Source organism: Verrucomicrobiota bacterium JB022 (assembly GCA_030673845.1).
Taxonomy (GTDB): Bacteria; Verrucomicrobiota; Verrucomicrobiia; order Opitutales; family Oceanipulchritudinaceae; genus WOUP01.
This window is the reverse complement of sequence record JAUTCQ010000001.1, coordinates 171414-228795: the sequence shown is the minus strand read 5'-3', so window position 1 is coordinate 228795 and position 57382 is coordinate 171414. Positions and strand designations below refer to the sequence as shown.

At 62.2% G+C, this 57382-nt stretch carries 49 protein-coding genes and 1 riboswitch (2 of these 50 only partly in view); of the genes, 24 read left to right on the top strand and 25 right to left on the bottom strand.

What is annotated here, in order from left to right; all coding sequences use genetic code 11:
* Positions 1-26: the 3' end of an ATP-binding protein gene (locus tag Q7P63_00985; protein MDP0498650.1), read on the top strand. Its footprint begins 802 nt before the window's first position; only the last 26 of its 828 coding nucleotides appear in the window; the start codon falls outside the window, past its left edge; it ends in the stop codon at positions 24-26.
* Between the two features lie 213 nt (positions 27-239).
* Positions 240-2666 carry a polyribonucleotide nucleotidyltransferase gene (locus Q7P63_00980; GenBank protein ID MDP0498649.1) on the top strand — a complete coding sequence of 809 codons (2427 nt, stop codon included), beginning with the start codon at positions 240-242 and terminating at the stop codon, positions 2664-2666.
* 117 nt (positions 2667-2783) lie between these two features.
* On the opposite strand, the gene Q7P63_00975 is transcribed toward Q7P63_00980, so the two are convergent.
* Together Q7P63_00975 and Q7P63_00970 are read right to left on the bottom strand one after the other, a co-directional pair.
* Positions 2784-4247, bottom strand: a complete 1464-nt coding sequence (locus tag Q7P63_00975) for a hypothetical protein (GenBank protein MDP0498648.1) — start codon at positions 4245-4247, stop codon at positions 2784-2786.
* Between the two features lie 17 nt (positions 4248-4264).
* Positions 4265-5494, bottom strand: a complete 1230-nt coding sequence (locus Q7P63_00970) for an RsmB/NOP family class I SAM-dependent RNA methyltransferase (GenBank protein MDP0498647.1) — start codon at positions 5492-5494, stop codon at positions 4265-4267.
* Here Q7P63_00970 and Q7P63_00965 point away from each other — a divergent pair.
* From Q7P63_00965 to Q7P63_00955, 3 genes are read left to right on the top strand one after another with little or no spacing between them, the layout of a single operon-like run.
* Positions 5402-5602 (top strand): hypothetical protein, encoded by a 201-nt coding sequence (locus tag Q7P63_00965; protein MDP0498646.1) that lies wholly within the window; start codon positions 5402-5404, stop codon positions 5600-5602. The two genes, Q7P63_00970 and Q7P63_00965, sit on opposite strands and share 93 nt — an antisense overlap.
* A 10-nt stretch (positions 5603-5612) precedes the next feature.
* Positions 5613-7505 (top strand): transcription elongation factor GreA, encoded by a 1893-nt coding sequence (greA, locus tag Q7P63_00960; protein ID MDP0498645.1) that lies wholly within the window; start codon positions 5613-5615, stop codon positions 7503-7505.
* 33 nt (positions 7506-7538) lie between these two features.
* Complete coding sequence (locus Q7P63_00955) at positions 7539-8480, top strand: metalloregulator ArsR/SmtB family transcription factor (GenBank protein ID MDP0498644.1); 942 nt, start codon at positions 7539-7541, stop codon at positions 8478-8480.
* Here Q7P63_00955 and ptsP read toward each other — a convergent pair.
* Positions 8461-10230, bottom strand: a complete 1770-nt coding sequence (gene ptsP / locus Q7P63_00950; GenBank protein ID MDP0498643.1) for a phosphoenolpyruvate--protein phosphotransferase — start codon at positions 10228-10230, stop codon at positions 8461-8463. The two genes, Q7P63_00955 and ptsP, sit on opposite strands and share 20 nt — an antisense overlap.
* A gap of 81 nt (positions 10231-10311) precedes the next feature.
* On the bottom strand, positions 10312-11205 hold the full coding sequence (ispE, locus tag Q7P63_00945) for a 4-(cytidine 5'-diphospho)-2-C-methyl-D-erythritol kinase (GenBank protein MDP0498642.1): 894 nt from the start codon (positions 11203-11205) through the stop codon (positions 10312-10314).
* Between ispE and Q7P63_00940 the strand changes: the two genes are divergently transcribed.
* From Q7P63_00940 to Q7P63_00925, 4 genes are read left to right on the top strand one after another with little or no spacing between them, the layout of a single operon-like run.
* A complete protein-coding gene (locus Q7P63_00940) occupies positions 11204-11944 on the top strand; it encodes an IspD/TarI family cytidylyltransferase (protein ID MDP0498641.1) in 741 nt (246 codons plus the stop codon). The genes ispE and Q7P63_00940 overlap by 2 nt on opposite strands.
* Complete coding sequence (gene ispF, locus Q7P63_00935; GenBank protein ID MDP0498640.1) at positions 11941-12441, top strand: 2-C-methyl-D-erythritol 2,4-cyclodiphosphate synthase; 501 nt, start codon at positions 11941-11943, stop codon at positions 12439-12441. The genes Q7P63_00940 and ispF overlap by 4 nt, the downstream gene beginning before the upstream one ends.
* 40 nt (positions 12442-12481) lie before the next feature.
* Positions 12482-12793 (top strand): hypothetical protein, encoded by a 312-nt coding sequence (locus Q7P63_00930; GenBank protein ID MDP0498639.1) that lies wholly within the window; start codon positions 12482-12484, stop codon positions 12791-12793.
* Positions 12774-13220, top strand: coding sequence for a PIN domain-containing protein (locus Q7P63_00925; GenBank protein MDP0498638.1), 447 nt, complete (start codon positions 12774-12776; stop codon positions 13218-13220). The genes Q7P63_00930 and Q7P63_00925 overlap by 20 nt, the downstream gene beginning before the upstream one ends.
* A gap of 66 nt (positions 13221-13286) precedes the next feature.
* Here the strand turns inward: Q7P63_00925 and ndk are convergent, their stop codons facing one another.
* Positions 13287-13700, bottom strand: coding sequence for a nucleoside-diphosphate kinase (gene ndk / locus Q7P63_00920; protein ID MDP0498637.1), 414 nt, complete (start codon positions 13698-13700; stop codon positions 13287-13289).
* Between the two features lie 84 nt (positions 13701-13784).
* Positions 13785-14705 carry a LysR family transcriptional regulator gene (locus Q7P63_00915; protein MDP0498636.1) on the bottom strand — a complete coding sequence of 307 codons (921 nt, stop codon included), beginning with the start codon at positions 14703-14705 and terminating at the stop codon, positions 13785-13787.
* 129 nt (positions 14706-14834) lie between these two features.
* On the opposite strand from Q7P63_00915, the gene Q7P63_00910 reads away from it, so the two are divergent.
* Together Q7P63_00910 and Q7P63_00905 are read left to right on the top strand one after the other, a co-directional pair.
* A complete protein-coding gene (locus Q7P63_00910; protein ID MDP0498635.1) occupies positions 14835-16307 on the top strand; it encodes a catalase in 1473 nt (490 codons plus the stop codon).
* A 57-nt stretch (positions 16308-16364) separates the two neighbouring features.
* Positions 16365-16868 carry an ankyrin repeat domain-containing protein gene (locus tag Q7P63_00905; protein MDP0498634.1) on the top strand — a complete coding sequence of 168 codons (504 nt, stop codon included), beginning with the start codon at positions 16365-16367 and terminating at the stop codon, positions 16866-16868.
* A gap of 113 nt (positions 16869-16981) precedes the next feature.
* Here the strand turns inward: Q7P63_00905 and Q7P63_00900 are convergent, their stop codons facing one another.
* The 5 genes from Q7P63_00900 to serA all read right to left on the bottom strand — a co-directional run bounded on the left by Q7P63_00900 (position 16982) and on the right by serA (position 23506).
* Positions 16982-18196 carry an aspartate kinase gene (locus Q7P63_00900; GenBank protein MDP0498633.1) on the bottom strand — a complete coding sequence of 405 codons (1215 nt, stop codon included), beginning with the start codon at positions 18194-18196 and terminating at the stop codon, positions 16982-16984.
* 69 nt (positions 18197-18265) lie between these two features.
* Complete coding sequence (locus Q7P63_00895) at positions 18266-19507, bottom strand: energy transducer TonB (GenBank protein MDP0498632.1); 1242 nt, start codon at positions 19505-19507, stop codon at positions 18266-18268.
* Between the two features lie 65 nt (positions 19508-19572).
* Positions 19573-20868, bottom strand: coding sequence for a homoserine dehydrogenase (locus Q7P63_00890; protein ID MDP0498631.1), 1296 nt, complete (start codon positions 20866-20868; stop codon positions 19573-19575).
* 162 nt (positions 20869-21030) lie between these two features.
* Complete coding sequence (gene plsY / locus Q7P63_00885; protein MDP0498630.1) at positions 21031-21648, bottom strand: glycerol-3-phosphate 1-O-acyltransferase PlsY; 618 nt, start codon at positions 21646-21648, stop codon at positions 21031-21033.
* 256 nt (positions 21649-21904) lie between these two features.
* The gene (serA, locus tag Q7P63_00880) at positions 21905-23506 is read right to left on the bottom strand and encodes a phosphoglycerate dehydrogenase (protein MDP0498629.1); all 1602 of its coding nucleotides are present in this window, start codon (positions 23504-23506) and stop codon (positions 21905-21907) included.
* Between the two features lie 94 nt (positions 23507-23600).
* Between serA and Q7P63_00875 the strand changes: the two genes are divergently transcribed.
* The 4 genes from Q7P63_00875 to Q7P63_00860 all read left to right on the top strand — a co-directional run bounded on the left by Q7P63_00875 (position 23601) and on the right by Q7P63_00860 (position 28837).
* A complete protein-coding gene (locus Q7P63_00875) occupies positions 23601-23945 on the top strand; it encodes a hypothetical protein (GenBank protein ID MDP0498628.1) in 345 nt (114 codons plus the stop codon).
* Positions 23946-24011: 66 nt separating this feature from the next.
* Entirely contained in the window at positions 24012-26162 is a 2151-nt protein-coding gene (locus Q7P63_00870) for a TonB-dependent receptor (GenBank protein ID MDP0498627.1), read from the top strand.
* 99 nt (positions 26163-26261) lie between these two features.
* Positions 26262-27647, top strand: a complete 1386-nt coding sequence (locus Q7P63_00865; GenBank protein ID MDP0498626.1) for an FAD-dependent oxidoreductase — start codon at positions 26262-26264, stop codon at positions 27645-27647.
* Positions 27648-27715: 68 nt separating this feature from the next.
* The gene (locus Q7P63_00860) at positions 27716-28837 is read left to right on the top strand and encodes a hybrid sensor histidine kinase/response regulator (protein ID MDP0498625.1); all 1122 of its coding nucleotides are present in this window, start codon (positions 27716-27718) and stop codon (positions 28835-28837) included.
* Here the strand turns inward: Q7P63_00860 and hisA are convergent.
* On the bottom strand, positions 28834-29550 hold the full coding sequence (gene hisA / locus Q7P63_00855) for a 1-(5-phosphoribosyl)-5-[(5-phosphoribosylamino)methylideneamino]imidazole-4-carboxamide isomerase (protein ID MDP0498624.1): 717 nt from the start codon (positions 29548-29550) through the stop codon (positions 28834-28836). The two genes, Q7P63_00860 and hisA, sit on opposite strands and share 4 nt — an antisense overlap.
* 53 nt (positions 29551-29603) lie before the next feature.
* Between hisA and Q7P63_00850 the strand changes: the two genes are divergently transcribed.
* Positions 29604-30671 carry a M20/M25/M40 family metallo-hydrolase gene (locus Q7P63_00850; GenBank protein MDP0498623.1) on the top strand — a complete coding sequence of 356 codons (1068 nt, stop codon included), beginning with the start codon at positions 29604-29606 and terminating at the stop codon, positions 30669-30671.
* On the opposite strand, the gene Q7P63_00845 is transcribed toward Q7P63_00850, so the two are convergent.
* From Q7P63_00845 to metE, 9 genes are all read right to left on the bottom strand, one after another.
* Positions 30668-31603, bottom strand: a complete 936-nt coding sequence (locus tag Q7P63_00845) for a hypothetical protein (GenBank protein MDP0498622.1) — start codon at positions 31601-31603, stop codon at positions 30668-30670. The two genes, Q7P63_00850 and Q7P63_00845, sit on opposite strands and share 4 nt — an antisense overlap.
* A 74-nt stretch (positions 31604-31677) precedes the next feature.
* Complete coding sequence (locus tag Q7P63_00840) at positions 31678-32622, bottom strand: hypothetical protein (protein ID MDP0498621.1); 945 nt, start codon at positions 32620-32622, stop codon at positions 31678-31680.
* 61 nt (positions 32623-32683) lie between these two features.
* On the bottom strand, positions 32684-33955 hold the full coding sequence (gene clpX, locus Q7P63_00835; protein ID MDP0498620.1) for an ATP-dependent Clp protease ATP-binding subunit ClpX: 1272 nt from the start codon (positions 33953-33955) through the stop codon (positions 32684-32686).
* Complete coding sequence (locus Q7P63_00830; protein ID MDP0498619.1) at positions 33956-34582, bottom strand: ATP-dependent Clp protease proteolytic subunit; 627 nt, start codon at positions 34580-34582, stop codon at positions 33956-33958.
* A gap of 47 nt (positions 34583-34629) precedes the next feature.
* Complete coding sequence (tig, locus tag Q7P63_00825; protein MDP0498618.1) at positions 34630-35988, bottom strand: trigger factor; 1359 nt, start codon at positions 35986-35988, stop codon at positions 34630-34632.
* 123 nt (positions 35989-36111) lie between these two features.
* On the bottom strand, positions 36112-36525 hold the full coding sequence (locus Q7P63_00820) for a GxxExxY protein (protein ID MDP0498617.1): 414 nt from the start codon (positions 36523-36525) through the stop codon (positions 36112-36114).
* Positions 36526-36854: 329 nt separating this feature from the next.
* On the bottom strand, positions 36855-38777 hold the full coding sequence (gene thiC, locus Q7P63_00815) for a phosphomethylpyrimidine synthase ThiC (GenBank protein ID MDP0498616.1): 1923 nt from the start codon (positions 38775-38777) through the stop codon (positions 36855-36857).
* Positions 38778-38826: 49 nt separating this feature from the next.
* A riboswitch (TPP riboswitch) is annotated at positions 38827-38940 on the bottom strand.
* A gap of 33 nt (positions 38941-38973) precedes the next feature.
* Positions 38974-40911 carry a hypothetical protein gene (locus Q7P63_00810; GenBank protein MDP0498615.1) on the bottom strand — a complete coding sequence of 646 codons (1938 nt, stop codon included), beginning with the start codon at positions 40909-40911 and terminating at the stop codon, positions 38974-38976.
* A gap of 119 nt (positions 40912-41030) precedes the next feature.
* The gene (metE, locus tag Q7P63_00805) at positions 41031-43328 is read right to left on the bottom strand and encodes a 5-methyltetrahydropteroyltriglutamate--homocysteine S-methyltransferase (GenBank protein MDP0498614.1); all 2298 of its coding nucleotides are present in this window, start codon (positions 43326-43328) and stop codon (positions 41031-41033) included.
* Positions 43329-43570: 242 nt separating this feature from the next.
* Between metE and Q7P63_00800 the strand changes: the two genes are divergently transcribed.
* Positions 43571-44704 (top strand): hypothetical protein, encoded by a 1134-nt coding sequence (locus Q7P63_00800; protein MDP0498613.1) that lies wholly within the window; start codon positions 43571-43573, stop codon positions 44702-44704.
* 88 nt (positions 44705-44792) lie between these two features.
* On the opposite strand, the gene Q7P63_00795 is transcribed toward Q7P63_00800, so the two are convergent.
* The 3 genes from Q7P63_00795 to Q7P63_00785 all read right to left on the bottom strand — a co-directional run bounded on the left by Q7P63_00795 (position 44793) and on the right by Q7P63_00785 (position 48759).
* Positions 44793-46508: an NADPH-dependent assimilatory sulfite reductase hemoprotein subunit gene (locus Q7P63_00795; protein MDP0498612.1), complete on the bottom strand. Its 1716-nt coding sequence runs from the start codon at positions 46506-46508 to the stop codon at positions 44793-44795.
* Positions 46509-46735: 227 nt separating this feature from the next.
* Positions 46736-47356, bottom strand: coding sequence for a riboflavin synthase (locus Q7P63_00790; GenBank protein ID MDP0498611.1), 621 nt, complete (start codon positions 47354-47356; stop codon positions 46736-46738).
* Between the two features lie 17 nt (positions 47357-47373).
* Positions 47374-48759 (bottom strand): PDZ domain-containing protein, encoded by a 1386-nt coding sequence (locus tag Q7P63_00785; protein ID MDP0498610.1) that lies wholly within the window; start codon positions 48757-48759, stop codon positions 47374-47376.
* Positions 48760-48896: 137 nt separating this feature from the next.
* Between Q7P63_00785 and Q7P63_00780 the strand changes: the two genes are divergently transcribed.
* The 5 genes from Q7P63_00780 (at position 48897) to catB (ending at position 54381) form a co-directional block, all read left to right on the top strand.
* Positions 48897-49634 (top strand): superoxide dismutase, encoded by a 738-nt coding sequence (locus Q7P63_00780; protein ID MDP0498609.1) that lies wholly within the window; start codon positions 48897-48899, stop codon positions 49632-49634.
* Positions 49635-50064: 430 nt separating this feature from the next.
* Positions 50065-50409: an AP2 domain-containing protein gene (locus tag Q7P63_00775; protein ID MDP0498608.1), complete on the top strand. Its 345-nt coding sequence runs from the start codon at positions 50065-50067 to the stop codon at positions 50407-50409.
* A gap of 113 nt (positions 50410-50522) precedes the next feature.
* A complete protein-coding gene (locus Q7P63_00770) occupies positions 50523-51509 on the top strand; it encodes an FAD-dependent oxidoreductase (GenBank protein ID MDP0498607.1) in 987 nt (328 codons plus the stop codon).
* A gap of 279 nt (positions 51510-51788) precedes the next feature.
* Complete coding sequence (locus Q7P63_00765; GenBank protein MDP0498606.1) at positions 51789-53543, top strand: hypothetical protein; 1755 nt, start codon at positions 51789-51791, stop codon at positions 53541-53543.
* A gap of 193 nt (positions 53544-53736) precedes the next feature.
* Positions 53737-54381 carry a type B chloramphenicol O-acetyltransferase gene (gene catB / locus Q7P63_00760; GenBank protein ID MDP0498605.1) on the top strand — a complete coding sequence of 215 codons (645 nt, stop codon included), beginning with the start codon at positions 53737-53739 and terminating at the stop codon, positions 54379-54381.
* Positions 54382-54480: 99 nt separating this feature from the next.
* On the opposite strand, the gene miaA is transcribed toward catB, so the two are convergent.
* A complete protein-coding gene (gene miaA / locus Q7P63_00755; GenBank protein MDP0498604.1) occupies positions 54481-55401 on the bottom strand; it encodes a tRNA (adenosine(37)-N6)-dimethylallyltransferase MiaA in 921 nt (306 codons plus the stop codon).
* A 123-nt stretch (positions 55402-55524) separates the two neighbouring features.
* Between miaA and Q7P63_00750 the strand changes: the two genes are divergently transcribed.
* Both Q7P63_00750 and Q7P63_00745 read left to right on the top strand, forming a co-directional pair.
* Complete coding sequence (locus tag Q7P63_00750; protein ID MDP0498603.1) at positions 55525-56649, top strand: glycosyltransferase family 1 protein; 1125 nt, start codon at positions 55525-55527, stop codon at positions 56647-56649.
* A gap of 13 nt (positions 56650-56662) precedes the next feature.
* Positions 56663-57382, top strand: the 5' portion of a protein-coding gene (locus Q7P63_00745; GenBank protein ID MDP0498602.1) for a UDP-2,3-diacylglucosamine diphosphatase. Its footprint extends 144 nt past the window's final position; only the first 720 of its 864 coding nucleotides appear in the window; it begins with the start codon at positions 56663-56665; its stop codon lies off the right edge, out of view.

Here is a 57382-nt window from a genome sequence, read left to right as displayed (position 1 = left end):
TAGCCGCCTATCGGCTCGAGTATTAGAGGGCCGCTCATCTCGGCCAACCTCACTTCCGCGCGGAAAATTCTGTTCATCGGCGCGGAAGTGCTTTACGACTGTTTCTTTTAATTCCCGCCTCCACGAGACGACCCGATTCGCAGGAAGTCCGCCGGTGCATCCGCCTTACCCCCGGGTGCCTCGGCGAACTTCCTGGGAGCGACGTGGAGGCGGTTCCGCAAAACCCAAATAGTTAGAACATGTTCAAGCAGAAGTACTCCGTCTACATTCCGGAATACGACATTACGATCGAGACCGGTACGCTGGCCAAGCTGGCCAATGGCTCCGTTACCATCCGCAAGGGCGAAACGACCCTGTTCGTCGCCGCCACCGCCGCCACCAAGCTGCGCGAAGGCCAGGACTTCTTCCCCCTCACGGTCGACTACCGCGAGAAGTATCACGCTGCGGGCCGCATGCCCGGTGGCTTCTTCAAGCGCGAAGGCCGCCCGAGCGAGAAGGAAATCCTCACCTCCCGCCTCTGCGACCGTCCCCTGCGCCCCCTCTTCCCGCATGGCTTCATGAACGAAGTCCAGGTGCAGGGCCTGCTCTTCTCCGCCGATGCGGTGAATGAGCCCGACATCCTGATGGTGAATGCGGCCTCCGCCGCCCTGCTCTGCTCCGACATCCCGTGGAACGGCCCGGTGGGCTGCGTCCGCATCGGCATGATCGACGGCGAATTCGTGGTCAACCCGACCCACGAGCAGATGTATGAGAGCGACCTCGACCTCATCTACGTCGGCAACAAGAAGGAAATGATGATGATCGAAGGTTCGGCCGAAGAGCTGCCGGACGACGACTTCATCGCCGCCCTCGAATTTGCCCAGAAGGCGATCCAGCCGATCATCAAGGCGCAGGAAGAACTGGCCGCCCAGTGCGCCAAGGAAAAGGCGACCTTCAACCTCTTCGTCGCGAAGAAGGAAAACGTCGACTTTGTGCGCAAGCTGCTCGGCGACCGCCTCCAGACTGCCGTCTTCAAGGATTCCAAGGCCGAGCGCAGCAAGGCCGTGGACGTGCTGAAGGACGAAGCCCGCGCCGCCATGCAGGAGCGCGACGGCGACGACTTCGAGAGCGACCAGATCATGCTCGTCTTCGAAGAACTGCAGGAAGAACTCTACCGCAGCAAGATCCTCGACGAAGGCAAGCGTGCCGACGGCCGCACCCCCAAGGACCTGCGCCCGATTTCGTGCGAAGTGGGCCTCTACCCCCGCGTGCACGGCTCCGCCCTCTTCCAGCGCGGCGAAACCCAGGGCATCGTCTTCACGACCCTCGGCGCTTCCGGCGAAACGCAAGAGATGGACGGCCTGACAGGCGGCCCGAAGGAAAAGTCCTTCCTCCTGCACTACAACTTCCCGAACTTCTCCGTGGGTGAGACCGGCCGCATCGCCGGCCCGGGCCGCCGCGAAATCGGCCACGGCAACCTGGCCGAACGCTCGCTGCTCCCGATCATCCCCGCCGAAGACGAATTCCCCTACACCATCCGCCTCGTCTCCGAGATCATGGAGTCTAACGGCTCCACCTCGATGGCTTCCGTTTGTGGCGGCTGCCTCAGCCTGATGGACGCCGGCGTGCCGATCACCAACATGGTGGCCGGTATCTCTTGCGGCCTCGTGACGGAGTTTGACGGCAAGGGCAAGCTGAAGCGCCACGTCGTCCTCTCCGACATCATCGGTGCGGAAGACCACTTCGGCGACATGGACTTCAAGATCTGCGGCTCGAAGGACGGTATTACCGGCTTCCAGCTCGACTTGAAGATCGGCGGCATTCCGCACAAGATCGCGGTCGAAGCCATCCGCCGCAACAAGGAGCTGCGCGACAAGATCCTCGGCGTCATGGCCGAATCCATCTCCGCCCCGCGCGCCGAACTCAGCCCCTACGCCCCCCGCATCGAGACGATCCAGATCGAGCCGGACAAGATCGGCGCCCTCATCGGCACCGGCGGCAAGACGATCCGCCGCATCGTGGAAGTCTCCGGCGCCGAGATCGACATCGCCGACGACAACTCCGGCCGCGTCAACGTCTACGCCACGACGGGCGAATCCATGCGCCGCGCGCTGGAAGAAATCGCCCTCGTCACGGCCGACATCGAAGAAGGCAAGCTCTACCGCGGTATCGTCCGTGGCATCAAGGAGTTTGGCTGCTTCGTCGAGTGCTTGCCGGGCAAGGAAGGCCTCGTCCACGTCTCCGAGCTGGCCGACTTCCGCGTCAACAAGGTGGAAGACGTCTGCTCGCTGGGCGACGAAATGTGGGTCAAGTGCGTCGGTATCGACGAAAAGGGCCGCGTGCGCCTGAGCCGTGTCGCCGCTCTTCAGGAGCGCGAAGGTGAAGACGGCATCGCCGGCAAGGTGGCCGCCGCCAAGGAGCGCTACGCCCAAAACGGCGGTGGCGACCGTGGTGATCGTGGCTCACGCGGTGACCGTGGTGATCGCGGCTCCCGTGGCGACCGTGGCCCGCGCGGCGACCGTGGTGATCGCGGCGAACGCGGTGGCCGTGGCGGTGACGACCGCCCCCGCCGTCGTGGCCCCCGTCGCGAAGGCGGCGAGCGCCGTGAAGGTGGTGAACGCCGTGAGCGTGAAGGCGGTGAGCGCCGCGAAGCTGAAGGCGGCGAACGCCTCAGCGACGAAGGTTAATCCCTGACCGCCCATTGATACCTTTCGCCCGCTAGCCTCTCCGGCTGGCGGGCTTTTTTGTGCATAAAAAAAGGCGGCCTTATCAGCCGCCTGTCTATTGCACCTCTAATCCGTTTTCTAGCGCGGGAAGCGCGGCATGAGACGGAGCGTCTGGCCGGGCTCCAGCAGCTGGACTTCGCCGGCGGCCTGCACCTGGTCGTCGAGGTAGACCTGGAAAAGCACGGGCTCGTCCAGCTCGACTTCCCAGCGGTATTCGCCGACGCCGGTCATGGGCAAGGGCAAGCCCACCTCTTCGCGCAACGGGGCGGCCCCGCGCAGCGTGATCGTGTGGTCGTTGCCCACCATGGCGCGCACGACGACGGTGCTCTTCTGCTTGTTCGTGACCGCCGGGGCTTCCTGGCCATGGGTGAAGTCAAAGCCTTCCTCGTCCCAGCTCAGTTCGTCGTCGTCGAAGGTCAGGGCCTCGTCGGCGGCGGAAGCAACGACCGGAGTCGGCTTTTCGAAGTCCGAGGCGGCAGGCTCTTCCGAAGCAGGAGTTTCCTCTTCTTCTACCGAGACTTCGCCCGCAAAATCGTCTTCGAGCGCCGCGAGTTCGTCGTCGTCGAGCCAGTTCTGGTCTTCGTCCGCTTCCTCCTCCTCGGCAGCCTCGACGGTTTCGGCTTCCGCCTCCAGCTCGGCTTCTTCCTCGGCAAGCTCGGACAGCTCCGGCTGAGCGCTCGCGCGCTGGCGGCCCAAAGGCGATTCGATGTCGTCCAGCTCTTCGAGTCCATCGTCGATGCTTTCCAGCTCTTCGGCAGGCTCCAAGGTCAGCTCCGGCTCAGGCTTGGGTTCCGGCGCTGCCTCAGGGGCGGGTGCCGGTTCCAACGGGGGCATCGGCTTGGGCTTGGCGGCGGCCGAGCCAGCCACGCCCTTGCTGATCAGGCGGTCCAGACCTCGCCCGAGGCGGCGCGGCTTGGATTCGGCCTTGGCGGGGGCAACCGGCGAAATCGGGGCTGGCTTGGGCGCTTCGACCGGCGTTTCCACCGGCGCTGCCGCCACCGCAGTGGCGGGCATTTGCTCCAGACGCTGCAGGACGGCATCGACTTTCGCCTCCAGGGCCTTGAGCTGCGCCGGATCGGCAGCGGGAGCAGCAGGAGCGCTGCTGCGGTTGCCGATCTGGCCCAGCAGGTCCTTCAAACCACCTTCCTGCGCCAGCTCTACGAAGGCCTGAAAGCCTTTGAGCTTTTCATCGATCCGGTCAGGCACCTGCCGCGCGATAAGGATGCTCTTGGAAGCGGCCTCGGAGGTCTCCTGCAGGCGGGCTTCCAGCTGCTCGATACGCGCAGCCACGCGCCGGAGGGTATCCCCGGCCTTGGCGTTCTCGGCCTTGACCTCGGCCTGGTGGTAGAGCAGCTCGATGATGTAGACGGCCAGCGGCAGCAGGTTACCGGAGAGGATGGCGAACGCGGCCGCGATGAACGTGAGCGGCGACAACTTGTCCGGGTGCATGAAGGCCAGGACAAACGCGATGATGGTCAAAAGCACGTTGCCGACCCACGCCCCGGCCATGATCTGCCGACTGTAAGGGAGTTTCGATGACATGGCGAAGTTGTTGCAATTCAAGACTCAGCGGCATAACGCGTCAAACGGAAAGCACCGCCGCCGTCATGCCCGTCCAAGTCTGGACGACTCAGTTTTTGCGCCTGCAGGGTAAAGCCTCCCTCGGCGAGGAAGGTCTCCACCTGGGCCTCGTTTTCCTGCGGCTCGATACTGCAGGTACTATATACAAGCGTGCCGCCGGGCTTCACAAAGCGCGCGGCCTGTTGCAGGAGGCGTTGCTGCAGCTCGGCCACGCGGTCGATCTCCTTGGGCTGGAGACGCCACTTGGCGTCGGGGCGGCGGCGCAGCACGCCCGTGTTGGAGCACGGCACATCGAGCAGCACCACATCGAAGAGATCGGTACCCGCCAGCTTGGTGAGCTGCGCGGCCTCCAACTCCAACACATTGGCCTCGATCACGCCCAGCTTGAGCGCGCCGGACTCCAATGCGGCGTTGAAGGGCTGGCCGGCGGCCTGCAGGTTACGGCGCAGGCGCTCGGCTCGCGCGGGCATATCGACCGCAAAGAGGCTCCCCTGCCCGCCCAGGCGCTGCAAGGCCTGCCAGCTCTTGCCGCCGGGGGAGGCGCAGAGGTCGAGCACGGCCATGCCGGGCTGAATCTCCGCCAGCTCCACCGGGTGACGAGTCGCCGGGTCTTGAATATACGCGATGCCCTGCTCGAGCGCAGGCCGCGCGTCGGAGACGGAATCCGGCACTTTATAGAAGCGGGGCCAGTCGGTCGCCTGCCAGGTAGCGGGGGCCTCGTGACCGGGTGCCATCTGGATCCACAGCTCCGGGGCCTTTTGGTCCCACGCCATGAGGGCTTCGGCAGCCTCGGGGCCAAACTGGGCCTGCCAGCGCTCGGCCAGCCACGCGGGGTGGCTGTAGCGCAAACCGGGGTCGCCGACCTCCGGCCAAGTCTCCGGAGCACGACGTAAAACAGCGTTGACGAAGCCCGACTCGGGTTTCGACAGCAGTTTCTTCGCCTGCTCCGTCACAAAATTCACGACTTGTGCGCGGGCCGATTTCTCGTCTTCCCACAGCTCGTACAGGCCGAGCAGCAAGACGATTTCGGCCCGGTCGCGCGGCGGCTTTTTCACCTGCCTTCCTAGCGCGTCCTCCAGCCTGCGAAGGTGCCGTATCACGCCGTTCACGAGCCAATGAAGGCGACCGAGAGCGGCAGTGTCGACGGTAGCTTCGGACCGTTCGATGAGTTCGTCTATTTTGGCCGGCTGCTGGCGATACTGGAGCAAAATCCGGTATGCCTGCCGCCATGCCTGTTCGGGGGCTGTTATGCGCCTATCCACCTTTTTGTTGACCTGCAATATACGCCTTGTTGTGCTGATTGTTCCCGAATTTAGCGAGTGTTCTATGGATAAGGAAGCGATCGATCAGCTCATTAAGAATTCACCCCGCCTGAAGCGTTACCGCAGCAAGCTCGAGGCCATGCGGCCTGGCGCTTACGTGGTGCACCGCAGTTGGGGACTGGGGCAGATTCAGGAGTATGATGTTCAGGATAACAAGCTGATTATCGACTTCGAAGAGGGCAAGAAGGGCCACCCGATGGACCCCGAGTTCTGCGCCGACAAACTGGACGTGCTGCCTACGCAGGACATCCTCGTGCGTTCCCGCGAAGAACCAGCCCGGATCAACCAGCTCATCAAGAGTGAGCCGGCCGACTTGATTGTCGAGATCCTGACCCAGACTGAAACCCACAGCGCCACCAACCTGGAGCTGGAAACCATCCTGAGCCGCCTGCTCGGGCCCACCAAATACAAGAAGTGGTGGACCGCGACCAAGAAGGTGCTCATCCGCGACCCGCGCGTGGCCGTGCCCTCGAAGAAGACCGACCCCTACATCTTGCGCGACGAGCCCGTGCGCGCCGAGGAAGAGGTGCTGGAAGAATTCTTCGAGACCAAGGCGCCGAAGAAGAAGATCACGCTGGCTAGCCGCCTGATCGAGCTCTCCGTCAACCACGAAGACATCGCCGACTCGCTGCCCGACATCCTGAAGGAGCTGACCGCTTCCCTCGCGGAGACCAAGCAGCTCAACCCCGGCGAACGCCTTTACGGCATCTGGATCCGCAACGACCTGGCCCGCTTCATCCACGAAGACGTGGAGCAGCTCGAACCGACCTCCGCCACCGTGCTGGAAGAGTCGATCAACCTGAGCGAGCTGGCCGAGCAGATCCCTGCCACCCACTACAAGCGCTACCTCGACCTCATCACCCGCGTGCTGCCGGACGAATGGGAGCGCGTGGTGTTCGAACTGCTCAAGAACAGCTCGGGCAAGTTCACCAGCGAGTGCATCAACTTCCTGCTGGAGCGCGACCTGGAAGACGAGCTGGCCGCTACCATGCGCCGCTGGCTGGTCGAGCAAAACCTGAAGGCCCCCGTCCTGGCCTGGGTGCTCAAGAACCGCAACAGCCGCAAATACGCGAACATGCTCGACGGCCTGATGGGCCCGCGCCTGCTCAGCGCCATCTTCTTTGCCATCGACTACGAGGCCCTGCAGAACACCGGCACCCGCCGCATCCCGCTGGCCGACCTCGTGATCGAAGACAGCGACCTGATCGCCGACCTGCTCAACACCGCAACGCCCGAAACGGCGCACGACCTCGCGCAGACGCTGATCCTCAACCAGGGCTTCGAAGACCTTTCCAAGAAGTCCCTGCTCGCCCGCTTCATCAAGCTCTTCCCGAGCGTGCAGGCCCTCGTCTCCGGCGAGTCGGCCGAAGTGGCCGAAGAATCCACCAGCGCCGCCGAAGGCCTCATCGTCTCCAAGTGGAGCTTTGAGACGCAAAAGCGCGAATACGAAGACCTGGTGCAAAACCAGATCCCCCGTAACAAGGTGGACATCGCCGAAGCCCGTGCGCACGGCGACTTGCGTGAAAACGCCGAATACAAGATGGCCCGCCAGGAGCAGGACATCCTCCTCACCCGCAAGACCGAGCTGGAGCTGGCGATCAACCGCTGCAAGGTTACGGACTTCAGCGACGCCCCGAAGGACCGGGTGGGCATCGGCAGCGTCGTCGGCCTGCGCAACCTGCAGAGCGGCGAAGCCGTCACCTACACCATCCTCGGCGCCTGGGACGGCAACCCCGAGAAGCACGTCCTCTCCTACCAGACCCCGCTGGCCAAGGCCTTGATTGCCAAGACCACCGGCGAACACATCAAGGTGAAGGTGGGCGACAACGAGGACGAGTACGAGGTGCAGTCGATCGAACGCTGGTGCGATCTGCAGAAGTCGGGCGTCTCGGCCTAAAGTGACGGCCGCGCAAGCGGCCGGATTCCCGCAATGGCCGATCCGCTGGAAATCCTGAAACTGATGGCAGATGGCACTCGGTTGCGTCTGCTATACCTCCTGCGCTGCGAAGAACTCTCCGTGGCGGAGCTGCAGGAGATCCTCGACATGGGCCAGTCACGCATTTCGTCCCACCTCGGCCTGTTGCGCCAGGTGGGGCTCGTGCAAGACCGCAAAGACGGCAAGCGCAGCTACTATACGTTTCGCATCGAGGCGTTTCGTGAGCTGCGCCCCTTGATCGAGTCTGCGCTGGATGCCTTTTCCACCACCGACCTGGTAGAGCAAGATCAACAGGCCCTGGCGCGGGTGCTCGAAACCCGCCGTGCGGCCTCGGAAGCCTACTTCAACGCCGTGGCCGGTCGCTTGGGCCGCAACTACTGCCCGGGCCGCTCGTGGGAAGCCATCGGGCACATGCTGCTCTACCTCACCCCGCCCATCGTCGTGGCCGACCTGGGGGCTGGGGAAGGCCTGATCGCGCAGCTGCTGGCCCGTCGCGCCAAGCACGTCTACTGCATCGACTATTCTCCCCGCATGGTGGAGGTGGGCATGCAGCTGGCCAAGGAGCAGGGGCTGACGAATCTGGAATATCGCCTCGGCGACATCGAAAAAGTGCCGCTGAAGGACTCCACGCTAGACCTCGCGCTGCTCAGCCAGGCCCTGCACCATGCCGAGCACCCCAACCGTGCAATTGAGGAGGCTTTCCGCATCCTCAAGCCCGGCGGGCAAGTGCTGGTGCTCGACTTGAAGGCCCACAATTTTGAGCAGGCGCGCGAGCTGTATGCCGACCGCTGGCTCGGGTTTTCGCCCAACGAAGTCTACCAGTGGCTACAGGCCGCCGGGTTTGAAAACGTCCGCGTGGACGTGGTGGCGAAGGAAGATGCGGAACCGGGCTTCGAAACGCTGCTCGCCAGCGCGATCAAGCCTTTGGCATCTTGATGCTGACTGTCTTCGAGTAAAACTCGCGCAGCAGCTCCACCGTCTCCGGCGCAGAGCCCGATTGCAGGGCACGCCGCGCCAGGCGCTTCGCATCCCGCATCGTCATCTCGCGGATCAGGTATTTGACCTCCGGCACGCAGCTCCAGGTCATGCTCAATTCGCTGGCGCCGAGGCCGAGCAGCAGCGGCACGTAAAGCGGGTCGCCCGCCAGTTCGCCACACACGCTGACGGGTACGTCGTGCTCGCGGCCCGCCTCGAAAATGAAGTTGAGCGCGCGGATCACCGCCGGGTGGGCCGGTTCGTAAAGGTGGGCAATGCGGTCGTTCACGCGGTCGACCGCCAGCAGGTATTGCACGAGGTCGTTGGTGCCGATACTGAAGAAATCACAGTGCTGCGCCAGCAGGTCGGTGATCACCGCCGCGCTGGGCGTCTCGATCATGGCCCCACGGGCGATCTTCTCGTCAAAGGGCTGGCCCTCGCGCCGCAGCTCCTCCTTGCATTCGTCGAGCAGGCGGTTGGCGGCGATGACTTCTTCGCACGAGGCGATCATGGGATACATGATCTTGACCTTACCGTAGGCGCTGGCGCGCAGGATGGCCCGCAACTGCTCCTTGAACACCTTGGGCGTCTCCAGGCAAAAGCGGATCGCGCGGAAGCCCATGAACGGGTTGGCCTCCTGATAGCCGTAGAGGCTGTTGTGCGGGTTCTTGTCGCCCCCGAGGTCGAGCGTGCGGATGGTGACGGGGTGCGGCGCCATCAGCTCCACCACGCGGGTGTAGGCGCGGAACTGGGCCTCCTCGTTCGGGAACTCGCGCGAGCCGAGGAAGAGAGCTTCCGTGCGGAACAGCCCCACCCCGAGCGCACCGGAGCCGCGCAGGAGGTCTTCCGGCTCGTTGCCCTCGATGTTGAGCTGGATCTCGAACTTGATGCCGTCGTCGGTCTTCGCGTCGGCGTTCTTGGCCTCGTTGAAGCGGCGCTCGATATCGGCGCGCGCGCTGCGCAGGCGGCCGTAGCGGTAAAGGGTCTGCTCGGAGGGGTTGACGATCACGACGCCGTCGAAACCGTCCACGAGCACCTGGTCGTCTGCCACCACCTCATCGGTGATCTTGGGCATACCGACGACGCAGGGCACATTGAGCGAGCGCGCCATGATCACGGAGTGGCCCGTACGCCCGCCCTGCTCGGAGATGATGCCGATCACGCGCCCTCGAGTCAGGTGGGTGGTGTCGGAGGGGTGTAGGTCGTCGGCAACGAGGACACTCGGCTCGACCAGCAGATCGAGGTCGCTCTCGCGCTTGCCTAAAAGGTTGAAAATCACCCGGCGGGTCACGTCGCGGATGTCGGCGGCGCGCTCCCGGATGTATTCGTCGTCGATGTTGGAGAAGGCTTCGATGTAGCGGGATGCCACCTGATGGAAGCAAAACTCGATGTTGTAACCCGTCTCCACGACTTCACGGATGGTTTCCTCGATCAGCGCGCGATCTTCGAGGACCATCTGGTGCGCATCGAAGATGGCAGCCTCCTCTTCGCCCAAGCGTTCCTCGATCTCGGCCCGGATCTGGGTGATCTGCTGGCGTGTGGTCAACAGGCCCTGCTCGAAGCGCGAAATCTCTTCTTCCCGGCGCTCGCGGGGCACCAAACGTTTGGGAATGTCGACATCGGTGCGCACAAAGAGAAACGCCGGACCGTGGGCTACTCCCGGTGCCGCCGCAATGCCTTGAAAGACACGTTCCTCTTTTGGCTGTGACATACCCCAAACCATCGGTATTACGCTGCGCGCCAAAGGCAATGAAAAAGCTTGAATCAAATGGCTAACAGCGTGGATTCGTCGCTACCGTAAGCGCGTCTGCACTACGCAGGCCTGTTCGCCCCATGCTTCGCGCAAGACGTTTGCCACGGCATCCTGCGCCTCCACCGCCTCATAAAGGGCAACGCAGGCACTGCCGCTGCCGCTCATTTGAGCGCGCACGCCGTCGACCGCATTGAGCTGTGCCAGCACGAGCGGGACGGTAGGGTATTTAGCATCGACCACCGCACGGAAGTCGTTGTGCAGAGCCGAATGCGGGGGAAGCCCTGGCTGAGCCCATGCCTCGCGTCCCGCCTGCGCCAGCTCCACCGGTGAGTAAGCCCGCTGCGCCGCGAGGTGCTTGTAGGCCCACGGCGTCTCTACCGGGAAGCCGGGGTGGGCAACCGTCACATAGAGCCCGGAGAGGCGCGCCACTAGCTCCGGCGACACCGTTTCGATGACTTCCCCGCGTCCGCGCATCCAAACCGGCTCGTCGTGGAGAAAGAGCGGCACGTCGGAGCCCAGCTGCGCGGCCAACTCGAGCAGCTGGTCGGGGCTCAGCGGGTGCCCGTGGGCTTCGTTGAGCAGGCGTAGCGCCCAGGCCCCGTCGGCACTGCCGCCCCCCAGCCCGCCGCCCCAGGGGATGCGCTTGGTCAGGCTGAAGGCCGCCCGCCCCTTGATCCCATGCCGCTCGCGAAAGAGGCGCACAGCCTTCATGACGAGGTTGGAAGAGTCGGTCGGCAGCTCCGATACGTCGCAGGTCAGGGAGTCGTCGCCGGGCTCGTCGTGCAGGCACAGCTCCAGCTCGTCCCCCCACTCGGTCTGTACGACGAGCGACTCGAGAGCGTGGAAGCCGTCGGCCCGTTTCCCGAGCACCCAGAGGCCGAGGTTGAGTTTGGCGGGGCACGTCACCCGGCGCTGCCATACGACTGTGGACATGGAGCGAAAGGTTGCCTTCGCGGCGCCGGGAGTCAACGTGAACGCCATGCGAATCGCCGCCGTTCTTCTCGCCGCCGGCCGGGGTAGCCGGATGCGAGGCACCGTCGAAGACAAATGCCGCTGGATCCTCGCGGGCAAGCCCGTGTGGCGCCACAGCCTGGAAGCCTTCGTGCGCAGCGGTGTGTGCAGCCAATACGTGGTCGTCTACCGCGATGAAGCCCAACGGGCGCAGCTCGTGAACGATGCCGAGGGTGTGGTCGATGTGTGCTTTGCCCAGGGGGGACAGGAGCGCCAGGACTCCGTGCGCGCGGGCATCGAAGCGACGACGGAGGACATTGACGCGGTCATGATCCACGACTGCGCCCGTCCGCTGATCTCGCCCGAGGCCATTCAGCGCCTCGCCGCCCGCCTGCAGGAACAACCGGCGGTGTGTCTGGCGCATCGCGTGACGGATACGATCAAGCGCGTGCCCTCTCAGGCAAACGTGCCGGCAGAGCCCGTGATGCTGGAAGACCTCGCCCGCCCCACCCTCTGGGGCATGGAGACGCCCCAGTGCTTCCACCGAGCTCTGATCCTGCGCGCCTACCGCGAGATCGCCGAGGCCATTACCGACGACACGGCAGCGGTGGCCAAGTTGGGGGTGCCGGTCGCGCTGGTCGAAAACCCGGGCACGAATCCCAAGCTGACCACGCCGGAAGATTTGCCCTACCTCGAGTTTCTGCTAAGCCGTCCTTCATGACATCTGCCGCCCTGCCCTTCCGCGTCGGCCTCGGCTACGACATCCACCGCTTTATCGAAGGTCGCCCCCTCGTGCTCGGCGGCGTCACCATCCCACACAGCCGCGGGCTCGACGGCCATTCCGACGCCGATGCGCTCTCCCACGCGGTGGCCGACGCCATTCTCGGCGCGCTGGCCCTGCCCGACATCGGGCACCTCTTCCCCAACAACGACCCGACGATCAAAGGCATCGACAGCCAGAAGATCATCCAGCGCGCCGTCGAGCTGGCCCATGAACACGGCTACGAGATCGGCAACATCGACGTGGCCCTGATCGCAGAGGAGCCCAAAATCGCCCCCCACCTCTCGGCCATGAAGGAGCGCCTCGCCGCCAGCCTGCGCGTGACGCCCGACCGGGTGGGCATCAAGGCCACGACCAACGAAAAGATCGGCGACCTCGGCCGCCGCGCCGGCATTGCCGCCCATGCCGTGGCCATGTTATTGCGCCGGGAAGCTTAGCCAGCTTGACGGGAAGCTGGTTTGCTGGTTTGCTGGGCACATGAAGATGACGGTCGACCTACCGGCCTCGCTGGTCCGGGAACTGAAGCTGAAAGCTGCCCGCGAAAACCGGAAGCTGAAGGACATCGTGCGCGAAGGAATGGAGCAGAGCCTGGAAGCGAAGCCGTTGGCGGTGGCGCGTTCAACCGGTTCCAAGGCCGATTCTCCGCTCATGATCGATGAGCAGGGCTTTCCCATTTTTCGGTGCCATCCCAATGCTCCTGCCACTCGGATGACAGGAGCAGAACTGTTGGCGCTGGAACAAGAAGCTTTACTTGAGGAGGATCTGAAACGTGCCGGCATCATTGATTGATACCAATATCTGGCTGGCGAGAACCTTCCCTACCCATCCCCTTCACGCCGAGAGCAAGCATGTCATAGCCGAGATTGGACAGGACGCTCAGGCCATGTTCTGCCGATCGACTCAGCAGAGTTATCTACGCTTGCTGACTACATCAAATATCTTCCGGCACTATGGCCTCGAAGCGATGACCAATCGCCTAGCAATCGAAGCCTACGCGACTCTTTGTAAATTACCTGGCGTAGGATTTCAGCCAGAACCGGCTGGCATCGAGCCCCAATGGCATAAATTGGCGAAATTGGATACTCCTTCCCCCAAAGTCTGGATGGATGCGTACCTTGCTGCTTTCGCCATTCAAGCAGGCCTTCAATTCGTAACCAACGACCGGGATTTCAGGCGTTTCGTAGATTACGGCCTCCGCCTCCGCCTGCTCGGCTGACAAAAAAGCGCCCCGCAGTGCACGGGACGCTTTGAAAAAAGAAAGAAGCTCCGGTGGAGCGGCGGGTTAAAAGACCTCGCCGTCGACGAAGAAGCGCTTGAGCTCGGCAGCGGCGGATTCGGCGCTGTCGGAGGCGTGCACGATGTTGTGCATCTTGTCGGCGCCGAAGTCGCCACGGATGGTGCCGGCGGGGGCTTCGAGGGAGTTCGTCGGGCCGACGAGCAGGCGCACGCGGTCGATGATGCCCTTGCCGCGCAGGGCCATGACGATGACCGGGCGCGAGCCCATGAAGCCAGCCAGCTCCGGGAAGAAGGGCTTGTCGGCGATGTGGGAGTAGTGCTCCTTGAGCTTCGCTTCATCGAGCGAAATCATTTTGCAGCCCACGATCTCAAAACCGGCTTGCTCGAAGCGGTTGATGGTGGCACCGATTTTACGGCCTTCGAAAGCGTCCGGCTTCAGGATGATCAGCGTGGTTTCCATATCAATAAGGGGGTTTTGGGTCAGCAAAGGGAATCCAGGTGCCTAAGCAAGAGTAAACTCCGTAATAGAGGGTAGTTACTAACTTTATTGACTTGAATTTGCTTCGTCGGTGCGAGGGGCACTGGCAAAGACTTCCTTGGCCAGCTCGACGAAGGCCTTCAGCGCCCGCGTGGGTGCGGCCGTGCGAGACCACGCGAGGGCGATGCGGCGGTAGACCGGAGCGGGTGCGATGGAGCAGAAAACCACCTCTCGCGGCGACAGGAAGGGCATCGCAATCGACGGGGTAAACGAGAGCCCCAGCCCCACTTCGACCAGCGCCAGCACCGTCTCCAGTTGCGAGCTTTCGATGGAGACATTGGGCTCGAAGCCCGCGCGATGGCAGACGGAGAGGCTTTGCTGGCTCAGGCAGTGCGCTTCCTTCATCAGCACGAGCGGGTGTTGTTTCAACTCGTCGAGGCTGATGCGGCTGCGACCGGCCAGCGGGTGGCGGCGTGGCAGGGTGATCAGTAGCTCGTCTTCCAGCAGGTCGCAAAGCTGCCAGTCGTCGTCCCCCGGCAAGGGCGGGCTGACCAGTGCCACGTCGAGCTGCCCTTGGCGCAGGCGCTGCAGCAGGATCTCGGTCGGGTCTTCAAACACCTCAAACGACACGCCCGGGTGCGTCTCCAGCATGGCTTCGATCAGGCGGGGCAAAAGGTAAGGCGCGATGGTCGGGATAACCCCAATGTGAAGCACGCCGCGCACTTCCTCGCGGTAAGACTGCGCCTCCACCTCCACCGCCTTGACCTCCTGCAGGATGCGCACGGCGCGCGGATAAAAGAGGTCACCAAAGGGCGTGAGCCGCGCGCCCGAGCGCTGGCGGTGGAAGAGCGGTTCGCCCAGCTCCTCCTCCAGCTTGCGCACCTGATGGCTGAGAGTGGGCTGCGACACATGGCAGCGCTCGGCCGCCCGCGTGAAGTTCTGCGTGCGGGCCACTTCGAGGAAGTAGCGGATTTGATGCAGTTCCATAGATGCCTTCTATCGTGGTCATACAAACTAAGTATTTCACATATGGTCGAGGCTTTTATATACTGCCTGCACGTCGCCCCCGTGGCGGCCGTTCGCCCCTTCCTGAGACACCTTTAATTCTCTGATCCGATGAAGAACACGCTGACCACCTCTGCCGGTAACCCGGTAGGTGACAACCAGAATTCCCTTTCTGCCGGGCCCCGGGGTCCGCTGCTGATGCAAGACTACCAGCTGATCGAAAAGCTGGCCCACCAGAACCGCGAGCGCATCCCCGAGCGCACCGTGCACGCCAAGGGCTCCGCCGCCTACGGCACCTTCACCGTCACCCACGACATCACCCAATACACCAAGGCGGACATCTTCAGCCAGGTGGGCAAGCAGACGGAGTTGCTGTTGCGCTTCTCCACTGTGGCCGGCGAACGCGGTGCCGCCGACGCCGAGCGCGACGTGCGCGGCTTTGCGCTGAAGTTTTACACCGAGCAGGGTAACTGGGACCTCGTAGGCAACAACACGCCGGTATTCTTCGTCCGCGACCCCTACAAGTTCCCCGACTTTATCCACACGCAAAAGCGCCACCCGAAGACCAACCTGCGCAGCCCCACCGCGATGTGGGACTTCTGGTCGCTGAGCCCCGAGAGCCTGCACCAGGTGACGATCCTGATGGGCGACCGCGGCCTCCCGCTCAGCTACCGCCACGTCAACGGCTACGGCAGCCACACCTACAGCTTCATCAACGCGAAGAACGAACGCTTCTGGGTCAAGTTCCACTTCAAGACCCAGCAGGGCATCAAGTTCATGACCAACGAAGAAGGCGCGCAGGTGGTCGCCAACGACCGCGAATCGGCCCAGCGCGACCTCTTCGATTCGATCGAGCAGCGCGACTTCCCGAAGTGGACCGTCTTTGTTCAGGTGATGCCGGAGACGGACGCCGAGACCTACCACCTCAACCCGTTCGACCTCACCAAGGTGTGGCCGCATGGCGATTACCCGCTGATCGAGGTGGGCGTGATGGAGCTCAACCGCAACCCGGAGAACTACTTCGCCGAGGTCGAGCAAGCTGCCTTCAGCCCCTCCAACATCGTGCCGGGTATCAGCTTCTCGCCCGACAAGATGCTGCAGGCCCGCATTTTCTCCTATGCCGACGCCCACCGCTACCGCATCGGCACGCACTACGAGATGCTGCCGGTCAACCGGCCCAAGTCGGCCGTGCGTCACTATCACCTCGACGGTCCGATGCGCTACGACATCCGCCCCGGCAACGAGCCCTATTACGAGCCCAACAGCTTCAACGGCCCGAAGGAAGATCCGGACATGATCGAGCCCCCGCTCAAGCTCTCGGCCGACTGGGCTGCCCGCTTCGACCACCGCGAGGGCAACGACGACTACACCCAGCCGGGCAACCTCTTCCGCCTGATGCCCGACGACGCCAAGCAGCGCCTCTTCAGCAACATCGCCGCCGCGATGGAAGGAGTGCCCGCCGAGATCATCAACCGCCAGCTGATGCACTTCCACAAGGCCGACCCGGCCTATGCGGCAGGCGTGGCCAAGGCGCTGAAGATGCCCAACCCCGCCACCGTCGAATCGTTCGCCGGTCAGGCATAAACCACCTTCTCACCTGGGGCGCGAGCGCAAGCCGGAGCCCCTCTACCCCTTCCCGCGATGGAACTTGCACATAGCCAACAGGAAGAGCAGCGCTACGCCGAGCTGCAGCGCCAGGCCCTCGACTACGCTCGCCAAGGCTTTACCGAAGGCCTGCAGGTGATGGTGGAAGCCGGGATCCCGGTGAACCTCGCCGACGAAAAGGGCAACAGCCTGCTCATGCTCGCCACCTACAACGGCAACCTCGAAACCGCCCGCATGTTGCTTGAGCACGGGGCGGATGTGGACCGCCGCAACGACCGGGGCCAGACGCCCCTCGGCGGGGTCGCCTTCAAGGGTTACACGGAGGCCGTGCAGCTGCTGATCGACCACGGGGCCGACATCAATGCCGACAATGGCGGTGGGATGACGCCCATCATGTTTGCCGCGATGTTTGGCCGCCACGATGTGGTGCAGGCGCTGCGCGCAGCCGGGGCGAAGCTGGAAGCGCGCAACAAGCTGGGCGTCTCCGCCAACCTCATGGTCAATGCCTCCAACCTGATCGGCAGCCTGATCCGCGGATAGAAGCGTTTTACAGACAGCAAAGCGACCAAGAGAGAAAACTGACGAGACAGAAAAAAGCCCGGCAGGCCGTGATGGCTGCCGGGCTTTGCGCTAAAAAGGTATGGGTTTCGCGCCTAGTGGGCGTCGAGGCCGAAGGCGGTATGGACCACGCGGGTAGCGTCGTCGGCCTTGGCCAGTTCCACGATCACGGAGATCTTGATCTCGCTGGTGGAGATCATCTGGATGTTGATGCCAGCGGCCGCCAGAGCGTCGAACATGGTGCTCGCAACGCCGCTGTGGGAGCGCATACCGATGCCCACCACGCTGATCTTGGCCACATTCTCGGCGGCGCGCACGCTGCCGGCACCGACTTCGCGGAGCAGGCCGGCAACGGCTTCCTCGGCGGAGCTGGCATCATCGTTGCCCACGGTGAAGGTGAGGTTGGCCACGCCGTCGCGGCCCACGTTCTGCACGATCATGTCGACATTGACGTTGGCCTTGGCCAGCGCCTGGAACACGCGGGCCGCCACACCGGGCTCGTCGGGCAAATCGCTGACGACGACCTTGGTCTGGTTCTTGTCGGAGGCGACGCCGCGTACGACGACGTCTTCGAGAGTGGTTTCGGCTTTCACGAGCGTTCCGGGATTATCGTTAAAACTGCTGCGGACTTCAAAAACGACGTCGAACTTGCTGGCAAACTCGACGGAGCGGCTTTGCATCACCTTGCTGCCCAGGCTGGCCAATTCGAGCATCTCGTCGTAGGCCACTTCCTGGAGCTTGCGCGCGTTGGGCACAATGCGGGGGTCGGCCGTGTAAACGCCGTCGACATCGGTGTAGATCTGGCACACGTCGGCCTTCAGCGCGCCGGCAAGGGCGATGGCGCTGAGGTCGCTACCGCCCCGGCCAAGGGTCGTGATCTGGCCTTGGGCATTGACACCCTGGAAGCCGGCCACGATGACGACGCGGCCCGCGTCGAGCTGCTCCTTGATGTCGCCGCCCTGGATGTCGACGATGCGGGCTTTGGTGTGGAAGAGGTCGGTATGAATGCCCGCCTGCGCACCCGTGCGGGAGACGGCGGGCACACCGAGCGCATGCAGCGCAATGGCGGTCAGCGCGATGGTCTCCTGCTCCCCGATCGAGAGGAGCAAATCCATCTCGCGTTTGTCGGGGTTGGCATGCAGCGCCTTGGCGTCGGCAATCAACCGATTGGTCACGCCACCGCGCGCGGAGACTACCACGCACACCTGGTTACCGGCATCCCTCGTCTTCTTGATCCGTTCCGCAACTGCCTTGATCCGGTCGAGATCCTTGACTGAGGTGCCGCCATACTTCTGGACGATCAAAGCCATGAAGCGAACCGGGATATACCCTTCCCGCCGCACATGCAAGGCAATCCACAAAAATAGCGCAAGGGAGAGCTATCTCAGCTTAAACGGGAATTCCTGCCGCACCCAACACAAGGTGGGCCTTCCATCGAAGGTGGCCGGTTCGAACTTCATTTTTTTCAGGACTCTCGTAACTTCTTCGACGAAAATCGGGTGCCCTATTTCCACGACAATCTCTCCGACCGTGCCGTCCGGCATTACCATGAAGCGGGCTTGCACCAACGCACGTGTAATCAACTTACCGTCGATATAGACCTTGCCATTATTGGGGAAATACATCCGCGGGCGTTCAACGGCTTTGGGCGGCAGCATCTTGAAATTGGTAATCTGCTGGGTCAGCATCCCCTCCCCACTTTCTCCATCGAAGGCAAAGCAGGTCTTGGCATAGCCGTTGTCGCCCGGGGGCTGCCAGTCGCGCAGCGTCCGCGCCATGTAGGCAGCAACGACGTAGTCCTTGAGGCCGGGAAACCAGATGTGCTGCACCTTTTCATTGTAGAAATACAAGACGGTGGAGACATCGTCCTCTACCTTCTCCAAAACGTCCGCGGGCAAAGCTGGGAGAGGTTGCTCTTCCCATTCAGGGTCTTCCTGCACTGCTTTCTTGTCTCGCTTCGGGAAGACGATGCTATTCTGGATCACCAGCACCAATTCGCAGGGGACGGCCTGCCCATCCCGCATGGCCGGCTGAAATGTGAAATGCCCTCGGATCTCATTCAGTGCCTTCCCAACGTCCTTCTGATCTGAGCCCTTTGTCCGAATGCCGGTGCATGCCCCCTGCTCGTCGATCTCGAAGTAGAGCTCAAACCGCCCGTCGCCATCGAACACCTGACGCTCGGCAGAGGTCAGCAGATCAAGGCGCTGCTTGAACGCGCCGCCGATACTGAAGCGTGGCATCGGCACCTTCGCCAAATCTCTCGGTTTACGCACGTAAAAGTAATCGTCGATTTTCGTCCGAAAAAAGGCCGGGACCGGCTCACCATCGTATTGCGCCGGTTCGAATACGCACTGCGAAATAGCCCGCACCGTTTCTGTCTTCACTTGCTCATCGGATGCGGGGTGCATCGCCAAAGGGAGGAGGTTGCGGTCGTGAATCACGAGATCGACCGTGAACTCCCCTTTCTTGCCATTGAAGGGATCGTCTGCATAGACCGGCAGAGCCAAAGCCGCGATGTAGGCGCTCTGGTGCAGGGCTGAGCCCATCGGCACATCACAAAAAGCCGACTGGGCGCGCAGAGGAACAGCCCCATATGCAACCAGTAGCCAGGCGAGGATCAAGCGGGGTAACGGGGTAAGCATAGGCCCAGCTTAGGGCCGCATCCCCATAACGCAACCAAACAAATCTACACCTTCAGGATGCGCAGCAGGAGGGGCTTGCTTTGCACCGCCCGGTCGGCCTCGAGGTCGCGGATGGCGTCGCGCATCTGGCGTTCGCTGGTGGTGTGGGTGGTCATGATCAGGTGGGCCTGATCGGGCTCGCGGTGCGGCTTTTGCACGAGCTGCTCAATGCTGATGTTGTGCTGCGCCATGATGCGGGCGATGTCGGCCAGCACTCCCGAGCGGTCGGCTACGCGCAGGCGCAGGTAAAACGGGCGACGCACGTCGTCGAGGCGCGCAAGCTCGGGCGTGGGGCCGCGCGAGGCATGGGGGGGCAGCGTGACGCCGTTGAGGCGATCGATCGTGGCGTCGACGAGGTCCGTAATCACGGCGCTGGCGGTCGGGTTCTGGCCCGCACCACGGCCAATGTAGGTCGTCTCGCCCACGATGTCGCCCGTGACGCTCACGCCGTTGAAGACTTCGTCGACGTTGGCGAGGATGAAGTCTTCGGGAATCAGCGTGGGGTGGACGTCGGCAAAGATGCAGTTGTTCTTGAGGTGGCGCGTGATCACGGCCAGCAGTTTGACGCGGTAGCCCAGCTCGCGGGCCCAGGCGAGGTCGTCGAGCGTCACGTCGCGGATGCCTTCGACGGGCATCTCTTTCATCGAGATCCAGCGGCCATGAGCGAGGAAGGCGAGGATTGCCGTCTTGTGCGCAGTGTCCCAACCGTCGAGGTCAAGGCTTTCGTCGGCCTCCACATAGCCGAGGCGGCGGGCGTCGACCACGATCTCCTCAAAGGTCTTCTGCTCGCGCTCCATGCGCGTGAGGATGTAGTTGCAGGTGCCGTTGAGGATGCCGTAGATGAGGGGGAACTGGTTGGCGACGAGGCCTTCGCGCACAGCCTTGATGATCGGGATGCCGCCAGCGGTGCTGGCCTCGTAGTAGAGGCGCGAGCCGGTGCGCTCGGCCGCCGCGAACAGCTCGGCCCCGTGGTCGCAGATCATGGCCTTGTTGGCGGTGATGACGCTCTTGCCGTGCTCCAGCGCGGTGAGGGTCACTTTGCGGGCCAGCTCGACGCCGCCCATCAGCTCGCACAGGATGTCGATGTTGGGGTCGGTCGCCAGCTCCATGGGGTCGGTCGTGAGCTGGGAAGACGGGATAGCCACCTCGCGGCGCTTCTCCAGGCTACGCACGGCGGCGCGATAGGGCACGAGCTTGCCGCCCGCGCGCTGGCCCAGCGGCTCCGCGTGATCTAAGAGGTATTTCCACACTCCCTGCCCGACCGTGCCGAGCCCGGCGATACCGACATTCAACGACTCCATGCACAACAGCGGTTACAGGTGAGGCGAGAATTCCGCAAGACTCTTCCGCCCTTGCCACTGCAGAAGGGGTTTTTGAACAGGAGTTAAAAAGAGTGAAAGAGAGCAGAACAGGGTAGAAAAGGACCGCCAAATTCCGTTTGAAAAACTCTTGTTCAATCCATCCTATTTCTTCTTCGGCGCTGCGCGGTTTTCCGTGCCGTTGAGCAGGCGCTGGATGTTGGCGCGGTGGCGGACGACGATGAGCACGGCCAGCGCGAGGGCCACCCAGAAGTAGATCGCCGGTTCGCGCAGGATCAGCGCCGTAATGGGCAGGCTGACGCCGAGGACGATCGAGGCCAGGGACACGTAACGGGAGGTGTAGAACACGGCCAGCCAGAGCAGCAGACCAACGAGGATCACCACCGGCATGAGCACGAGCAGGCCCCCGATCGTGGTGGCGACACCTTTCCCGCCTTTGAAGCGCAGGAAGAGCGAGTAGCTGTGGCCGAGGATCGCGCCCACCAGGCCGAGCACGCCGAGCAGCGGGGCGTTGACGCCCATCGCGCTGGCGATCCCCCACCCGACCAGCACCGGGATGACGCCCTTGAGCGCATCGAGCCCAAAGCAGAGGTAGCCCCACTTTTTGCCGAGGTTGCGAAGGACGTTGGTCGCGCCGGGGTTGCCGCTGCCGAGCTTGAAGATGTCGACGCCCTGGCTCTTGCAGATGAGCACGGCAAACGACACCGACCCGACGAGGTAGCCAATCAAAAGGGTAAGCAGGGAAGCAATCCAGACGGACATGCACACCAGATCATGCAACCCTCCCGCCAAGGGCAACGCGAAAACGTAGGATGATCTTTAGCCACGGATGAAACACGGATTTACACAGATAAGAAAAAAGTTAGTTCGAAGAAACGACTGAACCTGCACGCGGCGCCCACTTCCCTCGCTCTGATCAACCGTGCTTGTTCGCGTTCCATCCATGGCCAAAGACAAAAAAGCCACCGCCCGAAGATCGAGAGGTGGCTGGGGAAAAGGTGCAGGAACCAAACTTGATTTACAGGCCGCCTTCGAGGTCGACGAGGGTAATGCCCTTAATCGCTTCGTGTTCGCGGATCTGGTCGAGCGCGCGCTCCGGCGGGCGGCTGTCGAGGCAGTAGATCGCGAGAGCGGTGCTGCCTTGGCGGTTGCGGCCGAGGTTCATGTTGGAGATGTTCACGCGGTGCTGGGCCAGCGTGGTGCCCACCATGCCGATGATGCCGGGCTGGTCGTGGTTTTCGAGCACGAGCAGGAACTTCTCGTCGAGCGACGACTCGATTTCGCGGCCGTTGAGGGACACGATGCGGGGCTGCAGGCCCTTGCCGATCAGGGTGCCTTCGATCGAGTAGGTCTCGCCCTTGCCGGTGTGGGCTTCGATGCGGACCATCTCGGTGTAATCGGTCTCGGCGGAGCTCTTGACCACGTCACCTTCGATGCCGAGGCGTTGCATGACGCGCGGGGCGTTGACGTCGTTGACGTCGTTGGTGATCTTGCGGAGGAAGCCGCGCTGGAGGGAGCGCGTGATAGGCTTCACTTCGAGATTGGCGACCTTGCCGGCGTAGGTCACCACCAGCTTCTTCACGTCCTTGGGGGCGAGCTGCTGGATGACGGTGCCGAGGCGGTAGGCCAGCGGGAAATAGGGCTTGAGCAGCTTCAGCGTGGAGCTGTCGACCGAGGGGGCGTTGACGGCGTTCTGGACGGTGCCGTTCTTCAGGTATTCGCCAATCAGCTCGGCGACTTCCTGGCCCACGTTTTCCTGCGCTTCGACGGTGGAGGCGCCGAGGTGGGGCGTCATCACGAGGTTGTCGTATTCGCGCAGGGGGCTGGAGGCCGGGAGGGGCTCTTCTTCAAACACGTCGAGGCCGGCTGCCGCCACCTTGCCGCTCTTGAGGGCTTCGGCGAGGTCGTCTTCCTTGATCAGGCCGCCGCGGGCGCAATTCACGATGCGTACGCCCTTCTTCATCTTGGCGAAGGCGTCGGCGTTGAGCATGTTGGCGGTCGAATCCGTCTTGGGCATGTGGACGGTGATGAAGTCGGCGCGGGCATACAGCTCGTCCAGCTCCACCTTTTCAACTTCCAGCTCTTCGGCGCGGGCTTCCGTGAGGAAGGGGTCGAAAGCGACGACTTGCATCCCGAAGGCCTTCGCACGCTTGGCGACCTGGGTGCCGATGCGGCCGAGGCCGAGCACGCCGAGGGTCTTCTGGAAGAGTTCGGTGCCTTGGTAAAGCTTCTTCTCCCACTTGCCGGCCTTCATCGTGGCGTTGGCCTGCGGGATGGGGCGGGCGCTGCAGAGCAGGTGCGTAAAGGCCAGCTCTGCGGTGGCGATGGTATTGCCGCCGGGGGTGTTCATCACGGTGATGCCGCGATCCGAGGCGGCAACCACGTCGATGTTGTCCACACCGACACCGGCGCGGCCAACGGCCTTCAGTTGGGGCGCGGCCGCGATAATGTCCGCCGTAATGGTGGAAGCACTACGCACGATGATCGCGTCCACGTCGGACACCAATTCTTTAAGTTTTTCCGGCGTCGAACCGTAGGCTTCGATTACCTCGAAGCCTTCGAGTTGTCGGAGGTATTCAACTCCGCTGGTGGCGATTTTATCGGCTACAAGCACTTTCATGGCAGAAGCTCGCAGCGTAGATCAGTGAATCCGGTTTTGGCAATAGATTATAAAACGATGGTCTTGACGCATCGGGTATGCTGTTGGTGAGCAGATGTTGATGCACTTCACCCAGTCCAGGTTCCGCCCCTTGTTTGCGGGGCTTTGCCTGCTCGTGTGGTCGGTGCTCAACCTCGCGGCCTTCAGCCCGGCCCTGCACAACCACCTGGCCCACCACGATTGTGGAGACAAGCCAGACGGTGGGCACCCTCCGGGCGTCGTCTGCGCGGCGTGTATCCTCGCGCATGGTCAATTCGATCTGGCCGACGTGCCGCCGCCCGTGCCCGCACCTGGTTTTACGGTGCTGCGTTGGCAGACGTTCCACGCCCAGGCGGCCCCTCTGCTCTGGCGCGACCGCCCCAACTCCCGCGCTCCCCCGGTTCAGGCAGCAGTCCAGTAATCCGTTGCCGCGTCTCGTTTCGAGGTGCGTGTTTCCGTTTGTCCCTGCTCAAATTGAACCGTTTCCATGTCTTTACGTAAATTTTCCGCCTTCGCTCTTACGTTTACGAGCGTAGCATCCATCCTGCTGGCCGACGAGCCGGTCTACAACCTGCCGCCGCAGCCCGTTACCGGCACGGCCTACTGGCTCGCCTCCGACGCCACCGCACAACCGGTCGATGTGCTCGACCCCGACGCCTACAGCCAGGCCGGCCAGAGCCAGCTGGGCAACGCGCTGGGGCACCTGCCCGGCGTGCATTCGTCGTTTTACGGCGCCGGGGCCAGCCGCCCGATCATTCGCGCCTTCAGCGGCGAACGCGTCCGCGTGCTCGAAGACGGGCAGGACGTGATGGACCTCTCCGCCTCCAGCCCCGACCACGCGGTGCCGCTCGACGCTCTCGCAGCCGACCGGATCGAAATCCTGCGCGGGCCGGCGGCCTTGCGCTACGGCAGCGCAGCAGTCGGCGGCGTGGTCAACGTCCTCAACCCCTGGCCCGAAGACCTTTCGGTGCTCACCCCGTCGCTGCGCGTCGGCGGCCAATACAGCGTGGTCGATGATGGCAAGCTGGCCGAGCTGGAGGCGCTGACGCCACTGGGCGAGCGTGCGGCCCTGCGCTTCACCTACGGCTGGCAAGACAGCCGCGACTACGACATCCCCGGCGCGGCCGAGTCTGCCGCCGCCCACGATGAACACGAGCACGACCATGATCACGAAGAGGATGAGCACGATCATGAGGAGGACCACGACCACGAGCACGAGCATGAAGACGAGGTCGAATCCGTCCACGGCTACGTGCCCAACACCTGGCAGGAGCGTCAGGATGCCGCGTTGAGCGGGGTCTTCCAGCTCGCGCCCTCTACCCGGCTGGAGCTGAAGCTGAGCGGCTACGAGCAGGATTACGGTGTGCCTGGCCATGCCCACCACCATGAAGAGGAGCACGATCACGATCACGATCACGATCACGATCACGATCATGAGGACGAGGAAGCACACGAGCACGAGGAGCACGACGTCCGCATCGAGCTGAACCAGTGGCGTGCCTCCGCCGGTCTCGAAATCGAAGAGCCCCTGCCCTTCCTCCAGCGCCTGAAGGCTTCCGCCGCTTATGGTGACTACCGCCACGAGGAAATCGAAGGCGACGAAGTGGCGACCCGCTTCGACCGCGAGGGCTGGGAGCTGCGTGTCTCAGGCCTCAGCCAACCGTATGGCCCGTGGCAGGGTGAGCTGGGCTACCACGGCCAGTTCGACGATTACCGCCTGAGCGGCGAGGAGGCTTTCACGCCTTCGACCGATGAAACGCGCCACGGCCTGTTTTTGATCGAAAGCCTGCAATTCGACGCGTGGACGCTCACTGGCGGCCTGCGCTACGAGCACGTCTCGATCGACCCCGAGGGCGATGCGCCCGACTATGACGACGACAACTGGAACGCCAGCCTCGCCGCCACCTATCGCCTGAGCGAGGCCTGGAGCACCTCCCTCCAATATGCGTATCTCCAGCGCAGCCCCAACCGCACGGAGCTGTATGCTGACGGCCCCCACCTTGCCACTCGCCAATATCTGGTGGGCGATGCGGGGCTGGACCGCGAAGAAGGCCACGCGGTCGAATGGGGTGTGCGCTACCAACAGGAAGCCTGGGACGTGAAGCTGAACCTCTATTACCAGCGTTACGACACCTTCCTGGCGGAGCTGCCGACCGGCGCGGAGGTCGACGAATTGCCAGTGTTTGCCTACCAAGGTGTCGAGGCCGAAGTCTACGGCGGCGAAGCCACGGCGGGCTGGCGCGTGTGGCAGCAGGGCGAGAACCACACCGAGCTGACGGCTGGACTGGACTGGGTGCGCGCCTTCGACCTCGACAGCGACGGCGACCTGCCCTTGACCCCGCCCGTGCGTCTGCTCTTTGGCATCGAGCAGGCCTGGAACCAGTGGCACGCCGGCGCAAACTGGATCCACGCCCTAGATCAGGACGACGCTGCGGCCTTTGAGTCGACCAGCGACGGCTACGACCTCGTGCGCCTGCACCTGGCCTACGACATTGCGGTGGGCAGCAGCGAAGTGACGATCTTTGCCCGCCTCGACAACGTGCTGGACGAGGAGATCCGCATGCACACCAGCCAACTGAAGGACTACGCGCCTTACCCGGGCCGTAACCTGCAAGTCGGCTTCCGCGCCTCGTTCTAACGCCACTCACAACCTTTTCAGCCGCACCCGGACGCCATTCGGGTGCGGCTTTTTTGTGCGCGCCATTGCCAAAGGCTGCCGCCGCCTTAGGATCAACCCATGGCACGAGAGTTTGACTATGTGGTGATCGGCGGCGGCAGCGCCGGTTACGCGGCGGCCCGCACCGCCCGCGAAAAATACGAGCGCGTCGCGATCATCGACGACGCCGAAGAGCTGGGCGGCCTCTGCATCCTGCGCGGCTGCATGCCTTCCAAGACCCTCATCTACTCGGCCGAAGTGCTCCACCTGGCCAAGCAGGCCGACAAGTTTGCGCTCAAGATCCCCGAGGCCGCGGTTGACATGAAGGCGATGCTCAAGCGCAAGCGCACGATGGTCGACGAGTTCCAGAGCTACCGCAAGGGCCAGCTACAGAGCGATAAATACACCCTCATCCGCGACCGCGCCAGCTTCACCGGCCCGAATACCGTGAAGCTGAAAAAGAGCGGCGAAGAGATCCAGGGACGCCACTTCATGATCGCCACCGGCTCGGTCAACAACGTGCCGCCCATCCCGGGGCTGAAGGAGGCCGACGCCTGGACGAGCGACGAGGTGCTGGAACTCGATTTTCTGCCCCAGTCCGTCACCGTGCTCGGCGGCGGCGTGATCGCCTGCGAGCTGGCGCAATATCTCCACCGCATCGGCTGCAAGGTGACGATGATCCAGCGCAGCCACTTGATCCTCAAGGACCACACCGAGGAGGCCGCTCGCGAGATCATGAAAGTGTTCCGCGAAGAAGGCATCGACCTCTATACCGACACCCATTGCACCGAAGTCAGCACGGGCAAAGACGGCTACACGGTCTGCTTCGACCACGAGGGCAAACAGAAGCGCATCACCTCCGAGCGACTGGTCAACGCCTTGGGTCGCCGCCCGGCCATCGACGGGCTCAACCTCGAAGCCGCCGGCGTGAAGCTGAAGCCGTCGAAGCACATCGACGTAAACGACTATTTCCAGACGTCCAACGAATGCATCTATGCAGCGGGCGACGTCACCGGGCCCTTCGAGATCGTGCACCTCGCGGTGCTGCAGGGCGAGATCGCGGCCAAACACGCCATCGGCGTCGCCACCCAGCCGCTGGACTACCGCCACCGCACCAGCGTCACCTTCACCGATCCCCAAGTGGCCAGCGTCGGGCCCTTGCCCTACGAGCCGGAGTGCGAGGGCCTCGACCTCGTCGAGTCTACCTACCCCTTCAACGACCACGGCAAGTCGATCCTGATGCATGCCGACCATGGTTACGTGCGCGTCTGGGCCGAGCGCCCCAGCGGACGCCTGATCGGGGCAGAATGTGTGGGCAAGGACGCCGGGGAATTGATTCACTCCATGGCAGTGGCCGTTACCCTCGGCGCGACCGCCGCACAGCTGCTGCAGGTGCAATGGTATCACCCTACCCTTTCCGAAATTTGGACGTATCCGTTGGAAGAAGTTCTTGATCAGTGCGGTTGATCTAGCTCAGGCTGCGGCTATCTTTGCTGGAGTAACTTCGCCAGCTGATCTCCTCTGTCTCCTAAAACATGGCCCGCCTTCTCGTCATTGAAGATGACTCCTTGATGCGTCAGACGCTGCAGGAGATGCTGGCGCTGACCGGCCACGAAGTGCTGGTGGCGGAAAACGGCGAGCTAGGTACTGAACTGGCCCGCGAGACCCTGCCCGACCTGATCGTGTCGGACTGGAAGATGCCGCGCATGAACGGCGAAGCGGTCTTGCTCAACCTGCGCCAGCATGAGCCCACCGCAGCGATCCCCTTCATCTTCCTCACCGGCGAGGAAGACCCCGAACTCTACCGCAAGGTGATGGAGCACGGGGCCGACGACTACCTAGTGAAGCCCGTCCGCTTCGAGAAGCTGATGCAGGCGATCAATGCCCGCCTCAAGCGGCACTCGACCTACAACCTGCAGGTCGAGCAATTGCGCCGGCACGTGACGCAGGTCGTCTCCCACGAGTTCAATACGCCGCTCAACGCGATTCTCGGCTACAGCTCGCTGCTCAACGACATGCTCGCCGAAGGCCAGATGCCCGACATGGAGCTGCTGCAGGAGGCCGTGCAGAGTATCCAGCAGGCCGGGCATCGCCTGCACCACCTCAACTCCAACTTTATCCTGTATTCGGAGCTGGTCACAAAGTCCAAGACCGAGCATCAGCTCTTGCGGCAACAAGAGACCTCCGAGGACTGGAGCCACCAGCTGGAGCACCGTTTGCAGACCCTCGCCGAGCGTTACCGCCGTGCTGGCGACCTGCAGTTGAGCCTGGCCGACATCGCCTTAGGCATCAGCCCCGTGCACCTGATCAAGATGATCGAGGAACTGGTGGACAATGCGTTCAAGTTTTCGCAGCCCGGGCAGCCGGTGGTGGTCGAGTGCGCGCAGGAATCCGAGTTTGTGGCCGGGCTGTTCAGCATTACCGACCAGGGCCGCGGCTTTGCTCCGCAGAAGCTGCAAGACATGCCCGTGCTGCAGCAGATCGACCGCCAGCACTATATGCAGGAAGGCGTGGGGCTCGGTTGGCCGATCGTGAAGCTGATCGCGCAGATTTACGACGCTCGCTTTCAGATCGAAAGCGAGCCGGGGAAGGGAACCTGTGTGACTTTGCTCGTGCCGCCACCCCAGGCAGCGGAGACGGCCAACGGGAAACGCTAGATCACGTCTTCGAGGCGCACGGTGCCCTCGTAGAGCGCCTTGCCGATGATGACGCCTTCGAGGTTGTCGTAGCGCTGGTCGATCTCGCGGAAGTGCGGGATGTCGGAAGGCTGGGAAACGCCGCCCGAGGCGATCACGCGGCACTTGGTGGTCTGCAGCATTGCTTCCTGCGCGGCAAAATTCGGGCCCGTCATCATGCCGTCGCGCGAAATATCGGTGTAGATCAGCGTGCCGACGCCAATCTCGCCCATCCGGCGGCCCATTTCGAGGGCGTCGACTTCGGTCACGTCGACCCAGCCCTTGATCGCCACCTTGCCGTCGCGGGCGTCGATGCCCACCGCGATACGGTCGCCGCCAAAGGTCTCGACCAACTCGGCGATAAAGCCTTCGTCCTGCGCGGCCTTGGTACCGATGATTACGCGCTGTACGCCCAGATCGAGCACGCGCTGCACGGTGGCGCTATCGCGGAGGCCGCCACCCAGCTCCACCTTCAGGCCGAGGCCAAGGATGCGCTCGATCGCGTCGAGATTGCCGGGAGTGCCAGTGAATGCGCCGTCGAGGTCCACCACGTGCAGCCAGCGGGTGCCCGCCTGCTGCCACTGCCGCGCCGGCTCCAGCGGATCGCGGTAGTAGACGGTCTTCTGGTCGGCCTTACCTTGGGTCAGGCGCACGACTTCGCCGCCCATCAAATCAATTGCCGGATATAGCTCCATGGAGGCTGGATGGTCTTTGACTTTTGCGGCAAAGGCTAGTCTTTTGTTACAACATGTCCGACAAGCAGGCCCCCCAATTCCTCATCGATTTGTTAACTGCCCGTTCCCCGTCGGGAGCGGAATTCGAAGCCCAGGCGGTCGTCGACCGATACGTGAAAGACGCGGCCGATGTGTATGAGCGCGACGCCCTCGGCAACCGCATCGCCATCATCAACCCGGAGAACGACCCGACTCTGCTCCTCGCCGGCCACATGGACGAGCTGGCGCTGATGATCACTTATGTGGACAAGGACGGCTTCCTCTATTTCGACAACGTTGGCGGTATCGACGTGAACACCATCTCTGGCCGCCGCGTCTCCATCCTCACGAAGAACGGCGTCGTGCCGGGCGTGACTGGGCGCCGAGCCATCCACCTGCTGACGCAGGAAGAGCGCAAGAAGGTGCCCGAGCAGCACAACCTGTGGATCGACATCGGGGCCAAGAACCGCGAAGAGGCCCTCAAGCGCGTGCGCATCGGCGACGTAGCAGTCTACAGCGTCGGCTACGAGCCGATCTACGGCAGCGTGATCGCGGGCCGCGCCTGCGATAACAAGGCGGGCTGCTATGTGGTGCTGGAAGTACTGCGCCGCCTCGCCCAGGAAAAGGCCAGCCTCGCCGCCAAGGTCGTCTCCGTCGCCACCGTGCAGGAAGAGATCGGCGTGCGCGGGGCCCACGTGGTGGCCGAACGCTACAAGGCCCACTACAGCATCGCCGTGGATGTGAGCCACGCCACCGACCACCCCGAGTGCGACAACCGTCGTTTTGGCGAGTTCAAGCTGGGTGGCGGACCGATCATCACGCGCGGCCCCAACGTCAACCCGCTCGTCTTCGACCGCCTGCTGGAAGTGGCCGAGCAGGAGAAGATCAAGGTGCAGATCGAGGCCGATCCCCGCCCCACCCCGACCGACGGTCGCGAACTGCAAATGGGTGCCGGCGGCAGCGCCTGCGCCGTCATCTCGATCCCGCTGCGCTACATGCACACCGCCTCCGAGCTGATCGACACCGAAGACGTCGAAAAGGTGATCCAGCTGATCTGCGCCTACGCCCGCAGCCTCAAGCAGGGCGAACGCGGCGACTTCTAGGCCCCCTGCGCAGCTGACTTTTCCACCGCCACGACCTTTCCTTCATCGGGAAGGTCTTTTTGCGTCATGACATAAGCCGCCGGGTCGATCACGGCCTGGATCTGGCGGCGGTAGGCGGAGAGATCGGCATAGACGTTGGAGTAGCCGCGCTGGGGGTCCTGCCCGCAGTCGCGACCGAAGCGGGTCACGGTCTCCCCCGTCACCGGGCGCTCGGCGGCAAGCATGAGGCCGGCGAGATACCAGAGCCCATCCTCTGCCTGCATGAAGAAGGCCGAGCCGGAATCCTTGTCGACGGCCGCCGCCTCGTAGTCGCCGCAAAAGCTCTTGGGCGAGAGGCCTTCCGGCGCGTCACTGTTGCCCGCAATGATGGTGAAGGATTCGGTCGTGCGACCGTGCTGGTCGGTAAAGGTCAGTGTGCTCTCGAAAGCGTTGAGGCCCCAGCGCTTGGCCGTGGTATCGCCGCCCTGCCCCCAGCGCACGAGCTTTTTGCGGCGCAAGTGGCTGCTGCCGCGGCCTTCACCCCAACCGACGAGAGTGCCAATGCCTTTACGGGCATCGGCGGGGACCAAAGGGAGCTGCGGCAGGCCGGGATCGACGCGCAGGCGAGTCAGGATCAGATCCGAATCGCCGAGGGGCAGCACCAGCTCCGCCAGATCGCGCGGGTAGACGGGGCCGCCGACTTCAAACTGGATGTAAGCCGGCGCGCCGGCGTGGCGGGTGCTCAAGACCCAGCGGTTGCCGAGATAAACGGCACTGGCTTCGGTCGTAACGCCGGCGGCATCGGTCAGGCGGGCCACATAGGCGTAAGGCACACCGTTTCCGGGGTCGGACGCCGTCGCGCGGTCGTCCAGACCATAGAGAACAAGGGCAAAGGTTGGCGTGGCAGCCCAGAAGAGGGCCAGGAAAATCCAGAAGCGCGACAATCGTGCCATTTGCGCCGCAGTGTAGCGCAAATGGCATGATCTGCCTAGCGGGAAATAACCCTTTCTTTTGGCCTAGGAAGCCACTACTTCTGCCGTCGTCGCCACCCAAGCAGCCCCAGTGCGGCGGTGCCGCCCAGCAATGCGAAGGCTTTAGGCTCCGGCACGGTCGGAGCCGGGCTGGGATTGACGACCGCATTGATCTGAGTGGCGTAGAGGCTGAGGTTGGCAAAGATGTTGTAATTGCCACGCTCCTCGTCCGTCACGTTGTCGATCCCGAACAGGGTCGCGTTCTGGTTGTTGGGCTTCTCCACCGCCAGCGTGAGGCCGGAGAGATACCAGACATCGTTGTAGAACGTGTAAAAAGCCGAACCAGAGTCGTATTGCGTGGCCGACGCCTCATAATCGCCCTGGAAGCTGTTGAACTGAGGCAACTCCAGCACCGGGTCGGCATTGCCCGCCACCGTGACGAAGGCTTCCGTCGTGCGGTCGGCCGAGTCGGTGTAGGTGGTCACCGCCTCGATTGCGTTGAGGCCCCAGCGCCGGGCTGCCGTCGAGCTGTCGCCCCAGGTGACGTTGTTGTCGTAGAGGGCTTCGGTCGAGGCGCGTCCCAAACCCCACCCCACCATCACGCCGCCGGCGCGTAGTTGGGCGAAGTCATAGATCGGGACCGAAGGGAGATTGGGCAGCGAAGTCAGCTTGGTCAGCACCAGGTCGCTTGAGCCGAGGCGGACCGTGCTGGTACTGGTATCGCGCGCGTAGCGGGCACCGCCCGCATTGAACTGCACGTAGTTGATCGTGCCGACGTGGCTGGCCCCAAGGACCCAGCCGTTGCCGAGGTAGACCGCGCTACCCCAGGTGACCGAGCCCGCATTGTTGGTAACTCGGGCCACATTGGTAAAGGGCAAGCCTCCACCGGGATCGGAGGTGGTGGCATCATTGCCCGCACCGTAGAGGATAATCGCGTGGGCGGGGGCACAAAGGAGACTGCCTGCCCCGACCAACAAAGACAAAAAAAGCGAGCGCTGCATCAGCTACTACCATAGCCAATACGCGCTCGCCTTCAAATTTAGGCATGCTTAACGGTCGGAATCAGGCGGCATCGGCCCGTTTCGAACTCTTTTTGAGTCGCGGTGCCTGGCGCTCCTTTACCGTTGCCTCGGTAATGACGACTTCGTCGACATCCTTCATGTCGGGCAAGTCATACATCACGTCGAGCATCAGCTTTTCCATGATCGAGCGCAAAGCACGTGCACCCGTCTTCATCGCCATGGCTTCCACGGCAATGGCCCGGATGGCACCGGCATCGAACTTGAGGCGCACGTTGTCCATCGCGAAAAGCTTCTCGTATTGCTTCACGAGGGAGTTCTTCGTCTGGGTCAGGATATGCTCAAGCTGCTCTTCGTTGAGCTCGTCGAGCACCGAAACCACCGGGAGGCGGCCGATAAACTCGGGGATGAGGCCGAAGCGGACGAGGTCTTCGGGTTGCAGCTTTTGCAACACCTTGGCTTCGTCTTCCAGCTCTTCGCGCTGCTCCTGGTCCCAACCGACGGTGCCCTTGCCGAGGCGGCGCTTGATCAGGTTGTCCAAGCCGACGAAAGCCCCACCGCAGATAAACAGGATGTTACTGGTGTCGACCTGGATGTATTCCTGGTTCGGGTGCTTCCGGCCGCCATGGGGCGGCACGTTGCAAGTGGTGCCTTCGAGGATCTTGAGCAGGGCCTGCTGCACGCCTTCGCCCGATACGTCGCGCGTGATGGAGACGTTCTCGGTCTTGCGGCCAATCTTGTCGATCTCGTCGACGTAGATGATGCCGCACTCGGCCCGGCGCACGTCGTAGTTGGCCGACTGCAGGAGGCGCAGCACAATGTTTTCCACGTCTTCACCCACATAACCGGCTTCGGTCAGCGTGGTGGCGTCGGCGATGGCAAACGGTACGTCGAGCAGGCGCGCGAGGGTGCGGGCCAGGAACGTCTTACCGCTGCCGGTGGGCCCGATCATGAGCACATTGCTCTTTTCGATCGTCACATCACTCAGGCCACGCTCGGCCACCTGCGTATGCTGGTGCTCGTTGGCGAGGCGCTTGTAGTGGTTGTGCACGGCGACAGCGAGGACCTTCTTGGCGTAGTCCTGCCCGATGATGTACTGGTCCAGCTCGGCCTTGATCTCGGCCGGGCGGATGAGGTTGAAAGCGGTCTCTTCCTTGGTCTCAGCCTCCTTCAGCTCGCGGTCGATGATCGTCTTGCAGACGTTCACGCACGAGTCGCAGATGTGCACACCAGCGGGGCCCGCAATCATCTTGCGGACCTCGGACTGGCTTTTTCCGCAGAAGCTGCAGAAGGTCATCTTGGTGGATTTCGCCATCTAGGATTGAATCCGTTCGGGTTCCTTCTCGTTGGAAGGCTTTTTCTTGAACTCGATCACCACGTCGACAAGGCCGTATTCCTTGGCTTCCTGCGCGGTCATGTAGAAGTCGCGGTCGGAATCCTTTTCGATCTTGTCCGCGTTTTGGCCGGAGTGCGTGGAGAGCACGTCGTTGAGGGACTTGCGCCAGCGCAGGATCTCCTTGGCCGCAATCGAAATGTCGGACGTCTGGCCCGTGGCACCGCCCTGGGGCTGGTGAATCATCACCCGGCTGTGGGGCAGCGCATAGCGCTTGCCCTTGGTGCCGGCGGCGAGGAGCACCGTGGCCATGCTGGCGGCCTGGCCCATGCAATACGTCTTCACGTCGCAGCTCAGGAACTGCATCGTGTCGTAGATCGCCATGCCCGCAGTAACGCTACCGCCCGGGGAGTTGATGTAGAGCTGGATGTCCTTCTTCGGGTCTTCCATCTGCAGCAGCAACATCTGGGCGATGACCGCATTGGCGACATCGTCGTTGATGGGGGTGCCGATGAAGATGATGCGATCCTTCAGGAGGCGACTGTAGATGTCCCAGTGGCGTTCCGTCCGACCGTCGCTTTCTACGATCGTGGGTAAGTAATAACTCATGCTCGTTCTTTGCAGGTATGGGCCGGCTGCGGCACGGGGACCTCTGCTTACTCGGAAGCTTCGGTTTCCGCGGCCGGCTGGTTATCCGTCACCTTAGCCTTTTCGAGCAGGAAATCAAGGGTCTTCGAGAAGAGGATCTGACGTTGGAGGGCGATGATGCGGTTGCGATCGCTGCGCAGCTCCTGCACGACCTCTTGCGGGTCGCGGCGTTGCTGCATCGCGATCGAGTAAATCGCCTGCGACATATCTTCGTCGCCGACCTTGATCTCTTCCTTCTCCGCGATCTTCACGAGCACGATCTGGAGCTTCACGTCGCGCTCGGCGACTTCACGGGCTTCCTTTTCGAGTTCTTCGCGGTTGGCTTCAAATTCTTCGGCCGAGATGCCTTGTTGGGCATTTTGCTGGGCCACGCGGGCGAGCACCTGGTCCTTCTCGCGCTCGACACCGCTCTCCGGCAGGTCGAAGGAGATGGCTTGATCGAGGCGGTCGAGGATCTGCTCGCGCTGGCTTTGCAGGGCCTGCTGCTTCTTGCGGCCTTCGAGCTGCTGGAGGATCTGGTCCTTCAGCTCTTCGACGGTCTCGACGCGCAGGGACTTGAGGAAAGCTTCGTCCAGCTCCGGCAGGATGCGCTCGCGCACTTCCTGGACGGTGATCTTGTATTGGACGGTCTTGCCGCGCAGGGCTTCGACGCGGAAGTCGTCGGCGTAGGTCTGCTCGACTTCCTTTTCGTCGCCCACAGCCATGCCGACGAGGCCGTCGACGATGGCAGGCACGCCGTATTCGCGGGCTTCATCGGTGCCGGCTTCTTCCCAGGTCTTTTCGACGTCGAGGAAGGGGCGGATCGCGGCGCTGTCCTCCACCTGCTCCTTCAGCGGCTTACCTTCGAAGGTAGCGGTGTAGGAGACTTGTACGTAGTCACCGGCGGCGGCGGCGCGCTCGACCTTCTCGAAGTCGGCCCGCTGGCGGCGGATGTTGTTGATCGTGTCGTCGATCTCCTTGTCTTCGACCTCGGTGGAGGGGCTGCTGGTTTCCAGGCCCACGTATTCCGGCAGGTCGAACTTGGGGGTGATGTCGACGGTCACATCGACATTAGCCTCGGTGCCGGGCTTGAAATCTTCGTTGTGCTCGAACTCGACGAGGCTGTAGAGGTCGAACTGCTCGTTTTCAACGACGGCTTCCTGGTAGACCTTTTGCAGCATCTGGCGGTTCAGCTCTTGCTGGAGCTGCTTACGCAGGCGCATGCGCACAACGCTGTCGGGGGCCTTGCCGGGGCGGAAGCCGGGGAGCTTGGCGTGGTTCTTGAACTCTTGGATCAGGTTTTGTTCTTCGGCGGCAATTTCTTCGCCGGAGACGGTAACCAGCAGTTCTTTGCGCGTGGCAGAAAGGTCAGTAACGGAAACGTTCACAGGGTGCCAACTTAAAGGGTGGATTTATCGCGAGTATTGCGGAAAAACGACCAACAAAGCCGCCCGCCCGCCTGCGGTCAACCGGAAAAGCTGCGGAATGGAGGTTTTGAAGCCACTCTTCCGTCAAGTGCACGGGAGAGCTAAATTCTGATCCGATGCAAGTTGGCCGTTAATCGTGCGCGTGATACCATCCTTCATCAGTGCGTCGCCAAAGTTGAGAAGATAGCCAAGCTTGAGGCCAGTGAGCTTCAGGTAGGTAAGGAGCTGCTTCTTGTGCGTTGGAGTCACACGCTCGACTGATTTGAGTTCGAGAATGACAAGGCGGTTGACCAGTAAGTCGGCCCGGAAACCTTCCTCGAAAAGCTCGCCGTCCAGCTCGATGGCAATGGGTACCTGTCGCTCGACAGTGAGACCAGCTTTTATGAGGCGACGGGCGAGCGTCACTTCGTAAACGCTCTCCAGCAGACCCGGGCCGAGATCTCGATGCAGCCGCACGGCTTCATTTACCACGATGCGGCCAATCTCGTTTTCATGCATTGAAGGTTTTTGCCTCGATTCGAATACGTTTGGCAAGATTGGAAGAAAGATTCTCTCACAAAGTTCACAAAGACACAAAGGGCTTAGATCTGAGAGTCCCTGGTGAATTCGTGTGCCGGAGGAGACATTTTCGTAGGTAAACAATTCAAAGGCCAAAAAAAAACGTTGGCAGTCCAAGCACTCACACATTTCACCCCCTTTGTGCCTTGGTGAACTTCGTGAGAAAAAAAGAAGCCACCCCCATCTCACGACCGGGGTGGCTTTCAAAAACAAAGAGCAAAACTCCTTTAACTCCTGATACTCCTGTTCAAATCATCTTCGAACAGGCCTCAGCTATAGACTTCGGCGCCTTTTTCACGGAATTCGCGGGCTTTGGCGGCCATGCCTTCGTCGAGGGCTTCGGTTTCTTCGATGCCTCGCTCGGCGGCGTATTGGCGGACGTCTTCGGTGATCTTCATCGAGCAGAAGTTGGGGCCGCACATCGAGCAGAAGTGAGCCGTCTTGGCGCCTTCCTGCGGCAGCGTTTCGTCGTGGAATTCGCGGGCCTTCTCCGGGTCGAGCGAGAGGTTGAACTGATCTTCCCAGCGGAACTCGAAGCGGGCCTTGCTGAGCGCGTTGTCGCGGTATTGGGCGGCCGGGTGGCCTTTCCCGAGGTCGGCGGCGTGGGCGGCGATCTTGTAAGTAATGACGCCGTCGCGCACGTCGTTCTTGTTCGGCAGGCCAAGGTGTTCCTTGGGCGTCACGTAGCAGAGCATCGCGCAGCCATACCAGCCGATCATCGCGGCACCGATGCCGGAGGTGATGTGGTCGTAGCCGGGCGCAATATCGGTCGTCAACGGCCCAAGCGTGTAAAACGGGGCTTCGTGGCACCACTCGAGCTGCTTCTCCATATTTTCCTGGATCATATGCATGGGCACGTGACCGGGGCCTTCGTTCATGACCTGCACGCCGTATTTCCAGGCGCGCTCGGTCAGCTCGCCTTGGGTCTTGAGCTCGGCAAACTGGGCGTAGTCGTTGGCGTCGGCCACGGAGCCGGGGCGCAGGCCGTCGCCGATGGAGAAGGCGACGTCGTAGGCAGCGCAGATCTCGCAGATCTCATCCCAGTGGGTGTAGAGGAAGTTTTCGCGGTGGTGAGCGAGGCACCACTTGGCCATGATCGAGCCGCCGCGCGAGACGATGCCCGTCATGCGGCGGGCGGTGTGCGGGATGTAGCGCAGCAGCACGCCAGCGTGGATCGTAAAGTAGTCGACGCCTTGCTCGGCCTGCTCGATCAGCGTGTCGCGGTAGATCTCCCAGGTGAGGTCTTCGGCGCGGCCGTTGACCTTCTCCAGCGCCTGATAGATCGGCACCGTGCCGACGGGCACCGGGCAGTTGCGCAGGATCCACTCGCGGGTCTGGTGGATGTTCTTGCCGGTGGAGAGGTCCATCAGCGTGTCCCCACCCCACTTGACGGACCAGCGCATCTTCTCGACTTCTTCCTCGATGCTGGAGGCGACGGCGCTGTTGCCGATGTTGGTGTTGATCTTCACCAGGAAGTTGCGGCCGATGATCATCGGCTCCAGCTCCGGGTGGTTGATGTTGCAGGGGATGATGGCGCGGCCGCGGGCGACTTCGCTGCGCACAAACTCGGGCGTGATCTCGGCGGGGATGGCGGCGCCCCAGCTTTGGCCGGGGTGCTGCTTGCGCAGGCTGTTACCGGGGGCCTTCGCGTCCATCTCGACGGCTTCGCGCGCGCTCTGCAGCTTCATGTTTTCGCGGATGGCGATGAATTCCATCTCGGGCGTGATGATGCCCTGGCGCGCGTAGTGGAGCTGTGAGACGCTCTTGACGCCAGCCTTGGCGCGGAGCACGCGGCGCTCCTGACGGTCGAAATAGCTGATGCGGTTGCGGCGGCCTTCGCTCTCGGCCTTGGCGCGGTGCGTTTCGCTGAGGTAGCCGTCGTCGAGCGGGCTGACTTCGCGGCCCGCAATTTCCTCCACGTCGCCACGCTCCAGGATCCAGTTGCGGCGCAACGCGGGCAGGCCCTCGGTCACGTCGATGTGCTGGTTCTCGTCGCCGAAGGGGCCGGAGGTATCGTAAACGCGCACGGGGGCGTTTTCCTCGGTCGAGCCGTCGGGGCGTCGGGTGGGCGAAAGCTGGATCTCGCGCATGGGCACGCGGATGTCGGGGCGCGAGCCCTCCACGTATACGCGCTTGCTATTGGGGAAGAGGCTGGCCTTTTCGGCCGCGGCGGCTTCGTTGGGCTGAATCATGACGAAAGGATTTGGGCGGAGGTGGGCCCAAGTCATGTAGCGTCGATGGAAGCGGCTTTCCCTACCTTCCCTTCGCCAGCATGACCTGGATCAGGTACGACGGGTCAGGAGGCGAGCGCCCTCCAATCTCAGTCCAACGCGGTGGACCCCCCGGGTTTACGGAGGGCAAGGTAGGCTTATCGCGGGCAAATGCAACCTAATTACGCGGCGGCGTCTCGTCCCCTTGCTCGGAGGGCGCATCTGCTTCCTTGGCGTCGATCGACTCTGCCCGCCACTGGCGCAAGGCCTCCGCCAGCGGTCCTTCGAGGGGGTGCGCCTGGTCCAGCTTTTCCACTTGCGCGCGGAATTCTTCCACCACCGCCGGCTTGATCCGCTTGACCAAGCGCAGCGCGCCGTTGAGCAGCACGCGCAGGTGCACGTTCTTGGGTTGTTCGAGGCAGAGGTGCAGGATCCCGCCGACGATTTCCCGCTCGCCCGCCAGGCCGCTGCGGTTTTGGACCGCCGCGTAGCAACGCAGCGTCAGCATCTGCTCCAGCCGCAGGAGGTAATTGGCGAGGTGCGAAACAGGCGGCAGCTCGTATTCAGCACGGGCAGTGCGGGCGGGGGCTTCCGCATGCTCGGCCAGCGACTCACTCACGCGGCGGGTGAGGTCGGGAATCGCCGGAGCGAACTCCTTCAGCGGGACGGGGTGCGAGAAGGTGTCCAGCACGCGGGCGTCGATGGTGCGGATCAGGCGCACGTCGACTTCCCATTGCTCATCGGAGATGCAGCGCAGGTGCGTCGCCACCACATAATCGGCGGTGAATTGCTCGGTGCGGGCAAAATTGGCCAAAGTCTCGGCCTCGTGCGGCTGACGGCCGATGAGGAAGCCGCCGCGGTCGTTGGCGAGCCAGGGCGTGGCGGTCGCGACCTCCAGGTGATGGCGGTAATAGGCCTCCTGCGCGAGCAAGAGCGGCAGCGCACGACTGAAGCGTCCGGCTCCGTTGGCCCGTTGCGCCTTCAACTCGGGCGTGACGCTACCGTCTTCAAAAGTCGAGCCGACATAGGCCACGGTGAGGCCGCCGTCGTTGGGCACGGCCAAGTGCTGCCGCACGCCTTCATGGGCCGGCAGCCAGACGGGGCCGACGATCAACTGCTGCGACACCTGGATCTCGTCCGGGCGCACGGGCGGCATCGTCTCCACCTCCAGCTTGGCAATTTCGTCTTCCCAATACTTGAGGTTGGGCCGCTGGGTGACGTGCACGATGGCGTAGAGCTGGTCGACGAGCTGGCGCGCATGGTCGAGCTGCCCCAGGTCGAGGCAGGCCTTGATCAGGTTGTTGCCGACCGGGAAGCCGTGCGCCTTGGCGTCGAAATGCGGGGCTACGAGGTTGACCGCCTCCAGTTGAAAGCCGGCGTTGCCGAGGTCGCCGCTGATCTGCATCAGGATGTCGCCCGCGACCGGCTGCGGGGCCTGTTCGAGCACTGCGCGGTAGTGCTGCACCGCAGTGTCGAGGTCTGAAGCGTCGTTGAGGGACTCGCGGGCCTGGTAGAGGCGCACCCGCCAGCTGCCAGCCAGGCTCGCCACCCACGCCATCCCCTCGATGCGAGCGGCCTCGCCTTTCCAGCTTTCCAGGAGGCCGAGGTAGCAAAAGAGGGCTTCGTGGTGGTTCGGGTCGAGCTGCAGGGCGCGGCGCAAAAGCTCGGCCGCCTCCGCCTCCTTGTTTTCCTTACCCCGCAGACGGGCCAGATGGGCGAGCACGGCCGGGTCTTCCGGGTTGTTCTTGCGAAATTCCTCCAACAGGCGCTTGGCCTGCGCCTTTTCGCCTGTGTCCCACAGAGCCGAAGTCCAGACGAGCGTGGCGCGGACGCGGTTGGGGTCGATCTCGTAGAGGCGCTTGCTGGCCTCATGGGCCTCCGCCTTGAAGCCGTCGCCATGAGCGGAGACGATGCAGGCGTAGAGTTCATCCGGCTGGCTCCAGACTTTTTCGAGCTGGGGCTTGAGCACGTTCGCATACCACTGCTCGCGCGGAATCTCCAGCATGCGGCCGAACTCGTCGACCACCTGCATCTTGGCCGGGGCTTCGGATTGGCTTTCCGCTTCGGGCGTCGCGGGCTTTTTGCGACCGCCGAACAACTTCCGGAGAAACTTCATGCTTCCAACGGTGCCCCTTACCCGCCCTGGAGGCAAATCCTTCCTTGAGCTGGGGACAACAAAGCCCGCGACCATGCGCGGTCGCGGGCAATGCCGTTATGCTTAGCTGTACTTTATCTCTAACCTCTGATACGGTGGGCGGCCGCTACCAAGTGGCTGAGGGCAGGCTTGACCTCCTGCCAACGCCGGGTTTTAAGGCCGCAGTCTGGATTGACCCAAAGTCGTTCGGGCGGCACGACCTCGGCGGCACGCCGCAGCAAGCGCACCATTTCTTCTGCCGACGGCACACGCGGGCTGTGGATGTCCCACACGCCGGGGCCGATGTCGTTGGGGTAGCGGAAGTCGACAAAGGCCTGCAGCAAGTCCATATTCGAACGCGAGGCTTCTATCGTAATCACGTCGGCATCGAGCGCAGCGATGCTCGGCAGGATGTCGTTGAACTCCGAGTAGCACATGTGGGTGTGGATCTGGGTGCCGTCCTCCACACCCGAGGTGCTGAGGCGAAAAGCCTCCCCCGCCCATTGCAGATACGCCTTCCAATCGGAGCGCCGGAGCGGCAGACCCTCCCGGATCGCCGGCTCATCCACCTGAATCACCCGTATACCCGCCTCCTCAAGATCGACCACCTCGTCGCGCACGGCGAGCGCGATCTGGAAAGCCGTATCGCGGCGCGGCTGGTCGTCGCGAACAAAGCTCCACTGCAGGATGGTGATGGGCCCGGTGAGCATGCCCTTGACCGGCCGCGTGCTCTGCGACTGGGCAAAGCGGCTCCACTCTACCGTCATGGGCTGGCGGCGCGAGACGTCGCCGTAGATCAGCGGTGGCTTGACGCAGCGCGAGCCGTAACTCTGCACCCAGCCGAAGCGGGTGAAGGCAAAACCGTCGAGTTGCTCACCAAAATATTCCACCATATCATTGCGCTCGAATTCGCCGTGCACCAGCACATCCAGGCCGATCTCCTCTTGCGTGCGCAGACAACGCACCGTCTCTTCGCGCAGGAACTCGTGGTAGGCGGCCTCGTCGATCTCGCCCTTGCGGAAGCGCCCCCGCTGCGCCCGCACCTCATCCGTTTGCGGAAACGAGCCAATGGTCGTAGTCGGAAAAGGCGGCAGCGTGAGGTGTGCCTGCTGGGTGGCGATCCGCTCGCGGAAAGGACTTTGGCGCTGGAAATCATCCGCTTGCAGCCCTTGCAAACGCTCGTGTACTCCGGGGTTGCGCAAGCATGGAGACTGGCGACGCTGCTCCTGCAGGCGGCGCGATGCCTCTACCGCCTCCAAGGCAGCCACATCGCCCAGCAGGGCGGCGCGAAGGGTTTGCAGCTCTTCCAGCTTTTCGTGGGCAAAGGCCAACCAGGAGCGGATCCCGTCGGGCAGCTCCGTCTCCGGCTCCAGCGAAACCGGGACGTGCTGGAGCGAGCAGGATGGAGCCAGCCACAGCCGTTCCGCCCCCACCCGGTCCAGTGCCTTCTGGGCGAGCGCCAGGCGATCCACCAGATCCGCCCGCCAGACGTTGCGCCCGTCAATCAGGCCGAGAGACAATATGCGACCGGTTGGCAGCGCCTCCAGCACCGCATCGACTTCCTCCCGCCCTCGCACCGCGTCCACGTGGTGGCCCTGCACCGGGAGGGCAAAGAAAGTCGGGAGGTTGTCGCCCAGCGGGCCAAAGTAGTTTGCGACGATCAGGCGCAGGCTCTTTAAGCCACCCGCCAAGCGCTCGTATGCCCGCCGCACGCCCGCGCGCTCCTCGGCGTTGAGGTCGAGGGAAAAAGCGGGCTCATCGAGGCGGACCCATTGCGCCCCCTGCCCTTCCAGACGCTCCAAAACTTCGAGGTAGACTTCGGTCAGCCGATCAATTTGCGAAAGGGGCGCGAAAGCGATGCCCTCATGAGTCTTCGCCAGCTTCAGGTAGGTCAGCGGCCCGATCAGGACGGGCGTAGGCGTGGCTTCGGGCTGAGCCGCCCTGGCCTCCTCGAATTCGACAAAGATCTTGTCGCTCGCGAGGCGGAAGCGGGTATCGGGGCCGACTTCCGGCACGAGGTAGTGGTAGTTGGTGTCGAACCACTTAGTCATTTCCGCCGCCGGCACGGCGGCAGCCTCGTTGCTGCGGGCCTGGCCGCGGGCGATGCGGAAGTAAGTGTCGAGATCGATGCGGTCCGGCAGTGAACCGAAGCGGGCGGGCACGTTGCCGAACAGACAGGCGGTGTCGAGCATCTGGTCGTAGTAGCTGAAGTCGTTGCAGGGCAGCATCTGCACGCCTCGCGAGCCCTGCTCCTGCCAATGGCGCAGGCGCAGGGCGCAAGCCGCGCCAGCGAGCGCTTCGGTAGAGGTCTCGCTCCGCCAATAGTGCTCCAGAGCGCGTTTCAGTTCACGCTTCGCCCCGATACGGGGGTAGCCAAGGTTGTGAATTACCAGTTGCATCTTAATGACATCAAGTTGCCATTTAAAAGACCCGCAGTCAAATATCTTTTTATCATGATTTGATGATGTGATTATTTTCAAGCCATCTGCGTGATGCAAGGACGTTCCACTGGAGCATAAGCGCAGCTACGCCAGTATTAAGCGCTTCGAATAATGAACCTTAATCAAAATCAACCATAGCATTAGAAACCCTACTTTGATACATCTACCACCGTCACGGTCACTTCAGCCCAGGTCACCCAATGGTTTACAGCTCCGACGAACGCCGGCACCGCGCCGGCCTGCAACTTCTCCACTCGGGCGAGGAAGTCCGGGTGGGGACGACGGTCCGCATCCCCCTCCCCTACGCCGAGCTCGAAAAGCTCACCACGGCGCACCGGTTTGTCATCGGCCACATGGCGCAGCAGACGACCGAGATCCTGCGCGTGGCGATCGGCGACCTCGAATACGCGCTCAAGCTGTGGCGCCGCGAGTGGACCGACCCGCGCATGGATGAGCAGCTGGCCTTCCTGACCGAGCTGGAGGTGCGGCGCCGGATCGAGGCTTCGCGCGAGATCCATTACTCGCCCGACACGCCGATGCAATATCTGGTGAAGAGCATCTTCGGCAGCCTCAATCACAACGTGCTCGTCTCGCCCTGGATCGTGGGCAGCACGCTCTGGCACGTGCCCACCCGCCAGTGGTCGGACAAGTTGCTCGACAGCTTTTTCGCCGCCCAGCTTTTCCTTTGCCGCCTCGGGGTCTTCGACTGGAACCCTTCGCCCGGCAACATCCTGGTGGACGAGCAAGACGGCACCGCGCGGCTCTTCGACTTTGGGCATGCCTACTTCTTCGACGCCTGCGTGGAGTATAACAGCTCGGGGCTGGAGCGGCCGGATGTGCACCCCGCCGAGCGCTTCGAGACGCGCACGCTCTTCCCCTGCCTGCTCAAGGGCGGGCAAGACCTGCTTTCGCAAACGTCGCGGCAGCTGTGGCGGCGAAGCAAGCAGGCGGCCATCCCCCACTACTTCCGCCTGTCGGAAAAGCTGCACGGGATCGGCGCCCAACGCACCTTTGTCCGCCACTACCGCGACCATGCCCTCGCCTGGAAGGAGGCGCTGGCAAACCCGGCCGAAGAGGATCGCCTCTACCTGCGCGAGCTTTACCGGAGCCTCGTCTACGATGTGGAGCACGCCTTGCACCAGCAGTATTGGACCCCGCTGGCTTCGCGCCAACTGGAGGTGATCCTGGGCTTGCTGGAAGAGCACTTCCCCGAGCTGCAGGAGGCCGGCTTCCTTGTGGCCGCCGATGCCGACCAGTCCCAGACGCGCCTGATCGCAAAATATCAGCGCGCCCGGCAGGCCGTGCATGAGCTGCAGCTGAGCCTGAGCGCTTAGAGAGCCTTTTTCAACCTACCCTAACAAGTAAAAAGCCCGGAGGCCATACAGGCGTCCGGGCTTCAAAGTATCACGCTGGCGCGTCCGCTTACGGGACGATCGGCTCGTGGTAGTTCATGCCGTATTCGAACGGCTTGACGATGCCTACGCGCATCACGAAGTCGCCAAAGCGTTCGCCTTCGTTGCGCTCCTTGGAGTAGCGCAGGATCACGGGCTTGAGCGTCTCCTTGATGTCTTCGGCCTTCACGCTGATCTGCCAGGGGCTGGCAAGGCGGGAGCCGTTGAAAGCGGCACCGAGGTAGATGTTGTACTTGCCCGGGCCTTTGCCCACAAAGCCGATTTCGGCGAGGAAGGGGCGTGCGCAGCCGTTGGGGCAGCCCGTCATGCGGATGACGATTTCGTCGTCGCGCAGGCCGGCTTCTTCCACCACTTCTTCCAGCTCGGTTACGAGGTCGGGCAGGTAGCGCTCGGACTCGGCCAGAGCGAGGCCGCAAGTGGGCAGCGCCACACAGGCCATCGAGTTGAGGCGCAGGCCGGAGGTTTCGAGGCGCTGGATGAGGCCGTATTCCTCCACCATCTTCTCGATCACGGGCTTTTGCTCGGCCGTGACGCCGCCAATGATGAGGTTCTGGTTACAGGTAAGGCGGAAGTCGCCGGTGTGGACCTTGGCGATCTCGCGCAAGCCGGTGCGCATGGCGTAGCCGGGCACGTCCTTCACGCGGCCGTTCTGGATGAACAGCGTGAGGTGGTGCTTGCCATCGATGCCTTCGACCCAGCCGTAGCGGTCGCCGGTGTTTTCAAACTTGAATTCGCGGGCTTCCTCCAGCTTGTAGCCGAGGCGCTCTTCCACCTGCTCGCGGAACCACTTGAGGCCGCGGTCGGCAATTGTGTACTTGAGGCGGGCGTGAGCACGGTTGGTGCGGTCGCCGTAATCGCGCTGCACGAGCACGACCTTCTCGGCCACGTCGACAGCCTGTTCGGGCGTGCAGAAGCCCATGACCTCGGCGAGGCGGGGATAAGTCTCGGTGTTGCCGTGGGTCGTGCCCATGCCGCCGCCGACGGTCACGTTGTAGCCGACGACCTTCTCCCCTTCGAGGATGGCGATGAAGCCGAGGTCGTGGGCGTAGATGTCCACGTCGTTCATCGGGGGCACGGCCACCACGGTCTTGAACTTGCGGGGCAGGTAAGTCTTGCCGTAGATCGGCTCCTCTTCTTCCTCGCTGCTGGCGACGGGTTCTTCGTCGAGCCAGATTTCGTGGTAGGCGCGCGTCTTGGGCGTGAGGTGGTCCGAAATGTCCTGCGCCAGCTTGAGGGCGTCGGCGTGGGCCGCGCTCTGGTAGGGGTTCGGGTTGCACATCACGTTGCGGTTCACGTCGCCGCAGGCCGCAATGGTGTCCATGAGGGCGGCGTTGATGCCCTGCATGGTCTTCTTGAGGTTGAACTTCAGCACCCCGTGAAACTGGAAGGCCTGGCGGGTCGTCAGCTTCAGCGTCCCGTTGGCATACTTGTCGCACAGTTCGTCCATCTGCAGCCATTGTTGGGAGGTGCAGACGCCGCCGGGCACGCGGACGCGGATCATGAACGAGTAAGCCTTGTCGAGCTTCTTCTTGCGGCGCTCGTTGCGCAGGTCGCGGTCGTCCTGCACGTAGGTGCCGTGGAACTTGGTCAGCTGCGCATCGTCTTCGGAGATGCCGCCGGAAATGGGATCGGCGAGGCTTTCGAGCAGATTGCCGCGCAGGTAATTGCTCTTTGTTTTAAGACCTTCGTTTTTGTGCAGTTTCGGCGCTGAACTGTCGGAAATCATGTCAGTGGGGATGCGATTTTTGCTCTGTATTTTGGTATCCGAGGCAAGATAGTAAAGAATAAAATCCCGCCTCTTTCCCATATTCTGTCGAATCGGTCAACCTACGCGCTCCCCTCGGTCGAGGCAAGCCGAGACGGGGATCGCGCTTTTCTTATCATCTTCCTGTGATCCAGACGGCCCCCAAAAGGTGACTGGGGGTGGAAAAACAACCAAACGGGGCCCAGCCCTCACGTATGGAACTGGCTCTCCGTCGGGGCGCTGCGTGGCTGGAGGAGGCGCTCGGCGTATTTGGCCATGAGGTCGACTTCGAGGTTGATGGGCGAACCGGCCTGCAGGTCGCCGAGGTTGGTGACTTGCAGGGTGTGCGGGATCAGCCAGATGGTGAAGGTGCGTTCCTTTACGTCTACCACGGTGAGCGAGCAGCCGTTGATGGCGACGCAGCCTTTATAGACGAGGTAGCGCAGGAAGGCGGGGGGCGGCTCGATCTCGAGCAGGTAGTCGGTGCCTTGTTGCTCGAAAAGCACGACTTTCCCCACCCCGTCGATATGGCCGGTTACGAGGTGGCCGCCGACTTTGGCCTGGTAACGCAGGCTGCGCTCGAGGTTGACCTTCTGGCCCACCTGCAGGTGGCCGAGATTCGTGACGCGGGCGGTCTCGGCCAACAGGTCAAACGATACCTGCGAGTCGGTCCAGCTCACCGCCGTGAGGCAGCAGCCGTTGACGGCGATGCTGTCGCCCGCCTCCAGCTCGGCGAGCACGCGGTCGGCAGCCACAGTAAGGCGCAGGCCGTCGCCCCGTTGTTCGACCGCCATGACGCGGCCGGTTTCTTCAACAATTCCGGAAAACATACCTATTTGGAGAAAAGCTATTGGGATACACGGGGAACGCGGATGAGGGAGGTCTCGTTGCCCCGCTGCACGAGCAGTATATACTCGCCCGAATCCTGAGTGTCACGCACTTGCTCCAGTGCGGTGCGCGCTTCGGCGTAATCGGCCACCGGGGTGCCGTTGACTTCGGTGATCCAGTCCCCCGGTTGCAAGCCGGCGGTATCGGGGCTGCTGTTGGGGCGCACAAAGGCCACGACGCCCCCATGGGCTTCGCTCCACGGCACGCGGCGACCCAAGGCGTCGTCGTAGACGAGTTCGCGCACGGTCAGGCCCAGCCCGGGGAAGTAGGTGCGCTCGGCCTGGCGGACAAGTTTGGGCCCTTCGCCCAAGGTCACAGTCATCGTCTGCTCATCGTCTCCGCGGATGATGTCGAGCTTTACGGCGTCGCCCGGGTCGCGCTGGTCGAGCAGGCGGTTGACGTGCTGGACGACGGCGAAATCGGCCCGGAAGTAGGGCAACGGCTCGTCGTCGATGCCGGTGATGATGTCGCGCGCCTTGAGGCCCGCCTGCGCCGCTGGCTCGTCGGCAATGACTTCGGAGACGACGACCGCCCCCTGATCTTCGAGCCCGAGGAAGCGGGAGGTATCCTTGTCGAGGGGCTGCAGCCCCGTCACCCCGAGCCAGGCCCAGGGAGTGGCGTCGGGCGCCGCAGGCACGTGCTCCAGCTCTTCCAGCAGCTCGCTGGCAAAAAGGAAAAAGGTGCTCTCGTCGACTGGGCGCATCTGGGCCCGAAAGCCTCGCCCGTCGATCTGCATATCGTATTCTTCCGGGAAGCCCTGCAGGCTCCAGCCCACCCACTCGCCCGCTTCGTTGAAGACGAGGGAGCCGGGGGTGGAGACGACGGAGGTGGTGACGCCGTGGGCCAGCGGCAGCTCGATCGTGCTGCTGTAGCGCCCACCGAGCCAGTAGGCCAGGTAGTCGAGGTCTTCGCCCGTCACCCCGATGCCCCAGAGGGGTTCGCCCAGGCGCGGGGTGGCAGTCTTCCAACGGGTGATCGGCACCAGCTTGGCCTGCAGCGCCTCGTCCGTTACCTGAAAGAACTGGAGGCCGCTGCGGTGGCTTTGGCCCAGGTAGACGGCAGCGTAGCCTTCGCCGGCATAATCGGAGGGGAAGATTTCGATTTCGGTTACCCGATCGACCGGGAGCCAACCGGGCACCACCTCGCCGCTGAAGACGAGCCGGCCCTCATCGTCGATCACGAGGCCGACCGCGCGCACGTCCTGCCGGTTCATCTCGTTTTCCATCACGTAATTGAGGGTGACGACCGATGCCTGGCGCTGCGCCATCATCGCCGCGTAATCCGGCTCGGCCCAGACGCCTCGCCCACTCAACAGGTAGAATAACAGGATAAACCAGGGTCGCATGCTCCGCACTATGCCTTGGCTAAAGCCCGATGCAACCCCCGTTCGCAAACGGCAGGCACCCTTTGCATTTGGCCATGAATTGCCTAAAATATCGCCTGATGGATGCTCAACCTAACACCTCACGCCCTTCTAACCTCATGTCTCGCCGCCAGGCGATCGCCACCACGGCAGCTTTCGCCGGCCTAGGCCTTGCGCAAGTCGCCTCCGCCCAAACCACCTCCAGCCGCAAATCAGCCGCCGCAGGCCCCTTCGGCGCCCCCATGAATGGGGACGAATTTGCCCTGCCGCCCCTCCCCTATGCCTACGATGCGCTGGAGCCGGCCATCGACGCTCAAACCATGCGCCTGCACCACGATATCCACTTCGAAGGGTATCGGAAGGGCATGAACAAGGCCCTCGCCAAGCTCAAATCCTTGCGCGCGGGTGAAGGAACCTGGGACGAAATTTCGTTTTGGGAGAATCAACTCTCATTCAACGGGTGCGGATATTTGCTCCACCTGGTCTTTTTTGCCAATATGGCCCCCAAGGGCAGCACCAAGCCCTCGAAATGGTTGCTCGGTGAGATCGAGAAGGCTTTCGGCAGCCTCGACGGCATGAAAAAGCACTTCTCCGCCGCCTCCAGCAGCGCTCAGGGTAGCGGTTGGGGCGTGCTCGGCTATAACGTCGGATTGCAAATGCCCGTGATCCTGCAGGTCGAAAAACATCAGGATCAAGCCCTCTGGGGGGTCGTGCCTCTGCTCGTGCTCGATGTGTGGGAACACGCCTATTACCTTAAGTATCAGAACAAGCGCGGTGATTACGTTCAAGCGTTCTGGGACGTGGTAAACTGGGACGACGTGGCGGCACGCTGGGAAGCCGCCTCCAAGCAGGCTTAAGCCCGGAAATTATCTCCGTTTGGGCGCGCAAGTTTTTACATTTGCGCGCTCATTTTTTGCCAAAGTTTATTTGCGTTTTGCCGGCAGAGTAAGAAGGTGTGTTAAAGAAATGCGAAATAATTTGAAGGCCACAGTTCGCCGTTTGCCTCCTAGGGCAAAGAGGCTTAGCTTTATGACCAATGCTTGGTAAAGCTAGTGGCTTTGCAGCAGCGCAATTAGAGGCCCGTTAAATCGAGGTTTAAAATATTCTTGCTCCCGCGCAAGAAACGTCACAATCCTACAGGTAACCATGGCAAAAAGTAAACAGGACAAAGGGATTAGCCGGATCGATTCTGGTTCTACCCACGGTTGGTTCGTCAGGGGCTATAAAAATGGCAAAACCTATTCTAAGCTCTTCAGCGATCTGAAGTGCGGCGGAAAGGAACAAGCCTTGGATAATGCCCGTGACTACCGTAACAAGCTACACGACGAACTGGAGAAGATCCCGGCCAAGCCACGCAGCCGCCGGATCGTCTTCCGCGACTCGCGTAACACGACGGGCGTGCTCGGCGTATGCCGCACGGCGAAAAAGGGACCCAACGGCAAGATCAACGAGTGCTACTCGGTGAGCTGGCGTCCCGAGCCGGGCGTACAAAAGTGCACCTCCTTCTCGATTCGCAAGTATGGTGAGCGCAAGGCGTTCCAGCTCGCCGTCGCCCACCGCAAGAAGATGCTCAAAGAGATCTACGGTCCCTCCATCCTGCGCAAGATGAAGGAAACCCAAGCCGGTCTCTAAACAGTTGAGAGTCCGCCCCCGGCCCAGGCCGAGATTTCGGCTCGCGTCGAGTGGTTTACTGGTTTTATGATCAGGGAGTAGATTTCTACTCCCTTTTTTATTTATACAGCAGCATGCATTCGATGGAACATTGCCTCGTCGTGGGGGCCGGGATCAGCGGCCTGCTCGCGGCTCAAAAGTTGCACGAGCATCAAGTGCCCGTGACCGTAATCGACAAAAGCCGAGGGCTGGGAGGCCGCATGGCCACCCGCCGCATGGACGGCGCGATCTTTGACCACGGCGCACAGTTCATGACGACCCGCAACCGCCAGTTTCGCGAAATGGTGGAGCGCTGGCTCGGCCAGCAGGTCGTCAAACCCTGGTACATCGGGCCACAGGGTAACATGCGCTACGTGGGTGCCGAGGGGATGACGACGGTGCCCAAGTTCCTCGCCAAAAACCTCACCGTCCACACCGAGCACACCGTCACCCACCTTTCGCATGATCAGGGGCAGTGGCAGTTGACGTGTAAGAATGCCGAGGGCGCAACCGTCAGCTTCGAAGGCGATTTCCTCATCCTCACCTGCCCGGTGCCCCAAACACTGCAACTCCTCGGCCGCAGTGAAATCGAGCTGGATTACGACGACGAGGAGGAGCTGAAACGCATCCAGTACAAGCGCTGCATCTCCGTGCTTGCCCAGCTCAACGGCCCCGCCGGCCTGCCCGCCCCGGGCGCCATGGACCTCAACCACCGCCTGCTGCGCTGGATCGGCGACAACTCCGTCAAAGGCATCTCCGAAAAGCCCGGCACCGTCACGATCCACAGCTCTCCCCAATATGCCGTGCAGCATTGGGACAGCAGCGATGAAGAGCGCATCCCGCCCCTGCTCGAAGCGGCCAAGCCCTTCCTCAAGAGTACGGTCGAAAGCGCCTCCGCCCACCGCTGGCGCTATAGCGAGCCCACCTACCTCTTCCGCGAGAAGCAGCCCTTCCGCAAGCCTTACTACGTCAACGAAGAGCTGAACCTCGCCCTGTGTGGCGACGGTTTTGGCGGCCCGCGCATCGAAGCCGCCGCCCTCAGCGGTCTCGCCCTCGCCGAAGACCTGATGCGCCCGATTTGAGGCGAACGAGAGGGAGAGGAAGCAAGCAATCCGCACATCTACAAATGGTGTAGAGACACCGGCAACCCTATTTGGTGTTGCTCACCCTACGGGGTTGGTGTTAGGTTTTCGGAGAAGCCAAACAACCGTAAGTGGCAAGCGCTCGTGGTTGTTTGAGCTACTCGCAAACGCCATTTTCATAGCCAATCATGCGCATCTACGGCGCTAGGTGGTGAAAGTGCCGGCGGCAGAGTAGCCAGCTTCAGGAAAACATGCTTACGCTCCCAACTCTCATCGCTTATGATTCGCTCCCTTGTTTCCTTACTGTGCGCGGGCTTGATAACGGCCCCTCTTTCGGCTGCGGTGAACGTCACCTATTTAGAATATGGAAAAGGTGCTCCGTTTTACTTCACCAACGATCCTTCGATTTACATTCTAGGTTACGCCCTAGACAGTGGCATCGGCTTCGAGACCGGCTACCGCATCATCAATGAGGACGGCAATAAATCGGTCAACATACCTAGCTACTACGTTGCTGGCATCAGCCTGAACGCAGAGAGCATTCTCTTCCGTGAGGCCACCACTTGGAATGGGGATATCGTTAAGGGCTCGGTAGACTGGGAAGCCGAGACCATCAACACCGGGCCCAGCTTCCTGAGCCCGGAGTATCTCCCCATCGAATTTAGCCCGAACGGGGATTATACAGTCGGATACATCTCCTCTACTTTCCGCACCCCTTTCGTCGATCACAATGGGACCGCGCTGCCCATCCCCACAATTCCTGAGCGCAATCTGTATGCAACGGACCTGACGACTGTGGGCGGACTAACCGTCTACGGCACGGAATTTCTGTATGCCCCTTCCATTCAGCAGAGTATTTGGACCTGGAAGGAAGGGGATGCCGAGCTCAGCTGGCAGCAAATCCTGCCAAACCCCAATTATGATCTGCAGGGTTTTGAAGTATCCCCCGATGGCAGCATGATCATGGGCTTTTATCGCGATGACGCTCCTACCCCTGTCACTCGCGCATTCTGGTGGACGGAGGCAGAGGGCTTTCACCCGATTAACCTCACGCCAAAAAATTACACCGTCGACATCGCAGGAAGCAACCAGGTGGCGGTGATCGGAGGCTATATCTGGAGCCGCACGGGGGGCGCTCAGACGCTAGACGAGGCTGTCTTCAACTGGCGAACACTTGCCGGGCTTGAGGCAGACGTTGGCGCCTCTCCCGAAGCGATTTCCATCTCGTTTGACGGCACGAGAATCGGAGGATACGCCAATCTGGCGGAAGGCTACCCAACCGACGCCGAAGAACCTCTCGATGATGGCTTCCTTCTTGAAGGTTATGCGGCTCCCAGTCTAGCCAGCATCACGATTGACACCTGGCCCCTCAACGCCGGCATTGCCTATGGCTTTGGCAGCTACGCCTTGGGCAGCGAAGTGTCGGTCACGGCGGAGGCCAGCCCAGGCTATGTCTTCGATCAATGGTCCAGCCCCTATCAGGATGAGGCCCAAAGCTTCACCCTCACGGTCAACATGAGCGAGGGGCTCGTCGCAAACTTTACCCCTGACACTGCGGATGACGACAACGACGGCCTGACCAATTATCAGGAGATCGTCGAACTCGGGACCAACCCCAACGATCCGGATACAGATGGAGACGGTTTTACAGACGATATCGAAGCAGCGTATGACATCCTGAACCCGACTGTCGCCGATACCGAGATCTTCGCCTTGGTCGAGGCCAATGTGCTCAATCTCGGCTGCACCGAAGACGCACTCGCCAATGCCCGTGCGGAGGGCCGCCAGCAGGTGTTCGACAATCCGACGGCTTACAACCTCTACACCGAGCAGATGCTGGAAGAGGCGACCCTGGAGGTCGACCTCGTGGTGAAGCAGGAGGGCGGCAATGCAACCCTGCTCCTGACCCCCGAGCGCCTCAATGGCACGACCGGCGAATGGGAAGCCTTGGCCGCGCCATTTGAATATGCCGTGCCCGTCTCCAATGATGCGCAACTCCTGCGCGTGACGGTGGAGAAGCCGGCGGAAGAGTAGAGCTTCTATTTAGCCAATATGCGAGCGTCATCTAGTGCACTCGGCCCAGCGGGCGATGCTCAAGATGGCGCTTACTTATTCTATTGGCCATTGGTAGTTCTTGATCGCAACCCGGCACAATTTTTGTGCTTCATTGCGGCCAGGCCTTCGCCTGACACATCTACGGTGCGCTAAAAAATGCAGGTTACATACTATGGATAACGTCTTCGAAAGCCCCTTCAAAGGGATCGTCCTTGAGCAACACGTCTCCCATCCAAACATCCAGGTGGGGCGCTATAGCTATTACTCCGGCTATTACCATGGACACCGTTTTGAGGAATGCGCCCGCTACCTCTTGCCCGATGAAGGCGTAGACCGGCTCATCATTGGCTCATTTTGTTCCATCGGGTCAGGGGCAGCCTTCATCATGGCAGGCAATCAAGGGCATAGAAACGACTGGGTCAGCACGTTCCCCTTTTACTGGATGTCTGAAGTTCCTTCCTTTGCAGGAGCTGCAAATGGCTATCGCCCTGCCGGCGATACGGTGATCGGCAACGATGCCTGGATCGGCTCCGAGGCGATCATCATGCCCGGGATCACGATTGGTCATGGCGCGGTGATTGGAACCAGGGCCTTGGTCACAAAGGATGTTGAACCTTACGCGATCGTAGGGGGCAACCCCGCCAAAATCATCCGCAAGCGGTTTGACGATTCTCAGATCGCCATGCTGCTCGAACTACGTTGGTGGGATTGGAAAGACGATGAGCTGAAGCAGGCCATGCCCATCCTGACCAGCGGCGATATTCCAGCCCTGTATCGCCATTGGCAAACGGTGATCGAGCCCGCAGAGCAAGCCTAACCTTACAGTTCGCAACCATCATGGTGTTGGCGGGTATGACGGCCCGATCTGCATTCATTGACGAAAGCTCACCCGCGCGGTGGGCCTTTTTCGTGCCCTCTACGTCCCGGTGCGGTCCCAGACCTCGTGCACGGGGATTTGTTTTTTGAACCAGGTGCGTTGCTTGCGGATGAGCTGATCGGTGTGGATGCTGATTTCTTCGGCCAAGGCGTCCAGGGTGCCACCGTGGCGGAGGTAGTGGATGGTTTCGCGGTAGCCGATGGAGCCGGCGGCGCTGGGGTTGCGCTCAAAGCCTTCGTCGATCAGGCGGCGCACTTCATCGACCAAGCCCTGATCGAGCATCTGCTGGACGCGGAGCCGCACGCGTTGGCGCAGCTCTTCCGCGTCGCGCTGGAGCAAAACGACGTGTTTCTCGCAGTCCGCAAAAGGCTCAGGCAGGGCTTCGAAACGCTCGCGCAGCTCCACCACAGTCAAGCCGCTGGCGAGGCAGCGCAGGAGCGCTTTTTCCACGCGGCGGGGGTTCTGGACGTCAAGCGTTCCCGTGCCGTTTGGGTTCAGCTTCTGCAGCTCGCGCACCATGCCTGGAAGGCCTTCTGCAGCCTGCAAATCCGCGACAAACGCCTCGATTTCGGACGGGATGTGAAGTTTATCCACAATGGCCGAGAAGAACGCCTTAAGATAGAAACCGCTACCGCCCGTTACGAGCAGGTGACGATTTTGCCGACGAGCCTGATCGACAACCGTTTCCGCGTATCGTGCGTATTGCTCGACCGAACAGGGTTCCCATGATGCATTTAGATCGATGCCGTAATGCGGCACCCGGGCTTGTTCCTCAGCGCTGGGCTTGGCGGTGCCAATATCCATTCCTCTATAAACGCATAAGGAGTCGCAACTTAGGATATCAGCGCCCAGTTGCTCCGCCCATTGCAGCGCCAGTTCCGTCTTGCCCACGGCGGTGGGGCCGACTAGGAAGACCAGCCGTGGTGAAAATGGGGAACTCGATGCTTCGTTTCGTAACACAATGGCCTAATAAATAGAGCCTTGGTTTGACGCGACAAGCTTTGGGCGGGACTTATTCACGACTTATTCACACTGTATTCACAGCACCCTCTGCTCTCTTAAAAATCCGTGCGACTCGCTTTGGTGACTGAAACTTTCCCCCCCGAGATCAACGGGGTCTCCATGACCTTGAGCCGTCTCGTGGGCGGGCTCCTGCGGCGCGGGCATCAGGTGCAAGTGATTGCTCCTTGGCGCCGCGACCGGCGGGCCAACCTGATGCCTGGGTGCGAACTGATCAGCGTGCCGGGTATGCCTATCCCACGCTACGAAAACCTGCGCTTCGGCCTGCCCCTGCCCGGCATCATGAACAAGCACTGGCGCGGCAACCCGCCTGACCTCGTGCACATCGCCACCGAAGGCCCCTTGGGCTGGGCGGCCAGCCGGGCGTGCCGAGGCCTCAAGATCCCGCTCGTCACCAGCTTCCATACGAATTTCCACAGCTACGGGCGCTTCTACGGCTACGGCGGCGTGACGAAGGCCGTGCTGTCTTATATGCGCCGCTTTCACCAGCACGCGGAGGTGACGTTTGTGCCGAGCGACGATACGCTCAACCGCCTCGCACGCGCGGGCTTCGACCACTTGGAGATCCTGGGCCGCGGCGTGGATACCGAGCTGTTTTCGCCCGCCCGCCGCAGCGATGCCCTGCGCGCCGAATGGGGTGCGAAGCCTGATACCCCGGTGGCCCTCTATGTGGGCCGCGTCGCCAGCGAAAAGAACCTGCCGTTGACGATCCAGGCCTGGCTGGCAATGCGAGAGACCCGCCCCGACCTGAAGCTGGTGGTGGTCGGCGATGGGCCGGAACGCGGCAAGCTGGCCCAGGAGCACCCGGAGATCGTCTTTGCCGGGATGCGCGAGGGCGAAGACCTGGCCAGCCACTACGCCAGTGGCGACGTGTTCCTCTTTGGCAGTGTGACCGAAACGTTTGGCAATGTCGTGACCGAAGCGATGGCCAGCGGGCTGGTGCTGCTGGCCTACGACTACGCCGCACCGCAACGCTTTGTGCGCGACGGGGAGAATGGCCGCATCGCGCCGCTCCACGACGAGGCTGCCTACCTTGCCGCCGCGCGCGATCTGGCGGCCCACCCCGAAGCCTGGCCCCAGATGCGAGAGAAGGCCCGTGAGACCATGATGAGCGTCTCCTGGGAAGCCGTGCTGGACAAGTTTGAGCAACGTCTGCAAGGTATCTTGAGTTCTGCCACTGTCACTTAGCCTTCTCTCTCCAATGACAAAGAAAACGAAAAAGGCAGTCCTGACCTTCAAGACCATCGTTATCTCCGATGTGCACCTTGGGGCTCCCGACTGCCAGGTCGACAAGGTCAACTTCTTCCTCAAGCACACCCACAGCGAAAAGCTGATCCTCAACGGCGACATCATCGACGGGTGGTCGCTCGCTCGCCAGGGAGGGTGGACCAAGAAGCACACCCGCTTCATCCGTCTCGTGCTGAAGAAGATGGAGAAAAAGAACGTGCATGTCATCTACCTGCGCGGCAACCACGACGACATTCTCGACCGCTTCCTGCCGCTCGAATTCGGGCGCATGGAGGTGACCGACCGCCACATCCACGAGTCTGCCAGCGGTCGCTACCTTGTGGTGCACGGCGACGTGTTCGACGCCATCACCCAAAACAGCAAGCTGATCGCCGTCCTGGGCGACATCGGCTACCAGACGCTGCTCAAGGTCAACCGCGTCTACAACAAATACCGCGCCTGGCGGGGCAAGGGCTATTTCTCGCTCAGCAAGGCGATCAAGGCCCGCACCAAAAAGGTGGTCAACTATATCAGCCGCTTCGAAGACAACGTCGAAGAATTTACCCTCAAGCACGATTGCAGCGGCTTTATCTGCGGCCACATTCACACTCCGGCCGACAAGATGGTGGGCGAGGTCCACTACCTCAACTCCGGCGACTGGGTGGAAAGTAACACCGCCCTCGTCGAGCACTTC

Excerpts from the sequence above, each read along its gene's own strand:
- Q7P63_00980 (MDP0498649.1), top strand. The coding sequence starts at position 240 with ATGTTCAAGCAGAAGTACTCCGTCTACATTCCGGAATACGACATTACG.
- Q7P63_00975 (MDP0498648.1), bottom strand. The coding sequence starts at position 4,247 with ATGTCATCGAAACTCCCTTACAGTCGGCAGATCATGGCCGGGGCGTGG.
- Q7P63_00965 (MDP0498646.1), top strand. The coding sequence starts at position 5,402 with ATGAAGGCGACCGAGAGCGGCAGTGTCGACGGTAGCTTCGGACCGTTC.
- greA (MDP0498645.1), top strand. The coding sequence starts at position 5,613 with ATGGATAAGGAAGCGATCGATCAGCTCATTAAGAATTCACCCCGCCTG.
- Q7P63_00955 (MDP0498644.1), top strand. The coding sequence starts at position 7,539 with ATGGCCGATCCGCTGGAAATCCTGAAACTGATGGCAGATGGCACTCGG.
- ptsP (MDP0498643.1), bottom strand. The coding sequence starts at position 10,230 with ATGTCACAGCCAAAAGAGGAACGTGTCTTTCAAGGCATTGCGGCGGCA.
- Q7P63_00940 (MDP0498641.1), top strand. The coding sequence starts at position 11,204 with ATGGAGCGAAAGGTTGCCTTCGCGGCGCCGGGAGTCAACGTGAACGCC.
- ispE (MDP0498642.1), bottom strand. The coding sequence starts at position 11,205 with ATGTCCACAGTCGTATGGCAGCGCCGGGTGACGTGCCCCGCCAAACTC.
- ispF (MDP0498640.1), top strand. The coding sequence starts at position 11,941 with ATGACATCTGCCGCCCTGCCCTTCCGCGTCGGCCTCGGCTACGACATC.
- Q7P63_00930 (MDP0498639.1), top strand. The coding sequence starts at position 12,482 with ATGAAGATGACGGTCGACCTACCGGCCTCGCTGGTCCGGGAACTGAAG.
- ndk (MDP0498637.1), bottom strand. The coding sequence starts at position 13,700 with ATGGAAACCACGCTGATCATCCTGAAGCCGGACGCTTTCGAAGGCCGT.
- Q7P63_00915 (MDP0498636.1), bottom strand. The coding sequence starts at position 14,705 with ATGGAACTGCATCAAATCCGCTACTTCCTCGAAGTGGCCCGCACGCAG.
- Q7P63_00910 (MDP0498635.1), top strand. The coding sequence starts at position 14,835 with ATGAAGAACACGCTGACCACCTCTGCCGGTAACCCGGTAGGTGACAAC.
- Q7P63_00905 (MDP0498634.1), top strand. The coding sequence starts at position 16,365 with ATGGAACTTGCACATAGCCAACAGGAAGAGCAGCGCTACGCCGAGCTG.
- Q7P63_00900 (MDP0498633.1), bottom strand. The coding sequence starts at position 18,196 with ATGGCTTTGATCGTCCAGAAGTATGGCGGCACCTCAGTCAAGGATCTC.
- Q7P63_00890 (MDP0498631.1), bottom strand. The coding sequence starts at position 20,868 with ATGGAGTCGTTGAATGTCGGTATCGCCGGGCTCGGCACGGTCGGGCAG.
- plsY (MDP0498630.1), bottom strand. The coding sequence starts at position 21,648 with ATGTCCGTCTGGATTGCTTCCCTGCTTACCCTTTTGATTGGCTACCTC.
- serA (MDP0498629.1), bottom strand. The coding sequence starts at position 23,506 with ATGAAAGTGCTTGTAGCCGATAAAATCGCCACCAGCGGAGTTGAATAC.
- Q7P63_00875 (MDP0498628.1), top strand. The coding sequence starts at position 23,601 with ATGTTGATGCACTTCACCCAGTCCAGGTTCCGCCCCTTGTTTGCGGGG.
- Q7P63_00870 (MDP0498627.1), top strand. The coding sequence starts at position 24,012 with ATGTCTTTACGTAAATTTTCCGCCTTCGCTCTTACGTTTACGAGCGTA.
- Q7P63_00865 (MDP0498626.1), top strand. The coding sequence starts at position 26,262 with ATGGCACGAGAGTTTGACTATGTGGTGATCGGCGGCGGCAGCGCCGGT.
- Q7P63_00860 (MDP0498625.1), top strand. The coding sequence starts at position 27,716 with ATGGCCCGCCTTCTCGTCATTGAAGATGACTCCTTGATGCGTCAGACG.
- hisA (MDP0498624.1), bottom strand. The coding sequence starts at position 29,550 with ATGGAGCTATATCCGGCAATTGATTTGATGGGCGGCGAAGTCGTGCGC.
- Q7P63_00850 (MDP0498623.1), top strand. The coding sequence starts at position 29,604 with ATGTCCGACAAGCAGGCCCCCCAATTCCTCATCGATTTGTTAACTGCC.
- Q7P63_00845 (MDP0498622.1), bottom strand. The coding sequence starts at position 31,603 with ATGGCACGATTGTCGCGCTTCTGGATTTTCCTGGCCCTCTTCTGGGCT.
- Q7P63_00840 (MDP0498621.1), bottom strand. The coding sequence starts at position 32,622 with ATGCAGCGCTCGCTTTTTTTGTCTTTGTTGGTCGGGGCAGGCAGTCTC.
- clpX (MDP0498620.1), bottom strand. The coding sequence starts at position 33,955 with ATGGCGAAATCCACCAAGATGACCTTCTGCAGCTTCTGCGGAAAAAGC.
- Q7P63_00830 (MDP0498619.1), bottom strand. The coding sequence starts at position 34,582 with ATGAGTTATTACTTACCCACGATCGTAGAAAGCGACGGTCGGACGGAA.
- Q7P63_00820 (MDP0498617.1), bottom strand. The coding sequence starts at position 36,525 with ATGCATGAAAACGAGATTGGCCGCATCGTGGTAAATGAAGCCGTGCGG.
- thiC (MDP0498616.1), bottom strand. The coding sequence starts at position 38,777 with ATGATTCAGCCCAACGAAGCCGCCGCGGCCGAAAAGGCCAGCCTCTTC.
- Q7P63_00810 (MDP0498615.1), bottom strand. The coding sequence starts at position 40,911 with ATGAAGTTTCTCCGGAAGTTGTTCGGCGGTCGCAAAAAGCCCGCGACG.
- metE (MDP0498614.1), bottom strand. The coding sequence starts at position 43,328 with ATGCAACTGGTAATTCACAACCTTGGCTACCCCCGTATCGGGGCGAAG.
- Q7P63_00800 (MDP0498613.1), top strand. The coding sequence starts at position 43,571 with ATGGTTTACAGCTCCGACGAACGCCGGCACCGCGCCGGCCTGCAACTT.
- Q7P63_00795 (MDP0498612.1), bottom strand. The coding sequence starts at position 46,508 with ATGATTTCCGACAGTTCAGCGCCGAAACTGCACAAAAACGAAGGTCTT.
- Q7P63_00790 (MDP0498611.1), bottom strand. The coding sequence starts at position 47,356 with ATGTTTTCCGGAATTGTTGAAGAAACCGGCCGCGTCATGGCGGTCGAA.
- Q7P63_00785 (MDP0498610.1), bottom strand. The coding sequence starts at position 48,759 with ATGCGACCCTGGTTTATCCTGTTATTCTACCTGTTGAGTGGGCGAGGC.
- Q7P63_00780 (MDP0498609.1), top strand. The coding sequence starts at position 48,897 with ATGTCTCGCCGCCAGGCGATCGCCACCACGGCAGCTTTCGCCGGCCTA.
- Q7P63_00770 (MDP0498607.1), top strand. The coding sequence starts at position 50,523 with ATGCATTCGATGGAACATTGCCTCGTCGTGGGGGCCGGGATCAGCGGC.
- Q7P63_00765 (MDP0498606.1), top strand. The coding sequence starts at position 51,789 with ATGATTCGCTCCCTTGTTTCCTTACTGTGCGCGGGCTTGATAACGGCC.
- catB (MDP0498605.1), top strand. The coding sequence starts at position 53,737 with ATGGATAACGTCTTCGAAAGCCCCTTCAAAGGGATCGTCCTTGAGCAA.